Origin of the sequence: Nocardia cyriacigeorgica, assembly GCF_010858045.1 — a bacterium.
Lineage (GTDB): Bacteria > Actinomycetota > Actinomycetes > Mycobacteriales > Mycobacteriaceae > Nocardia > Nocardia cyriacigeorgica_E.
Window position 1 is genome coordinate 52,440 of record NZ_JAAGVC010000012.1, and the last position, 56,886, is coordinate 109,325.

The following is a 56,886-nucleotide window of genomic DNA, read 5'->3' on the forward strand; positions in this document are numbered from 1 at the left end:
CCGCCGCACCGGCGGCGACCACGCCTGCGTGTGGCCCTATGCCATGGCCGGGCGCGCCTCGAGCGAGCTCAGCACCTCGGGAAGATCGGTGCTGTGCAGCACCGTCAGCCGCTGGGTCGCGCGGGTCAGCGCGACGTACAGATCGTTGAGCCCGCGCGGCGACTCACCGATGATCCGCTCCGGCGCCACCAGATACACCGCGTCGAATTCCAGGCCCTTCACCTCGTGCACCGTCAGCACGCGCACCGATTCCGCCGCAAGTCCGGCCAGTTCGCCGGCCAGCGCGTGCGGCACGATCACCGCCGTGGTGCCCGGCCCCTGCTCGGCCGCGAGCAGCCGCGCCAATTCGGTGCCGAAGGCAGGCTCGTCGCACCGATGCGCCTGCGGCGGATGCCCGGACTCGCGGACCGAGCGTGGTGCGCGGGCCTTCGCATCGATGGCGGTCAGCACCTGCGCGGCCACGTCCATGATCTCGGCGGGCGTGCGGTAGTTGACGGTGAGTTCGGTGAGCTTCCACCGTTTGGCCACATACGGTTCCAGCACCGTCTGCCAGGTGGAGGCGCCCGCCGGGTCACCGGTCTGGGCGACATCGCCGACCACGGTCATCCAGCGGTTCGGGATGCGGCGCATCACCATCCGCCACGCCATCTCCGACAGCTCCTGTGCTTCGTCGACGATGACGTGGCCGTAGGCCCAGGTGCGGTCGCCAGCCGCGCGTTCGGCGGTGGTCTGGCGGGTGCGCACCTGCTGGCGTTCGGCCAGCTGCCCGGCATCGATCAGGTCGTAGGCCATGAGGATCTCGGGGTCGAGTTCGTCCTCGAGATCCTGCGGTGCGGAACCGGTGAGGATGTCGAGCGCGTCCTGGGCCTCGGCCAGCTGGGCGCGCCAGCGGCGGCGGGCGCGTTCGCGTTCCTCGGCGTCATCGATGCCGAGCAGTTCGGCCAGCTCGTCCAGCAGCGGAGCGTCGGCGGCGCTGAATTCGCCGGTGTCCTGACGCCACAGTTCGGCGCGGTCGGCCGGGTCCAGCGAACTCGCGGCCCGGTCCAGGCGGGCCGGATCGGCCAGCAGATCGGCCAGCACCTGCTGCGGGGTCAGGATCGGCCACAGTGCGCCGATGGCACGCTGGATCTGCGGATCCGAGCGCATCTCGTCGGCGATCTCGGCCAGATCGGTGCTGCTGAGCAGGCTGCGCGCACTGTCGACGGGGTCGGCGCCCATGGTCGCGGCCAGCTGTTCGGTGAGCGCGTCGATCACCGAGGACGCGAAGATCGGGCGGGCCAGATTGTGCGGCCGCCGCGAGGAGCGGGCCCGGCCCCTGGCCTTGGTGACGATCTTGCGGTTGAGCGTCAGCGGATAGCCGTCGAAGCTCAGCGCGATCGGCTCCTGCGGCACCTCCTGCCGGTCCCGCACCGCCTGCTTGAGCACCTCCAGAATGCTCAGCGAACCCTTGATCTCACCGGCCCGCAAGGAATCCTCCCGGGTGGCCTTCACGCCGGGATACAGGTCGCCGATGGTCGACAGCAGCACGCCGGTCTCACCGAGCGAGGGCAGCACCTGGCCGATGTAATCGAGGAAGGTCGCGTTCGGCCCGATGATCAGCACACCGGCCTTGGCCAGCTGCTGCCGGTAGGTGTAGAGCAGGTAGGCGGCGCGATGCAGCGCGACCGCGGTCTTGCCGGTGCCCGGCCCGCCCTGCACCACCAGCACGCTCTTGTGCTCGGCGCGGATGATCGCGTCCTGCTCGCTCTGGATCGTCTCGACAATGTCGTTCATATGGCCCGTGCGGGCGGCGTTCAACGCCGACAGCAGGGCGCTCTCACTGCCGACGCCGCCGTCGTCCTCGGTGACGCCGGCGCGTTCGGCCGCCTCCAGATCCAGGTATTCGTCGTTGATCGCGGTGACCCGGCGGTTGCGGGAACGGATGTGGCGCCGGCGCAGCACGCCGTCCGGCGCCGCGGTGGTGGCCAGGTAGAACGGCCGGGCCAGCGGGGCGCGCCAGTCCAGCAGCAGGGTCTCGTAGTCGTTGTGCTCGTCGAGGATGCCGAGGCGGCCGATGTAGCGGCGCTCGGACTCGGGCTCACCGTCCTCGGTGCCGTCGCCGTCGAGATCGATGCGGCCGAAGCACAGGCCGTGTTCGGCGGCATCGTATTTGGCCAAGTCCTCGGTGTAGAGCTGGGTGAACGATTCGCGTTCGCTGCGTGCCTGTGGGGTGCCGCCGGTCTCCAGCAGGACGGTGCGCAGCCGTTCGGTGGCGTACTTGCGCATGCCGTCTAGGCGGTCGTAGAGGACGTTCAGATGGGCCTGTTCCCGATCGATATCGGTGCCGGTGCTCGATGCGGTGGTGGTCTCGGTGTCCGGGATCGGAGAGCGGTGATCCTGAGTGAGGCGGTCGGGCAAAACGAACTCCTTGTCACCCGGTGACTGGCACCAGTGGGGCAGGCAGACGACAGCGGTGGTGGAAGGCGCGGACGATCGGAAAACGGAATCGTCCAGTCTACTGCGCGTTCGGCGTGGTCGCCGCCGCGCTCAGGATGCGTGGGTGTTGTTCGGCCTGCGGGCGGGCCCGATCAGGCCTTCGCGATGCCCGGCCGGCTTGGCGCGGTACATCGCCACGTCCGCGTCGTGCAGCACCGCTTCGGGGGTGCGCCGGTCGCCCGGGCGCAGCGCGGTGACCCCGATCGAGGCGTTGACCTCGATGCGATGCCCACGCGCGACGATCGGTTCGGCCATGGTCCGCTGCAACCGCAGGATCAGCGCGTCCAGATCGGCCTGCCGAGTGCGCCCGGACAGCAGCACCAGGAATTCGTCGCCGCCGAGCCTGCCGACGATGTCGTCGGCGCGCAGCGCCCGCTGCAAACGCTGCGCCACGATCTGCAGCACCGTGTCACCGATGGCGTGGCCGAGGGAGTCGTTGATCGCCTTGAATCCGTCCAGGTCGATGAACATCACCACCGACACCGGCAGATCTTCGCTGGCGGCCAGCGCGCCCGCGAGTTGCGACAGGATCAGCGACCGGTTGGCCAGCCCGGTCAGCGAATCGTGGGTGGCCTGATATTCCAGGTGCCGCCTGCTGGCCCGGTATTCGGTGATATCGGCGAACGAGGACACCGCCGAGGAATCCGGATCGCCGGGATTGAGCAGCCTGCTCGACCCGGACAGCCAGCGCCGTTGCCCGTCGGAGCGGTCGACGCCGAAGACATAGCCGGTGATGGTCTCGCCGGTGGCCAGGGTGCGCGCGACCGGATGCCGGGCGGTGGACATCGGCTGGGCGTTGGTGTCCAGCAGCGTCAGCGGCAGCTCGGCGATGCTCACCCCGGCCAGGTCACCGGCGTCCTCGATGCCGAAGATGCGTCGCGCGGCCGGATTGACCGATTCGATCCGGCCGTCCCGGTCGATGACCGCCACGCCCTCCTCGAGCTGGGACACCACCGTGGTGAAGTGCTGTTCGGCGCGGCGCTGGGCGGCCTCGGCGGCGCGCTGGGCGCTCAGATCGTGGATGACGACCTGGTAGGCGGCCTGGTCGTGCCAGACGGTGAGCACCGAGACGGTCTCCACCGGCACCTGCGTGCCGTCCAGCCGTAGCAATGTCATCTCGGCGGGGGTGGAGGCCGCGCCCGCCCGGGTGAGCCGGGAGATGCGGTCGAGCATGCCGGGCACCGAATCCGGGTGCACGAACTGCACCAGCGGGCGTCCGACCAGATCTTCCGGGCCCGAGGCGGCCAGCATGCGCACCGTCGCCGGGTTGACGTAGACGATGATGCCGCGTTCGTGCACGCAGATACCGTCCGGAGTGTGTTCGACCAGAGACCGGTACCGCTGCGCCAGCTGCTCGGCGGCGCTGAGCCTGTCCTCTCCCACCTCGAACCCCCGATCGTCCACCGATAGCTGGTCATTGGAGCACGGGATTATTCTGGATCCGACATGTGCGCCGTTCACATGATCGACGCGATTGCCGTGTGTCGGGTACTGCGCCCGGGCTCGATCCGGTGATCATGACAGAACCGGTTCTTCACGACGGCGGGCCGGCGCGAGTGGCCGGAGGAGATCGGGCCGAGGAGCGATGCCATGTCCGAACCTGATCATCATATGTCCATTGCCGGTGTCGGCGCTGTCACCGGGTACGGATGGGGGCGCGAGGCGCTGTGGCGCGGACTGCTGAGCGGCAAGTCGGCGGCCGGTGTGCAGCCCGGTTACGGCGTGGGACGCGATGAGCCGGCATGGGTGTCGCTGGTCCCGTCGGGCGGCGATCCGCGGGTGAGCGGCAGCCGATACGGGCGCGCCGTGCACGCGGCGGCGCGCGAGGCTATCGAGGATGCGCGCGCCCGTGGCTGGCGGCCGGGCCGCACGGTGGGCCTGCTGCACGCGATCGTGCTCGGCGACGTGGCCAACTGGCGTGACTTCTACACCGTCGACGACGGCCACCGGCGTTCCCGCGGGTATCTTCCGCTGCTGCCGTCCACGCCGATCTCGGTGGTGATGCAGGAGTTCGGTTTCCACGGTCCGGCGATGAACGTGTCCGCGGCGTGCAGTTCCGGCAATGCCGGATTGCTCACCGCGAAGCTGTGGCTCGACAGCGGCCAGGCCGACGACGTGGTGTGCGTGGTGAGCGACCTGTCGGCGACACCGGAGATGGTGGAGCATTTCGTGCGGCTCGGCGCCGCCGTCACCGATGCCGAACCGCTGCAGGCCTGCCGCCCGTTCCAGGAAGGCAGCCGTGGTTTCAGCATGGGGGAGGCGTCGGTGGGTTTCGTGCTCAGCCGCTCGGCGCCGCGCCCGTATGCCCGGGTGCTCGGCGGTGCGATGACCAACGACGGCTATCACGTGGTGTCGGTGGATCCGGGGCACGGCCAGATCATCGAATGCGCGCGCCGGGCGCTCCGCGCGGCAGGCGTATCGGCGGATCAGGTGGCCTATTTCAATGCCCACGGCACCGGCACCCGCCAGTGCGACGACGCCGAACGGGCGCTGCTGGCCGAGGTCTTCGACGACCGGCCCGCCATCTACGCCCTCAAGCCGCTGACCGGCCACTGCCAGGGTGCGGCGGCCGCGGTGGAGATCGCCGCCGCGGCCATGGGCTTCGAACGCTCGCTCGTGCCCGCCGCGCCGATCGTCGCGTCACCGCATCCGCGGTTGCTGGACGGGCCGGTGGCGAGCGCGGGCGCGATCACGGCGAAACTGTCGCTGGGGATGGGCGGCAACAACGCGATGGTGGTGCTGGCACCGCCGGAGTGAGCCGCCGCGACGGATCGGCGGTCACGGCAGGGGAGCCGTCCAGCAGAGCCGGGTCCCCGGCAGTGCGTCCGCGCTCTCGGCGCGCGAGTGCCTGGCCACCGCGGCGGTGACGGTGAACCGGCCCGCGGCCTCCTCGGCGCGCTGCTCGAGGTTGCGCAGCCCGCTGCGGATGACGTGATTCGGCACGCCCCAACCGTTGTCGGTGACCACGATGGTCAGATCGTCGGACACCCCGATGTCGACGGTGACGGTGTCGCCGCCGGAATGGCGCACCGCATTGCTCACCGCCTCCCGCACCACCGCCTCGGCATGATCGGCCAGCTCGGGTTCGAGCACCGACAGCGGTCCGGAGAACTGCACGGTGGCGCGGATCTCGGTATCGGCGGTCTGCTGACGGATGGCGTGTTCGATGCGTTGCTGTAGCCGCGCGCTGTCGGCGCCACCGTGCAGATCGAAGATCGAGGTGCGGATCTCCTGCACGACCTCCTGTAGATCGTTGATCACTCGTGAGAGCCGGTCGCGGACCTCGGGCACCGTCGCCCGCGGCACCGCACCCTGCAAGGTCAGCCCGATCGCGAACAGCCGCTGGATCACATGATCGTGCAGGTCGCGGGCAATGCGATCGCGATCGGCCAGGATGTCGACCTCACGCATCCGTCGTTGCGCGTCGGCCAGTTGCATCGCCAGTGCCGCCTGATCGGTGAACGCCGCGGTGAGCTCGACCAGCTCGTCGGAATACGGCGCCGAGCCGGCGCGGCGCACGGTGACCAGCGTGCCATGGGTGGCGTCCGGGGTGCACAGCGGCAGGATCAGCGCGGGCCCGGGGGAGGGCAGGGTGATGCCGAGCGTCACCTGCCCGGCGTCGTCGAAGCGCAGCGGGGTGCGGCGGCCGAACGCCTCACCGACGGCAGTGCCCGTCAGCGGAATCGGATGCCCGGCCCGGCGCGCGTCGGGGCCGGACCAGTGGGTGATCAGCAACTCGCTGACGTCGCCCGGACCGGCCGCGGCCAGGAAACACAGCTGCGAGCCGGTCAGCGCCCGCGCATGATCGACCACCCGTTCCAGAGCCCTGCCCGGTGTGCCGACGGCCAGGAATTCGGTGGCGACATCACGGGTGGCTTCGATCCATTCCTGCCGGGTGCGTGCCGACTCGTAGAGGCGCGCATTGTCGATCGCGATGCCTGCCGCCGCGGCCAGCGCTTGCACCAGGACCTCGTCCTCGGCCGTGAACGGTTGCCCGCCGGACTTCTCGCACAGGTAGAGGCTGCCGAAGACCTCGTCGCGGATCCGGACGGGCACGCCGAGGAAGCTGCGCATCGGCGGGTGGTGCGCCGGGAATCCGACCGAGGCCGGATGGCCGGTCAGATCGTCGAGCCGCAGCGGCGTGGGCTGGGCGAAGACCGCCCCGAGCACGCCGTGGCCCGCGGGGAGGGCGCCGATCCTGGCCCTGGTCGCGTCGTCGATGCCCTCGGCGACGAACTGGAAGAGCTTGCCGCTGTGCTCGCGCACCCCCAGCGCGCCGTAGCGGGCGTCGATGAGGGTGGTCGCGGTCCGCACGATCGCACTCAGAGTGTCGTCGAGATCCAGCCCGGAGGTGACCGTCAGCATGGCTTCGATCAGCCCGTCCATCCGGCCGCGGGAATCGGCCGACACCTCGACCCGATCGCTGACCTCGGCCAGCAGTTCACGCAACCGCTGCTGGTAGAGGGCGCCGCGCACGGCGGGCGGGCCGATGCGTTCCTTCGGGGCCCGGTGAGTCGGTGCGGCGGCCGAGTCCGCCCCGGCAGCGGTGTGGCGAGCCGGCCGGGAGTCGGCGCCCGAGGACCCGCGGCGGTGGGCTCCGGTCTGCTCGGCCATCGGCTTCCTTGTCGTCTGCGCGCGAGGCGGCCCGTCCCCCAGCGGCGGTCCGATGCGGCGTCGTAACCAATGCTATGGCGCGATCGGGGACTTTCGGCCCTGTTCGTGATCTCCGCGTGATGGTGGCATATCCGCACGGCGAGAATAGAAAGCAGGGGTTTCCTATGAATTCGCTGGAGCTGTGGGACACCGCGACCGAGCCGGACCTCGCGGTCACCACCCGTGGCGCGGTACCGCCGGCCGACGTGACCCGTGCGGTGCGGGCCATCGGGCGGGTACTGCGCCGTCACCATCTCGACGCGGCCGCGCACGTGCGCGTCACCGCACCGGCCGACGCCGATCAGCCGACGGTCGTGCAGGCCAACATCCATTCCCGCGATACCCGCACCCGGGTGCAGGTGCCCGGCCCACGCGGTTTCGCGGTCACCTTCGCCGCCGAACGGCTGGACCGCCACATCGCCCGGCTCGGCGCCGATCCGGTCCCGCGGGTCTGGCCGGATCCGGCCCGGCCGCCGCTGGCCCGGGTCACCGAGCAGCGGCCGATCACCCGGCGCAAGGACTACGCCCTGCTCACGGGCACCCCGGCGCAGGCGATCGAGGTGCTCGACGCCATGGATTACGACGCGCACCTGTTCACCGACGCCGCGACCGGCGAGGAAGCCGTGGTGCACTGGATCGACCCGGACGGGGTGCACATGATCCGCCAGCACAGCACGGCGCCCACCGAGGCCGCACCCGCGCCGATGGCGTTGACGGTGGACGCCGCACCCGCCCCGCGGCTGGACGAGGGCGATGCCGCCACCCAGCTGTGCTGGCGTGGCCTGCCGTTCCTGTTCTATACCGATGCCCGCACCGGCCGCGGTCATCTGCTCTACCGCCGCTACGACGGCGACCTGGCCCTGGTGCGCCCGGCCCGCTAGCGCCTACCGCTCGCCGAGCTTGGTGGCGAGCACCGCGGCCTGGGTGCGCCGCTCCACGCCGAGCTTGGCGAGCAGCCGGGAGACGTAGTTCTTCACTGTCTTCTCGGCGAGGAACATGCGCGCGGCGATCTGCCGGTTCGTGAGCCCCTCACCGAGCAGGGTCAGCAGTTTGCGTTCCTGCTCGGTGAGCCCGGCCAGCGGGCCGTCGTCCTCGGTGCTGCGCCGCAGCCGCGTCTTCAGCGCCGCCGCGGCGCGCGTATCGAGCAGCGAACGGCCCGCGCCGACCTCTTTGACGGCGTCGGCGAGCTCCATGCCCTTGATGTTCTTCACCACATATCCCGAGGCTCCGGCGAGGATCGCGTCGAGCATGGCCTGGTCGTCGGTGTAGGAGGTGAGGATCAGGCAGCGCAGATCGTCGAACTCGGCCAGCAGATCGCGGCACAGCTCGATGCCGTTGCCGTCGGGTAATCGCACGTCCAGCACCGCGACTCGGGGGCGAAGGGCGCGGATGCCGATCATCGCCGACGCGACGTCACCGGCCTGGCCGACGACGGTGAGATCCGGATCGCTCTCCAGCAGGTCGATCAGACCGCGGCGGACGATCTCGTGATCGTCGACCAGGAACACCTCGAGCACAGCCGACTCCTGTTCGTTTGTCTACCCTGGTCAAGGTAGCTCGCCGAACGGCCGTGGGGGATGGCCGAAAGTCATCTGGCGGGCCTCGCCCCTCGCCCGGGAAAACTTGTCGGTGGTCCGGCCTAGCATGGCCGCCGGGGACATATCGGCATGCCAGAACCCGGTACGCGGGACATCGAAGAGAGAAGGGACCCACCTGGTGGCGGAACGCCTCACCGTGCGCGGAGCTCGGGAGCACAACCTCAAAGGGGTCGATCTCGACCTGCCCCGCGACAGCCTGATCGTCTTCACCGGGTTGTCCGGCTCGGGCAAGTCGAGCCTGGCCTTCGACACCATCTTCGCCGAAGGTCAGCGGCGCTATGTGGAGTCGCTGTCGGCGTACGCGCGCCAGTTCCTCGGGCAGATGGACAAGCCCGATGTCGACTTCATCGAGGGGCTGTCGCCCGCGGTGTCGATCGACCAGAAATCGACCAACCGCAATCCGCGCTCCACCGTCGGCACCATCACCGAGGTCTACGACTACCTGCGTCTGCTCTATGCCCGCGCGGGCACCCCGCACTGCCCGGTGTGCGGTGAACTCATCGAGAAGCAGACCCCGCAGCAGATCGTCGATCAGGTGCTCGCGATGGAGCCCGGCATCAAGTTCCAGGTGCTCGCCCCGGTGGTGCGCACCCGCAAGGGCGAGTTCGTCGACCTGTTCGACCAGCTCAACACCCAGGGCTACGCGCGAGTGCGGGTCGACGGCGTGGTGTATCCGCTCACCGATCCGCCGAAGCTGAAGAAGCAGGAAAAGCACGATGTCGAGGTGGTCGTCGACCGCCTGGCCGTCAAGCCCGGTTCCAAGCAGCGGCTCACCGATTCCATCGAGACGGCGCTGCGGCTGGCCGACGGCATCGTGGTGCTCGATTTCGTCGACCGCGACGAACACGCTCACGACCGCGAGCGCCGTTTCTCCGAGCGGCTGGCCTGCCCCAACGGCCACCCCCTCGATATCGAGGATCTCGAGCCGCGCTCGTTCTCGTTCAACTCGCCCTACGGCGCCTGCCCGGACTGCACCGGCCTCGGCATCCGCAAAGAGGTCGATCCGGAACTGGTCGTGCCCGATCCCGATCTGAGTCTGGCCGATGGCGCGATCGCGCCCTGGTCGCGCGGGCAGACGGCCGAGTACTTCACCCGGCTGCTCTCGGGCCTGGCCGAGGCCATCGGTTTCTCCATGGACACGCCCTGGCGGGAGCTGCCGGCGAAGGCCCGCAAGGCGGTGCTGGAGGGCAGCTCCGATCAGGTGCACGTCTCCTACACCAATCGGTACGGGCGCAAGCGCTCCTATTACGCCGATTTCGAAGGCGTGATGCCGTTCTTGCAGCGGCGCATGGAGAACACCGAGTCCGAGCAGATGAAGGAGCACTACGACGGGTACATGCGCGATGTGCCGTGCCCGGTCTGCAACGGTGCCCGGCTGCGTCCGGAGATTCTCGCCGTCACCCTCGCCGCCGAGGGCGAGCGCAAGTCCATCGCCGAGGTGTGCGATCTGTCCATCGGTGACTGCTCGGCGTTCCTGAACGCGCTCACCCTCGGCGAGCGCGAGGCCGCCATCGCCGGGCAGGTGCTCAAGGAGGTGCAGGCCCGGCTCGGCTTCCTGCTCGACGTCGGCCTGGAATACCTGACGCTCTCCCGCGCCGCGGCCACCCTCTCCGGTGGTGAGGCGCAGCGCATCCGGCTGGCCACTCAGATCGGCTCCGGCCTGGTGGGCGTGCTGTACGTGCTCGACGAGCCGTCCATCGGCCTGCATCAGCGCGACAACCGCAGGCTCATCGAAACGCTGACCAGGCTCAAGAGGCTCGGCAACACCCTGATCGTGGTCGAACACGACGAGGACACCATCCGCGCCTCGGACTGGGTGGTCGATATCGGCCCGCTGGCCGGTGAACACGGCGGCCGGGTGGTGCACAGCGGCCCGTACCAGGAGCTGCTCACCGACCCGAACTCGCTGACCGGCGCCTACCTGTCCGGTCGTGAGCGGATCGAGGTGCCGCTCGTGCGGCGTCCGGTGAACAAGAAGCGCCAGGTCACCGTGGTGGGTGCGAACGAGCACAACCTGAAGGGCATCGACGTCGCGTTCCCGCTCGGCGTGCTCACCGCCGTCACCGGCGTGTCCGGCTCGGGTAAGTCCACCCTGGTCAACGACATCCTCGCGACCGTGCTGGCCAACCGGCTCAACGGGGCGCGCCAGGTGCCCGGCCGGCACACCCGGGTCAACGGCCTCGACCATCTGGACAAGCTGGTCCAGGTGGACCAGTCGCCCATCGGTCGCACCCCGCGCTCCAACCCCGCCACCTACACCGGTGTGTTCGACAAGATCCGCACCCTGTTCGCCGCCACCACCGAGGCCAAGGTGCGCGGATATCAGCCGGGCCGGTTCTCGTTCAACGTCAAGGGCGGTCGCTGCGAGGCCTGCTCCGGCGACGGCACCCTCAAGATCGAGATGAACTTCCTGCCGGACGTCTACGTCCCGTGCGAGGTGTGCCACGGCGCCAGGTACAACCGGGAGACCCTGGAGGTGCACTACAAGGGCAAGACCATCGCCGAGGTGCTGGACATGCCGATCGAGGAGGCCGCGGAGTTCTTCGAGCCGGTCACCTCGATCCACCGCTATCTCAAGACCCTCGTCGACGTGGGTCTCGGATACGTGCGGCTCGGCCAGCCGGCGCCCACGCTCTCCGGCGGTGAGGCCCAGCGCGTGAAGCTGGCCGCCGAACTACAGAAACGCTCCACCGGGCGCACGGTCTACATCCTCGACGAGCCGACCACCGGGCTGCATTTCGAGGACATCCGCAAATTGCTCGGCGTCATCAACGGGCTGGTCGACAAGGGCAACACGGTGATCGTCATCGAGCACAACCTCGACGTCATCAAGACCTCGGACTGGGTGATCGACATGGGTCCCGAGGGCGGTTCCGGCGGCGGCACCGTCGTCGCCCAGGGCACACCGGAAGACATCGCAGCGGTGCCCGACAGCTACACCGGGCAATTCCTGCGTGAGGTGCTCGACAAGCCCGCCACGCCGACAGCGGCGAAACCCAAGCGCGCGACCAAGCGGGTGGCGAAGAAAGCGGCTGCGGTCGGCTGACCGCTGCGGGGTGGCGGTGCGCCGCCGCCCCGCGCGCGTCACCGCTGGGCGACGGTGTGGATCAGCTCGGCGAGCTCGTGCGGTTTCGACCACATGGGCCAGTGGCCGGTGGGCAGGTCGACGTATTCGGCGTCCATCCGGGCCAGCTCGGCGAACATCGGCATCTCGCCCTCGTCGCGTAGCTTCCCGACCACCTCGGCGGTGAAGGTATTGCAGATCACCGTGGTCGGGATCCGCCGGCCCGCGGGCTGCTCGCTGAGCCGCAGCGGCGCCGTGGCCACCGCGATCGGCTCGGAGACCGCGCGGGCCCGGAAGGTCGCCAGGGCTTCCTCGTCGAGACCGGCGAGGTTGTCCCCGTCGGCGGTCAGCTCGTCCCAGTGCGGAAGTGGGTATTCGCGGGCGGCGAGGTCGAGTTCGGAGTTGAGCACGAAACCGTTCGGCAGGGGCGCGCTGTCGACATAGATCGCCCGGGAGAACCGCTCAGGGGCCAGGTCGCAGGCCAGGTAGGCGGCCGCGCCGCCGCCGGAGTGGGCGACGAGGACGGCGGGCCGGCCGTCGGTGGCCTCGACGATGGCCTCGGCCTGGCGCTCCAGGGTGGCGTCGAGTCGGTCCGCGTCGTGCGGGTCGAGGCCGGGCAGGGTCAGGGCAAGCACCTCGTCACCGTGGCGGCGCAGATCGTCCGCGACCTCGTCCCACGCCCATGCGCCCAACCAGAAACCGGGAACCAGAAGTATCCGTGCCATTCGGAGAGCATCCCATGCCGGGCCCGCCGGAGAACGCGCGGTTCCGCAGATTTCAATGAAATGTGGTGTGCGACACGATGTTTCGCAATCTCTAGGGTCGACGCCCCTGGCTTCGTCCGGTCGTGGCCACACCCGGTGACGGCGGGTGGGCGCTTGTGCCGGAAAACCGCCCTAAAAGTGAAACATGCGTGTGTAGGATCGGCCGCAACCGCGTCCCAGCGGCCTGGGGCGCGGCGATGGACAGCCGGCGCGGCCGGTGCGAACGAAAGGAATGCCCGCCATGGAAGGCGTCGACATCGGGGCCCTGATCACTCAGATCCTCGGATTTCTGAGCAGTGGCTCGTCTCTCAACTACACCCCGGGCACGCCTGCCTGAGCGCGGATCCACCGAAAGGAACCACCCATCATGAACTCAGGAAGCGCGGGCCTCGGCGACATCTTCACCGCCATCGCGAACATGCTGAGCACCGGCTCGGCCATCTCGGTGACGCCAGGGATGTGATCGACGCACGAAGGCCGGGTCCCTCGGGACCCGGCCTTCGTGGTGTCCGGCATGCCGACGCCGCGTCAGTACACCGGACCGGTGTACTTCTCGCCCGGCCCCTTACCCGGCTCGTCGGGATGCGCCGACGATTCCCGGAAGGCCTTCTGCAACGACTGCAAGCCCTCGCGGATCGGCCCCGCGTGCGGGCCCAGATACTCCACCGACGCCGTCACCAGGCCGGCCAGTGCCGTGATCACCCGCCGTGCCTCGTCCAGATCGCGGCGGCTGCTGGTCTCCGGATCCTCATCGGCCAGCCCCAGTTTCTCCGCCGCCGAACTCATCAACATCACCGCGGCCCGGCTGATCACCTCCACCGCGGGGATATCGGCCAGTTCACGCACAGAGCTGTCGGGCTGTTCAGTCATGGCTATCAGGCTAGAACCCCCGGGCCGGGCCCGCTCACGCCGCCGCCCGGATCATCCGCAGCTGGCCGATCTCGGCGATGTTCTTCATGAGTTCGGCGTTGACCCACGCCACCAGGTGGGCCACCGTCAGGCCCGCCTCCGAGGGCCATGGATACGCGACGGGCGCGTCGAGATCGGCGTCGGTGAGCGCGTTCAATGCCGCCAGCCAGTCGGTGTGCAGTTGCCGGATCCGCGCGACGGCCGCCGCGCCCGTCCCCGGCCAGTGCACGCTCGCACGCGAGCGCAGCGCGCGGCCGCGCACCTGATCGAGGGCGGTGCTCCACCACCAGTCGATATGCCAGGTCAGCCACCCGATGGTCGGTACCGGGACCGGATCGGGTTCGGTCTCGGCCCAGTCCGGGCGCCAGACCCCGTCGTTGTCGGGATGGACGGTCCAGTGCGATGGGGCGAGCGTGGCGAGGACGTCGTCCTCGCTGAGGGCGTCGAGGTGATAATCGGCCAGGGCCCAGGTGAGCTCGAATTGCCAGGCCAGCAGCTCGCGGCGAGAATCAGGCACCGGGGGACGGTCGCACGCGGCCGATGCACGGGCAAGCGATTTTCGCCGCTGCCTGTGTGCGCGCGACCCGATTGGGTTCCGGGCGGCGCAGCTGCTACGCTGTTCTGCGACGACCGCCCTGGGTGGTTCGTGCGTGTGGCCGGTGACGGTGTGCGCACGACGATGCCGGGGCAGATAAGTGGAGCCCGACTCCCACCGTTGCCGGCGAGCATTCGTACGGTACAACGGTCCGGTCGCCCGCCCTTCGCGGCGGGTTCCCGCATTGCTCTCGATGCGGGATCGCAGGTGTGATCACCTGCGATGATCGGTCGACCTCGGGCCTCGTAGCGGGAAATACCGCAACGGGGCCTTTGTGTTGAACAAGGGGTTGCAGTTATTGCCTGCGGTCGTCCGACGACACCGCTTGACCTAGGAGGCCCCATCAGCACTGAGACCCGCATCAACGATCGCATCCGCGTTCCCGAAGTCCGCCTCATCGGACCCGGCGGTGAACAGGTTGGGATCGTGCGTGTTGAAGATGCACTACGCGTCGCGCTCGAAGCCGACCTCGACCTGGTCGAGGTGGCCCCGGATGCCAGACCACCGGTCTGCAAGATCATGGACTACGGCAAGTTCAAATACGAGACCGCGCAGAAGGCGCGCGAGTCCCGGAAGAACCAGGTCCAGACCGTCATCAAGGAGCAGAAGCTCCGCCCCAAGATCGACGACCACGACTACGAGACCAAGAAGCGCAACGTGGTTCGCTTCCTCGAGGCCGGGTCCAAGGTCAAGGTCACGATCATGTTCCGGGGTCGTGAACAGTCCAGGCCCGAGCTCGGTTTCCGGTTGCTGCAGCGGCTGGCCTCCGACGTCGCGGAGTTGGGTTTCGTCGAAACCTCGGCCAAGCAGGACGGCCGGAACATGACCATGGTGCTCGCGCCGCACAAGGGCGCGAAGACGCGCGCCAAGGCGCAGCAGGACTCGGCCGCCCGCCCGCAGCCGAGCACCGCGGGGCAGGCGGAGCAGGCCGAGCAGGCCGGCCCGCAGTAATACCGATCAGAACGCCGGCGGTCCATGCGCGACCGCGGGCACGAGACAGATTGAGGAATCCATGCCGAAGATGAAGAGCCACAGCGGCGCCTCGAAGCGATTCAAGGTGTCCGGCAAGGGCAAGCTGCTGCGTCAGCAGGCGAACCGTCGCCACTTGCTCGAGCACAAGCCCACGCGCCGTACTCGTCGTCTGGACGGCAAGGAGGTCGTCGCGTCCGCCGACGTCGCTCGCGTGAAGAAGCTGCTCGGTATCTGATACCGCCGCACAGGCACGCTCGCGCGCTCCGATCACGGACGCCGACCAATCCGACAACACCCGGGCGCCCGCTCGCGCCCCCCGATCGAACAGGACTGACCAGTGGCACGCGTCAAAAGGGCCGTCAACGCTCAGAAGAAGCGCCGTTCCATCCTCGAGGCCTCCAAGGGCTACCGCGGCCAGCGCTCGCGGCTGTACCGCAAGGCCAAGGAACAGCAGCTGCACTCGCTCACCTACGCCTACCGGGACCGCCGGGCGCGCAAGGGTGACTTCCGCAAGCTGTGGATCGCCCGCATCAACGCCGCGGCGCGGCTCAACGACATCACCTACAACCGCTTCATCCAGGGCCTGAAGGCCGCCGGTGTCGAGGTCGACCGCAAGAACCTCGCCGAGCTGGCCGTCTCCGACGCCGAAGCCTTCGCCGGCCTGGTCGCCATCGCCAAGGCCGCGCTGCCGCAGGACGTCAACGCCCCGGCCGCCTGAGCCGGGTGCCGTGATTCGCGGACATCTTTCGGAACGACCCGTGGACGCGCTCGACGAGCGCAACCCACGGGTCGTTCTGCGCTGTCTGATCCCGGCGGATGATCGTGGCTGCTGAGGCGATCGAGCTGCGCAATCCGCGGATCGTGGCCGCGGTCAAGCTCCATCGCGCCGCGCAGCGCCGCAAGTCCGGCCTGTTCCTGGCCGAAGGCGCCAATTCGGTGACCGCGGCCCTGGAGACCGGACGCGTACGCGAGCTGTTCTACTCGGCCGCCGCCGCGACCCGTGAGCACGAACTCGTCGCCGGCGCCGCCGCCCAAGGGGTGCGGACCACGCTGGTGAGCGATCGGGCCGCGCAGGCGCTGGGGGAGACGGTGACGCCGCCGGGACTGGTGGCCGTCTGCGAGACGCTCGACGTCGAACCGGGTGCGGTCCTGGCCGCGGAGCCGCGCATGCTGGCGGTGCCCGTGGAGATGGCCGACCCGGGCAACGCGGGCACACTGATCCGTGTCGTCGACGCCGTCGGCGGCGACGGGGTGATCCTCGCGGGCGATTCCGTCGACCCGCACAACGGCAAATGCGTGCGCGCCGCGGCCGGCAGCCTGTTCCATGTGCCGATCGCCCGCAGTCGAGACGTCGGTGCGATCCTCGAGGACATCGCGGGCGCAGGCATCACGATCTTGGCCACCGCGGCAGGCGGCGAGGTCGATCTCGACGACGCCGACGAATTGTTCACCGGCCCCGTCGCCTGGCTGTTCGGCAACGAAGCGCACGGCCTCGATCCGGCTGTCGCCGCCCGCGCCGACCATCGGGTGCGCATCCCGATCCGAGGCCGTGCCGAAAGCCTGAATCTGGCCACCGCGGCCTCGATCTGTCTCTACGCGAACTCGCGGGTGCGCTACCGGCAGCCGTGAACGCGCCGGCCGCAAGGTACCCGGCCGGCCTCAGTCGCCGGACTTTCCCAGGTCCTCCAGGATCTCGGCCGCCCATGGCGCAGGCACCGCGTTCGGCCCCGCCACCTGCATCGACGTCATCACCGTCAGCAGCATGCCGGTGGCCATGAACCTGCGGACCTCGGTGACCGACGCGCCGGTCAGCGCACCCGCCAGATCATAGATCTGCCCGAAGCGGGCGCGGGTCTGCTCGCCGATCACCGGGTCCGCACTGGCGGCGAAGCCGTGCAGGAGTAGTTGGAGCAGTTCGCGTTCGGCGAGAAACGTGCTGTAGCCGTGGCCCAGCGTCGCCGCGGTGGGGTTCGGATCGGTCGCCGCCGCTTCCCGGAACACCGTCTCGATCCGGTCGCACACCCGGTTCAGCGCGGCGAGGAACAGCTGCTGTTTGGTGCCGAACAGCCGGATCACATACGGCTGGGACACCCCGGCCAGTCGGGCGATGTCATCGGTTTTCGTTGCCGCATAACCGGTTTCGGCGAAGGCCTGGATCGCCGCCGTCAGCACCTGCTCGCCGCGTTCGGTCGCGCTCATCCGGGTCCTTGTCGTCAAAGGTGCTCCTGATCGTCTCGTGCGGGCCATGCATTGACATGTTATCAGTCGATGCATACTCTTCTCGATATTAGTTATCAGTCGATTACAACAAGGGCTGGACATGACCGAGATACTCACCACCGCGGCGTCTGCCGCGCCACCGTCCACCGAGCGCCGCACGCCGGGCAGCCGTCCGCTGGCGGCGGTGCTGGCTGCGGTCGGCATCCCGACCTTCATGGTCACGCTGGACAACCTCGTGGTCACCAATGCACTGCCGGTGATCCGGGCCGAACTCGGCGCCTCGCTGGCCGACCTGCAGTGGTTCGTCAACGCCTACACGCTGGCATTCGCGTCCCTGTTGCTCACCGCCTCCGCGGTCGGTGACCGGCTCGGGCGCAGGCGCATCTTCCTGGCCGGCATCGCGGTGTTCACGCTCGCGTCCGCGGCCTGCGCCGTGGCCTCCGAGCCCTGGCAGCTGATCGCCGCCCGCGCGGTGCAGGGCTTCGGGGCGGCGGCGGTCATGCCGCTGTCGTTGACGTTGCTGTCGGCGGCGGTGCCGGAGAAGATGCGCAGCGCCGCGATCGGCATCTGGGGCGGGATCACCGGCCTCGGGGTCGCGCTGGGCCCGGTGGTCGGCGGCGCCGTCGTCGACGGATTGAGCTGGCAGTGGATCTTCTGGATCAACGTGCCGATCGGTGTGCTGGCGTTGCCGTTCGCGGCCAGGATCCTGGACGAATCGCGCGGCGGTGCGCGCCGCCTGGATCCGGTCGGGCTGGTGCTGGCCTCGGCGGGCGTGCTCGCGGTGGTGTGGGGCGTGATCCATGGTGCCGAGGACGGCTGGACCTCGTCCGGTGTGCTGAGCGCGTTGATCGGCGGCGCGATCCTGCTGGCCTGCCTGGTTGCCTGGGAGTTGCGGACGCCGGATCCGATGCTTCCGCTGCGGCTGTTCCGCTCGCGCGCCTTCCGGGTGAGCAATACGACCGGCTTCACCTTCTCCGTCGGCGTCTTCGGATCGATCTTCCTGCTTGCGCAGTATTTCCAGGTGGTGCAGGGGCTGGACCCGCTGGCGGCGGGCATCCGCACGCTGCCGTGGACGTTGGCCCCGATGGTCGTCGCTCCGATCGCCGGGCTGATCGTCGATCGGGTCGGCGCACGGCAGCTGCTGGCGGCCGGGCAGGTCGCGCTGGCGGTGGCGCTGGCCTGGATGGCCACCGTCATCACCGTCGACACGAGCTACAGCGCCTTCGTCGGACCGTTCCTGCTGGGCGGGCTCGGCATGGGCCTGACCTTCGCCCCCGGCGCCACCGTGGTGATGGCCGCCGCCGACCCGGAGGACCGCGCGATCGCCTCCGGCACCAACAACACCGTCCGCGAGGTCGGCGTCGCGATGGGGGTCGCGGTACTGGCGTCGGTGTTCGCCTCGCACGGTTCCTACCTCGACCCGCAACGCTATGTCGACGGCCTGGTCCCCGCGGTGTGGGTGGGCGCCGCGATCGTCGCGGTCGGCGCGTTCGTCGCGCTGCTGCTGCCCAGCCGGATCGAACCGGCGGGTTCCGCCGAAGCGACCGGCCGGAAGGCCGGAACCAGCGACGCGGAGTCGCTCGACGCTCGGTTCCATCCGGCCGAGGACGGCGAGGTACCGGTCGGCACCGCCTGACCGCCCGTCCCGGTACACCCGGTGGTCCACGGCGGCCACCGGGCTGCCGGTATGGGGCCGACACACCGCGCACGCTGCCGAGTCGACACGCCGACCAGCGGCGAGGGCGGCGCTAGCACAACACCCGCGCCCGGCCCGAGGTAATCCGGATGAATCGCCCGATCCGCATCGCATACGATTCGACCAGCAGCAATGTGGGTAAGGAATGGTCCGCACCCGGAGAACCGATCCCCAGGGGAGAGACGAACGATCGTGGGCGACGACAAGAGCGCAGTCGAGCAGAACGCCTCGCTGACCGAGGAGGCATTGGCCGCGGCCGCGGCGGCGGCCGAGAAAGCGTTCGCGGCGGCCGCCGACCTGGATGCGCTCGCGGTCGCCAAGACCGAGCACATCGGCGGCAAGTCGCCCATCGCGCTGGCCCAGCGTGCCCTCGGCACGCTGCCCAAGACGGAGAAGGCCGACGCGGGCAAGCGCGTCAACGTGGCGCGCACCCGGGTCTCGGAGGCCTTCGAGGCCCGGCGCGCGGCGCTGCTGGCCGAACGCGACGCCGCGGTGCTGGTCGCCGAGAGCATCGACGTCACCCTGCCCGCGCGCAGGCAGCCGGTGGGCGCCCGGCATCCGATCACCGTCATCTCCGAGCAGATCGCCGACGTGTTCGTCGCGATGGGCTGGGAGGTCGCCGAGGGCCCCGAGGTGGAGACCGAGCACTTCAACTTCGATGCGCTCAACTTCCTGCCCGACCACCCCGCGCGCACCATGCAGGACACCTTCCACATCGCGCCCGAAGGGTCGCGGCAGGTGCTGCGCACCCACACCTCGCCGGTGCAGGTGCGCTCGATGCTGGAACGCGAACTGCCGATCTATGTCGTGTGCCCGGGCCGCACCTTCCGCACCGATGAGCTCGACGCCACCCACACCCCGGTCTTCTCGCAGGTCGAGGGTCTTGCGGTGGACAAGGGCCTGACCATGGCGCATCTGCGCGGCACGCTGGACGCGTTCGCGCGCGCACTGTTCGGTCCCGAGACGCGGACCCGCATGCGCCCCAACTACTTCCCCTTCACCGAGCCCTCCGCCGAGGTCGACGTGTGGTTCCCGGACAAGAAGGGTGGCGCGGGCTGGGTCGAATGGGGCGGCTGCGGCATGGTGAACCCGAAGGTGCTCATCGCCAGCGGGATCGACCCCGAGGAGTACAGCGGTTTCGCGTTCGGCATGGGCCTGGAGCGGACCCTGCAGTTCCGCAACGGCATTCCGGATATGCGCGACATCGTCGAGGGCGACGTGCGGTTCACGCTGCCCTTCGGTATCCGGTCCTGACCACCTTCGATCGAGAGAGCGAAACGTCAAGTGCGAGTAGCGCAGTCCTGGCTGACCGACATCATCGCGCGCACCGCCCCCGAGTGGTCGGTGACGCCCGAGGAACTCGACGCCGGATTCGTCCGCGTCGGCCTCGAGGTCGAGGAAGTCGACACCCTGCAGCGGGTGGGCGGTGAGATCGAGAAGCCGCTGGTGGTCGGCCGCGTCCTGGAGATCACCGAGCTCACCGAGTTCAAGAAGCCGATCCGCTTCTGCAAGGTCGACGTCGGCAATCCCGAGCCGCAGGAAATCGTCTGCGGTGCCCGTAATTTCGCCGTCGGCGATCTGGTGGTCGTGGTGCTGCCCGGTGGCGTGCTGCCGGGTGGTTTCGCCATCTCCTCGCGCAAGACCTACGGCCATGTCTCCAACGGCATGATCTGTTCGGTCGCCGAACTCGGTATCGGCAAGGATCATTCGGGCATTCTGGTGCTCGAGCCCGGTACCGCCGAGCCCGGCGCCGACGCCAACGAGCTGCTCGGTCTCGACGACACCGTCATCGAACTGAACATCACCCCCGACCGCGGCTACTGCTTCTCGGTGCGCGGTCTGGCGCGCGAGCTGGCCTGCGGTTTCGACCTGGAATACGCCGATCCCGCGGTGCGCACGCTGCCCGACGACGAGGCCGATGCCTGGCCGGTGCGGCTGGAGCCGGAATCGCAGTGCACCCGGTTCGCGGTGCGCCGGGTCACCGGGATCGATCCGAACGCGGTGAGCCCGTGGTGGTTGCAGCGGCGGCTGCTGCTGTCAGGGGTGCGGCCGATCTCGCCCGCGGTCGACGTCACCAACTATGTGATGCTCGAACTGGGCCAGCCGCTGCACGCCTTCGACGCCGCCAAGCTGAGCGGTGGCCTGGTGGTGCGCCCGGCGAACGCGGGGGAGACCCTGCGCACCCTCGATGACACCGAGCGCACCCTGGACGCCGAGGACATCGTGATCGCCGACGATTCCGGGGTCATCTCGCTGGCCGGTGTGATGGGCGGTGCCAGCACCGAGGTGTCGGCGGAATCCACCGATATCGTGCTCGAGGCCGCGACCTGGAATCCGCTGCTGGTCTACCGCACCGCGCGCAGGCACAAGCTGGTCTCCGAGGCGAGCAAGCGCTACGAGCGGGTGGTCGATCCGGAGATCAACGTCGCCGCGCTCGACCGCGCCGCCACGCTGCTGGCCGAGATCGCCGGCGGCACCATCGAATCCGCGCTCACCGACATCCGGGTGCCGCTGCCCGCGCCCGAGCCGATCCACATGGACATCGACCTCGCCGACCGGGTGGCCGGCGTGACCTACCCGACCGGCACGTCCGCGCGGCGGCTGGCGCAGATCGGCTGCACCGTCGAGGTCGATGTGCCCGAGTCCGGTCACGGCCAGCTCGTGGTCACCGCGCCGAGCTGGCGTCCGGACCTGACCCAGCCCGCCGACCTGGTGGAGGAGGTGCTGCGGCTGGAGGGTCTCGAGCAGATCCCGTCGGTGCTGCCCGCAGCCCCCGCAGGCCGTGGTCTGACCCCCACCCAGCGGCGCCGTCGCGCGGTGAGCCGCGCGCTGGCCTTCGCCGGGGCCGTCGAGGTGCCGCCGCCGGTGTTCCTGCCGGCCGGGGTGTTCGACACCTGGGGCCTGGACGCCGACGATCCGCGCCGCACCACCACCTCGGTGCTCAACCCGCTCGATGTCGAGCGCCCCGAACTGGCCACCACGCTGCTGCCCGGCCTGCTCGAGGTCGCCGGACGCAATATCTCGCGCGGCGCGAAGGACCTGGCCATCTACGGCATCGCGCAGGTCGTGCTGCCGGGCCCGGACACCCGCCCGGTCGACCCGCTGCCGGTGGATCGGCGTCCGACCGATGACGAGATCGCCGAACTGCTGGCCTCGCTGCCCGACCAGCCGGTGCACGTCGCCGCCGTGCTGAGCGGACGCCGGGAACCGCGCGGCCCGTGGGGTGAGGGTCGCCCGGCCGAGGCCGCCGACGCCTTCGCACTGGCCGATGCCGTCGCCGACGCCGCCGGAGTGGTCATCGAACGCCGGGCCGGGGCGTACCTGCCGTGGCATCCGGGCCGCTGCGCCGAACTGGTGGTCGACGGTGTGGTCGTCGGGCATGCCGGTGAGCTGCATCCGGCGGTGCTGGAGCGTTCCGGGTTGCCGCCGCGCACCTGTGCCTTCGAGTTGAACCTGGACGCGCTGCCGTTGCGCGAGGCGCGTCCGGTGCCGGTGGTCTCGCCGTTCCCCGCAGTGCTGCAAGACGTTTCGGTGAGCGTGGACAAGGCCGTACCGGCAGCCCGGGTGGAGTCCGCGCTGCGCGGTGGCGGCGGCGAGCTGCTCGAGGACATCGCGCTGTTCGACGTCTACGAGGGCGCGCAGGCCGGTGAGGGCCGCAAATCGCTCACCTACGCGCTGCGTTTCCGTGCCCCGGATCGCACCCTGACCGAAGACGAGGCCAGTGCCGCGCGCGATGCGGCGGTGGCGGCGGCGTCGGAGGCGGTCGGCGCGGTGCTGCGCGGATAACTACCTGGTGTCCACGGCCCGGCCCGCCTTCGATCGGCGGCCGGGCCGCGGCATGTGTCGGACTCGCCAGGTACCGATGCCGGTGCCGGGTATCCGGCGGGATGAAGGCCGGCCCCGGATGCGGTAGGACTAGAGCATGCGTCACCCGGCAACTCCCGTCCTGAACGCGCTGGTTTTCCAACCACAACCGCGGCGGATCGAGCAGACCCCGGCGCGGCTCGGCCTGGACTACGCCGAACTGTCCATCCCGACCGCCGATGGTGAGACACTGCACGGCTGGTGGGTGCGGGCGCCGCGGTCGATCGGCCATGTGCTGTACGCGCACGGCAACGGCGGCAATATCGGCGACCGGGTGCCGATCTACGCGCTGCTGGCCGAGGCCGGGTTCGATGTGCTCGCCTTCGACTATCGCGGCTACGGCCGCAGCACCGGACGGCCCAGCGAACGCGGCACCGCACTGGATGCCCGAGCGGCCCGCACGATCCTGCTCGACCAGCCCGGCGTCGATCCGGGGCGGGTGCTGTATCTGGGCGAATCACTCGGCGGGGCGGTGATGCTCGAGCTCGCACTCGCGCATCCGCCCGCGGGCCTGATCCTGATGTCCACCTTCACCGGGATGCGCGAGGCCGCCCGCGCGGTATATCCCTTCCTTCCCGCGCCGCTCGTTCCGGACGCGTACCCGAGCCTGCGGCGCATCCCGCAATTGCGCGCACCGCTGCTGCTCATGCACGGTGACCAGGACGAACTATTGCCGTTGCGGCATGCGCGGATGCTGTACGAGGCCGCGCCCGAGCCCAAGAAACTGGTCATCTATCCGGGAGCGGGCCACAACGACATCGTCGTCTTGGCGGCCGGGCACTGGATCGACACCATCGAAAGCTGGGCTCGCACGGTCTGCCCGACCTGACCGCTGGCCGGTGCCCGCGATCAGGTGCGGCAGCGCGCGGCGCATGCGTAGCCTGACGGTATGAGCGAGTTCACCGAGATCACCGAGCGGTTGGCGCAGCTGCCGGATGCCGACCTGCTCGCCGTCATCCGCATCGCGACCGCGGGCCGGGCGGCGCTCGCACCGGTGCACGAAGCCGCGGCGGACATGCCCGCCGAAACCGGTCATGTGCATCCGCACCCGGATGTGTCTCCTATCACTCGCATCGACGCCACGCATGATCCGGCCGTGTCCGGAACCGCATCGGGGCAGGTCGGAGCAGTATCGCCGGTACCGCCGGTACCGGGTTCGCCGGGACTGTCCGGGACGGCCGGATATTCCTCCGGCGGCGTACCTACTTTCGAGTCAGTTCGGGATAAAGTCGAGCAGCGCTACGGCACCGCGCAGGGGATGGGTGAACTCGATCGGCAGACCCCGGCGGGCCGCAGCGCCGACGAACAGTGGCAGGCGCGCGAAGAGGCCGCGCGTGAGCGCTTGGAGCAGATCCGGAAATCGTTGCGCGACAACGACGAGTAATCCGTCCGTGGTCTGGCCGGCGCCGGACGACGAATGGGTGGACCAGATGACCGAGCCGCGTGACATCGCCGAACGGCTGCTCGACGCTCAGGTGGAATTCCTGCTGGCCGAGGTGAGTGGCGACCGCTTCACCGAGGTCGTCGCCCGGGACGTGGCGGCGGTGCTCGAGGTCGCCGACACCATCGTCTTCCGTGACGTGGTGTCGATCGAACAGGCCGAGGCCACCGTCGCCACCGTCATCGACCTCATCGGCGGCAGCCCGGTGATCGCCGATATGGTCGGCGTCTTCGCCGACGCCATCTACGACAACATCTCCGGCAGCCACGACTACACCCTCGGCCAGGTCGTCGAGCGTGAGCCGGTGGAGGCGCTGCTGGAGAAGATCTTCGCCATGCATCAGGCCCAGGAGCGCATCCTGGACCGGCTCACCGAGAGCCCGCTGGTGGCCACCGTCGCCTCGAAGTTCGTCGACAAGCTGATCAACGATTTCATGCAGGCCAACCGGGAACGCGCCGAGAAGATCCCCGGCGTCTCCTCGCTGATGTCGCTGGGGCAATCGGCCGCCAACCGGGCCAAGAAGGTCGCCGCCGACAACACCTTCATCGGCGATATGGCGGGCAAGGGCGCGCTGTTCGCGCTGCGCCGCACCAACAACGCCATCCGCGAGATGCTGCGCGATGCCCCGGTGCACGGCGCGGCGATGGAATTCTGGGATCTGCACGCCGACGAGCCGGTCAGCGGCCTGCGCGATTACCTCACTCAGAAGGACCTGCGCGAACTCGTGCTCATCTGCTACGAGATCGCGGTCACCACGCGGGAGAAGGAGTACTTCGGCCTGCTCGTCGACGAATGCGTGCAGGTTTTCTTCAGCAAGTACGGCGATTACACCCTCGGCGCGATGCTGCCCGAACTCGGTCTCACCGCCGAGGACATCAGCACCGAAATCCTGCGCTACGGGCCCGCGGTGATCGAGGCGGCCAAGAAGAACGGGGTGCTCGCTGGATTGATCCGGGAGCGGCTGGAACCGTTCTATCTGTCCGATCAGGTGCTGGGCATCCTGGGCGGCGCCGAGCGCTGATCGCCTACTCCGACAGCTGCGTCGGGCAGGAGTCGATCGGGACGGCGACGGTGACCGTGCCGGACCGATCGAAGGTGAAGGTCATCTCGACGTGCTTACCGGGCCGCACCGAATCGGCCGGATCCATCAGCGTGACCCGGATCGGCTGGTCCGGTGCCGAGGGTTGCCGCACCTGCTCGACCGGCTGCCCCGCGGTCAGCATCGTTTCCGGGCGCAGCGTCAGCTGCTGCTGAGTGGCCTGGATGCGGACCGATTCGGCCGCCGGGGTGTCGATGGAGACCAGGCGATCGGAGTCGGTCGGGCTGTTGTTCACCGCCGCGAACGCCAGCATCGCCGGCGCGTCGGCCTGGATGACGCACTGGCCGGGCACCACCGCGGGCACGATGTGCACGTTGCGCAGGGTGATGTCGCCGGTGCGCGCCTCGCTACCGGCCGCGTGCGAACTCGATTCGCCCGGTGCGTCGTCGGTGCCGCACCCCGCTACCAGTAGCAGGGCTGCGAGGGTCGCAAGGGTTGCTCCGCGTCTCATACCGGCGGAATAGCCGGATCGGCCGCGCTCAACCCACAGCACCTCGCCCGGCGGCGGCTCGGTCGTCGCGAGCAGGGTGGCCGGGCGGCACGGGCAGGCCGTGGCGCACCCGCGAGAACGCGTCCACGCCGCCGGCGATCTGGCGGACGGTATTGCGCAGCGCCCGTCCGGCCCGGCGGCCGCGATCTCGTGCCCGGCGCGGCGGCGTGGCGGTTTCCCTCGATGGCGTGCGAGTGGTCATGACTCGATGATCGCACTGCCCGCCCGGCGTCGCGAGTGGCAGAATCGACATAAAGTGATGGGATTTTGCCACCATGAACGATCCGACCGACACCTTGCGCAGGCCCTCCATCGCGGTACCACTCGTCGACGGGATGACGTTGTTCGAGATCGGCATGCCACTGGAAGCCCTTGGATACGACTGGGATCCGGGCGCGCCGCCGCTGTATGACGTGACGCTGTGCGGCGATATGCGCGGCGTCCGCACCCACACCGGCGCGCGCCTGCATCCACAGCGGCCGCTGAGCGCGCTGTCGGCCGCCGCCACCGTGCTGGTTCCCGCCGTGCCGCCGGGCCGCTCGGTCGGTGCGCCGCTGGTGCGGCAGCTGCGCGCGGCGGCCCGGCGGGGTGCCCGCATCGCCGCACTGTGCACCGGGACCTTCGCGCTCGCCGAGGCCGGGCTGCTCGATGGCCGCCGGGCCACCACGCACTGGCGGCACGCACCGCTGCTGCAACGGATGTACCCGGCCGTCGAGGTCGACGCACGCGCCATCTACCTCGAAGACGACGGCATATTCACCAGCGCCGGTTCTGCCGCCGGACTGGATCTGTGCCTGCACCTGATCCGCCAGGACCACGGCGAGCGCGCGGCCAACACCATCGCCCGCAACCTCGTCATCGCCGCGCACCGCGACGGCGATCAGGCCCAATACGTGCACGCCGAACCCCTCGACGCGGCCGCCACCTGGCTCGACGAGCTGCGCACCTGGCTGCGCGGGCAGCTGCGGCGCCCGATCAGCCTCGCCGAGCTGAGCCGCGCCGCGAATATGTCACCGCGCACGCTCGCGCGGCACTTCGACCGCGATATCGGCACCACCCCGATGCGCTGGGTCGCGGCCGAACGCCTGGCGGCGGCCAGGGAACTGCTCGAAACCACCGATTTCACGGTCGACCGGATCGCCTCGGAGGCGGGCTTCGGCTCACCGGTCACCTTCCGCGCGGTCTTCACCCACGATGTCGGCATCTCGCCGAGCCGCTATCGGGCGAAGTTCGCGGCCGCCGCCCAGCGCACCCGGTCGTAGACCCTCGCCGGCTCGCCCCGCCTCCTGGGGCGCGGGGCTGTGGTCCCGATGGCGTATAGCCGGCGCGGCGGTCGGAGTCCTTAGAGTCGAGGAGTGATCGCGATCCCGGAGGACTTCGTGCGTGAGACCGTCGGCAGGGAAGGGGAATCCGGGCAGCGGTGGATCGCCGCGCTGCCCGCCCTCGTCGACGAACTGCTGCGCCGGTGGTCGTGCGTGCCGGATGGGCCGGTGCTGCACGGGCGGGTGGGGCTGGTGGTGCCGGTCCGGCGGGCGGGCCTGCCGCCCGCGGTGCTGAAGGTGTCGTTCCCGCATCCGGGCAACGTGTTCGAACCGCACGCGTTCGCCGCCTGGGCCGGGCGCGGCGCGGTCCGGTTGTTCGAACGCGACGACGATCGGTTCGCGATGCTGCTCGAACGTGCCTGCGGCACCCTGGCCGAGATCGAGGATTTCGATACCGCGGTGTCGGCCATCGGGCAGATGTCGCGCCGGCTCGCGGTCGAAGCCCCGCCCGGGCTTCCGCTGCTGGCCGATCTCACCGCCGAGTGGGCCACCGAAATAACCGAGCTCTCCATGGAATTCGGCGATCCGCTGCCGCCGCGTGTGCGTGACGCCGCCCTGGAAACCCTGCGCGATCTCGGCCCGGATCAGCCGGGCACGCTCGTCCACGGCGACCTGCACGATGCGAATGTGTTGCTCGGGGACCGCGAGCCGTTCCTGGCGATCGACCCGAAGGGCTACGTCGGCGACCCCGCGTACGACACGTTCACCGTTATCCGCAGCCTGCGTTTCGCGCATCTGCTGTTCGCGCCCGACGCGGTGCCGCAGCTGCTGCGCGGGCTCGAAATATTTTGTGAGGCGGCAGAACTCGACCGCGAGCGGGCCCGCAGGTGGGCGCAGGTGCGGGCGGTCGAGTCCACGCTGTGGGGCCGGCGGCACGGGGACGAGGCGTGGTTGATCGACGTCACCGATCGGTTGGCCGCCGCCCTCGGGTAGCCGCGGCCGTCAGCGGCTGATCACCTGCACCGACGGACCGTCGGCCACGTAGACGGTGTGCGAGGTGGGATCGACCGCGATGTCCTCGGCGCTCTGCCCGGCCACGAGCTCGATCGAGCCGATCTGGGTCCGCGTCTGCGTGTCGATCAGCTGAACGTCGGTGTAGTTGGCGATATACACGGTGTGTTCGCTCGGGTCGATGGCGATATCGAGGGCATTGCCGTCGGCGGTGGGCGCGGCCAGCAGTGCACCAGTCTTCGGGTCGATGATCGACAGTGACCGGTCTTCGGAGTCGTTCCCGCCGTACGCGGTCACATAGACGGTGTGCGTGGCTGGATCCACCGTGACATCGAGCGGGCTCGTGTAGTCGTCGTAAGTCGGGATGTCCAGGCTGCCGCTGACAGTGTTGCTCCTGGTGTCGATCATCATCAGGCCCTGGTCCGCGACGACGTAGAGGGTGTCGGCGCCGGGATCGAGGGCAGCTTTGCGAGTGCTGCTGTCGACCGGAATGGTCGCGGTCACCGTCCGAGTGCCGGTATCGACGATCGACACCTGGCTGCCACCGATGACGTAGATCGTCGCCGAATCGGGATCGACGATCACCGACTGCGGGTCGTAGCCGACGGGAATCGTGGCGACGTCTCGGTGCGTTCCGGTGTCGATCAGCGTCACTGTGCGCTCGCCGCGGTCGGTCACGTAGAGCGTGCCGCGGCCCGGGTCGACCGCCACACCACCGGTTTCGGGGCCGACGGGGATGGTCGCGACGACCGTGTTCGTCCCGGTATCGATCACCGACACCGGTCCGCCGAGATTGCCCCTGACGTAGGCCTTCCGGCCGGCCGGATCGAGCGCGATGTCGTGTGCTCCCGCCGGCACCTCGATGGCGGAGGTGATCGCGGGCATGCGCTCCCGGCCGGATCTCGACTCGGCCTGGGTGACGGCCACGGCGACACCGACAACCGCCACCACGGCCAGGGCCGCCGCACCGATCATGACCTCGGTGCTCGTCCGGCTCGTGGGCCCGGGGTCGGAATCGGTTGCGGTCGTCCGGGCCTCGGCTCTCGGAGGAACCGCCGAACCAGGGTCGGGCCAGGGGCCGGCCACCCGTGCACCGGCGTCGGCTGGTGCCGCATGCGGGGCCACCTCCGTGACCGCGTGGCGTGAGTCGGCGGCAGACGACGGAGCCGAGCGGGTGGTGTCCATGCGTGGGTCCAGCTGGGCGGCACCCGCATGCGGACCGGGGTTGATGGCCGGATGCGGGGCGTCGACAGCGTGATTCGACGGTGTGTGCGAGATATCGATGCCGCCCGCGCCCGGTGGCAGCATCGTCTCTGCGATCGCTCCCCGCACGACCACCGAGCCGATCATCTTGTCGGCGACGGTCTGCGCCTTGGCATCCCAGAGCGGGAACAGGAATCCGAGGTAGCACGGCAGGGCATCCACGATGTGCGCGAGTTGCCGCCCGACGGATGTGCCGACGCCGAGCGGGCGGCCCGTCTGCGCGCCGACCACCGAGATACCGACGACCTGCTTGCCCCAGGTCTGCCCGGACCTGCCCTGCCGGAATCCGACGTTCCAGAGCAGATACGCCAGCAGCGCCGCATAGCAGAGCATCATCACCGCGACGCCACCGCCGGTGCTCTCGCCGGGAGAGGGGCTCGATGCCCGCATGAGCCCCATACCCGAGCCCGCGAGCAGGCCCGCGGGCAGACCGTCCAGCAGCGCGGCGCCCACCCGCTGCGTCCAGGAGGCGTACGCCATCGCGGTGCCACCGCCACCGGAACCAGCGCCGCCCGGTCCTGGCACCACCGCGCGGCGCGGCGCGCCGGCGGCCAGGCCGACGCCCATCAGCACGGCCGCCGCAGCGAACACGATCAGCAACCCCAGCGCACGACTCATCCCCAGCATGGTCAGCACATCGGCGGTGACATCGGCGGGCCAATCGCCGAGCGCCATCGGAAAAGCCGCGGCGAACAGCACGCAGGCGAACACGATGACGGTGGAGCGCCTGCGCACGATCAGGGCGCGGACCGCAAGCGCCGCCACCGCCGCCAGCACCAGCACCGGGAGCCAGTAATCGGGAAAGCTTCGCGAGTGCAGCTCACCGTAGCTCGCCAACGCCGCGATCAGCCGAGCCGACGACAGTCCGCAGACCACCACGAGGCAGGCCACCGCAAGCCCGCCGATCCCCGGTTCGCGGGTGGCGACCGGTTCGTGCGTCGCGTGCGAAGCCCGCACGGTGGGCGCCACCGACCCACCGGACACCGCCTCCTGCCGCCCCGAGCTCGCATCCACCGGTCCGACCGGATCGAGCGCACGCCGGGCGGCCACCGCGAACTCGCCGGCACTGCGATAGCGCTGATCCGCCGACTTGGCCATCCCGCGCGCGATCACCGCGTCGAGGGCGGCGGGAACCTCGTCCCGGGCGCGGCTGGGACGCGGCGGTTCGGCGGTGAGATGGGCGGCGATCTGCTCGGCTACCACGGTGCCGGGGAAAGGCCGAGCGCCGGTGAGGCATTCGTAGAGCACGCAGGCCAGGGAGTAGAGGTCGGCGCGGGCGTCGGTCTGCTGTCCTGGCGTGAAGCGTTCCGGTGCCATGTAGGCGAAGGTGCCGAGGGTGGTGCCGACGCTGGTCATCGCGGTCGCGGAATCGTCGCGGGCGATGCCGAAATCGATCAGATAGGCGAAATCGCGATCGCCGAGCACGATGTTGGACGGTTTGACATCGCGGTGCACCAGCCCGGCGGCGTGCGCGGCGTCGAGCGCGGCGGCCACCTGTTCGATGACGTGCACCGCCCGCTCGGGCGTCAGCGGACCGCGCTCGGCGAGCACGGTGGCCAGATCCACGCCGTCGATCAGGCGCATATCGAGGAACAGCCGTCCGTCGATCTCGCCGTAGTCGTGGATCGGCACGATATGCGGTTCGCTGAGCCGGGCCGCGGCATGGGCTTCCCGCCGGAATCGTTCGCGGAATTCCCGATTGCCCGCCAGTGCCTCGGGCAGGACCTTCAGCGCGACCGTGCGCTCTGTCGCCGTATCGAACGCCTCGTATACCCGCCCCATCCCGCCCTCGCCGATGATCCGGCCCAAGCGGTATCGACCGAACGGCTCCCCGTCCACCATCTCGCCCTCCCGTTGCGTGCCGGGCCATGGGATCTGGCGCCGACGCGCAGAACGATACCGAACAGGGTGTGCCGAAGCCGGTGTCCGGCGCGACGGCAGCTGATCGTCGAGCGCCGCTAACCTGGCGGCATGGGTGAACAGAAGGCGCGAATGCTGGCCGGCGAGCTGTACCGGGACAACGATCCGGAGCTGGTCGCCGAGCGGCGGCGGGCACAAGCACTCTGCGACGAGTTCAACCGCACCGGCCCCGAGGAGACCGAACGGCGCGAGACCGTGCTGCGGCAGCTGCTCGGCAAGCTGGGGGAGGGTTCCTGGATCATGCCCCGCTTCCAGTGCGACTACGGCTACCTGATCGAGATCGGCGCGAACAGTTTCCTCAATTACGATGCGATCCTGCTGGATTGCGCGCCCATCACCATCGGCGACGACGTCTCGATCGGCCCGCGCTGCCAGCTGCTGACGGCCCTGCACCCGATGGACGACCATGAGCGGCGCAGGCAGCGGTGGGAGTCGGCGGCGCCCATCGTCATCGGGAACAACGTCTGGTTCGGCGGCGGGGTGATCGTCTGTCCCGGGGTCACCATCGGCGACGACACGGTGGTCGGCGCGGGCAGCGTGGTCACCCGCGATCTGCCGGACCGGGTGTTCGCGGCGGGCAACCCGGCGCGGATCATCCGGGAACTGTGAGGTTGCGCCCTCGCCGGTGACGGGTGCGCGAGCATCCGCCGCACCGTCTCCTCCCGCCCGACGCACCGCCCGACCGAGCAGATGTTCGGCAATCTCCGGCAGTACTGTCGGAACATGACCGAACCGCGGATCGAGACCGAGCAGGACGCGACCCGGCCGCTGCGCGAGGACATCCGATTCCTCGGCGGCGTACTCGGCGACACCATCCGGGACCACGAAGGTCCCGAGGTGTTCGACCTCATCGAACGGGTCAGGGTCGAGGCGTTCCGGGTACGCCGGGAGGAGGTCGGGCGCAGCGCCGTCGCCGACATGCTCGACGGGGTCGACATCGATGTGGCCCTGCCGCTGATCCGGGCCTTCAGCTATTTCGTCCTGCTGGCCAATCTCGCCGAGGATCTGCAACGCGACCGCCGCCGAGCCGCACACGAGGCGGCCGGGGAGCCGCCGCAGGATTCGTCGCTGGCGGCCACCTACCGCAAGCTCGACGCGGCCGCGCTGCCGGCTGCGAAGGTCGCCGATCTGCTCACCGACGCACTGGTGTCGCCGGTGATCACCGCACACCCCACCGAGACCAGGCGCCGCACGGTGTTCGACGTGCAGAGTCGGATCACCGAACTGATGCGCAGGCGTCAGCACTACCCGGAACGTGACCGCTCGGGCCTCGAAGTGGAAATCCGCCGTCAGGTCCTGACCCTGTGGCGCACGGCGTTGATCCGGCTGGCGCGGCTGCGGATCCAGGACGAGATCGCGGTGGGGCTGCGCTATTACGAGCTCACACTGTTCGATGTCATCCCGGCGATCAACGCCGAGGTCCGGGCGGCGCTGCGCTCGCGCTGGCCCGACGCCGAGCTGCTGCCGAAGCCGATCCTGCGGCCTGGTTCCTGGATCGGTGGTGACCGCGACGGCAACCCGTACGTCACCGCCGAGGTGGTGCGCACCGCGGCCGGGCAGGCGGCCGGCCTGGCGTTCGGCCGCTATCTGCGGGAACTTGTGGAGCTGGAGAAGACGCTGTCGCAGTCCGGGCGGCTGGTGCGGGTGAGCGAGGCGGTGGCGGAACTGGCCGCCGCGGGCTACGCCGACCCCTCGATCCACGCCGACGAGCCGTATCGCCGTGCGCTGCACCGTATCCGGGAACGGTTGACCACCACAGCGGAGGCCGCGCTCGGCGTTCCGTTGCGTTCGACCGGTGTCGTCGCGCTCGGAGTGGGAGCGGGCATCGGCGTCGGCCAGGTCACCGCCGGCACACCCGACGCGACGGGCACCGGCGCCCCCGCCTACTCCGATCCGCAATCGCTGCTCGACGATCTCGACGCCATCGACGCCTCCCTGCGCGCCTCCGGTGACGGCCTGCTCGCCGATGACCGCCTCGCCGCGCTGCGCCATGCCGTGGAAACGTTCGGTTTCCACCTCCAGGGCCTGGATATGCGGCAGAACTCGGAGGTGCACGAGCAGGTCGTGGCCGAACTGCTGGCGTGGGCAGGCGTGCACCAGGACTACGCGAGCCTGCCGGAACCGGAGCGGGTGCGCATCCTGGCGGCGGAGCTGAGCACCCGCCGCCCGCTGCTCGGCCCGCACGCGCGGTTGAGCGAACTCGCGGCCAAGGAACTCGATATCGTGCGCGCCGCGGCCGAGGTGGTCGCGACCTTCGGTGAGCCCGCCATCCCGAACTACATCATCAGCATGTGCACCTCGGTGAGCGACATGCTCGAGGCCGCGCTGCTGCTGAAGGAGGGCGGGCTGCTGGATCCGGGTGCGCCCGGCGGTTCGCCGAGTTGCGCGGCCGGCATCGTGCCGTTGTTCGAGACCATCGAGGATCTCGGGGCGGGTGCGGCAACCTTGGCGGCGGCGCTGGAAGTGCCGGTGTACCGGGATCTGGTGGCAGCCAAGGGGATGCGCCAGGAAGTGATGCTCGGCTACTCTGATTCCAACAAGGACGGCGGCTATCTGGCCGCGAACTGGGCGCTGTACCGGGCCGAACTGGATCTGGTGGAGGTGGCGCGCAAGACCGGGATCCGATTGCGGCTGTTCCACGGCCGCGGCGGCACGGTCGGCCGCGGTGGTGGCCGCAGCTATGACGCCATCCTGGCCCAGCCCGCCGGTGCGGTGTACGGGTCGCTGCGGCTCACCGAACAGGGCGAGGTGATCGCGGCCAAGTACGCCGAATCCGGTTCGGCGCACCGGAATCTGGAGTCGCTGATCGCGGGCACCCTGGAATCGACACTGCTGGACGTGGAGGGCCTCGGCGCCGACGCCGAACCGTCCTACCAGCTGATGGACGAGCTGGCCGCCAGGGCGCGCGCCGCGTATGCCCGGCTGGTGCACGACACACCGGGTTTCGTCGAGTACTTCCGCCAGTCCACCCCGGTCGCCGAGGTCGGTGACCTGAACATCGGCAGCAGGCCCGCCTCACGCAAGCCCACCAATTCGGTCGCCGATCTGCGGGCCATTCCGTGGGTGATGTCGTGGAGTCAGGCGCGGGTGATGCTGCCCGGCTGGTACGGCACCGGCACCGCGCTCGAGGACTGGGTCGGTGACGATCCGCGACGGCTGGCGACCCTGGCCGATCTGTATCGGCGCTGGCCGTTCTTCCGTACCGTGCTGTCCAATCTGGCGCAGGTGATGGCGAAAAGCGATCTCGCCATCGCGCAGCGCTACGCCGAACTGGTCGAGGATCGGGCGCTGCGCGAGCAAATCTTCGGCATGATCAGCGAGGAGCATGCCCGCACCATCCGCATGCACGCCGCCATCACCGGCAACGATCACCTGCTCTCGGACAACCCGTCACTGGCCGAATCCATTCACAACCGTTTCCCCTACCTGGAACCGCTGAACCAGATGCAGGTGGAATTGCTGCGACGATTGCGGGCGGGCGATGACTCCGAACTGGTGAAGCGCGGGATCCTGCTCACCATGAACGGACTGGCCACGGCGCTGCGCAACTCCGGTTAGCACGCGGAATCCTGCTGCGGGCAGGTGTTTCCGGCCCGGTCGGCGATTCAACCGCTGCTGTCGTCCGATGCGCTGAGCAGCGCGCGCAACATCAGGTGCAGCTGCGGCGCCGGATCGCTGGCCGCCTCATCCGAGATCAGGCGATGCATGATGAGGCCCTCGAGATAGTCCACCATCGGCGTCGTCGTCCATTCGCCCGCACCGACGGCCCGCAGCATCGCGCCTGCCCATGCGGACAGCCGGGAGTGCCCGCGCTGCAAGGACGCCAGCACCGCCGGCGCGGACTGCGCCTCCAGGAACAGCGCGTATCTGGCGAGGGTCCGGGTGCGGTCGGCGGTGACGGCGTGCCCGACGAACCGCGCCATTCCGGCCGCGAGCTGCTCGACCGTGTCCGGCAGCGGGGCGGTGGTCAGCGTCGACCAGTCCGCGTAGTCGCGTTGCTCCAAGCGTTCGGTGATCCCGGTGAGCAGCGCCTCGCGGGTGCGGAAGTAGTTGGAGGTGGTGCCGACGGGTACGGCGGCGGCCTCGTCGACCGCGCGATGGGTCAAGGCGCGCGGGCCGCGGGAGCCGAGCAGGTCGATCGCCGCGTCGAGCACGCGTTCGCGCCTGGTCGGTTCCGCGCCCTGACCGGGCGGGTGCGGGCTCGCGGGTGTGTTCTGGCCCACCGAGTGTTTCTGTTCCACGGAATCCATACTACATTTGTAGTAATTGTTACTACGGATGTAGTGGAGGCTGGGATGGCGGCGACGCGACACACCGGACAGCGCGCGATCATCGTGGGCGCGGGGATCGGCGGTCTCGCGACCGCCGTCGCCCTGGCCCGGCGGGGCTGGCAGATCGAGATCCTCGAACGCGCCGCGGCGGTCGGTGAGGCGGGCTCGGGATTGACCCTGTGGGCCAACGGATTACGCGCATTGGACCGGATCGGCCTCGGCGACCCGGTGCGCGAGCGAGCGATGGCCGACACCGACGCGGGCATCCGCAGGCCCGATGGCCGCTGGCTCACCCGCACCGACACCGCCGAGCTGGAACGTCGCTTCGGCGAAGTGGTGATGATCCCCCGGGCGGACCTGTTCGAGATCCTGAGCAGTGCGGTACCGGCCGAAACCGTGCGGCTCGGCTGCACTGTCACCGGCGTCGAACCCGCCGATGATCAGGTCGAGGTAGTGCACAGCGGTGGCGTGTCCAGCGCCGACCTCGTCATCGGTGCCGACGGAATCCACAGCGCGGTACGGCAAACGGTGTTCCCCGGCGCGTCCGCGCCCCGCTACGCCGGCTACACCGCCTGGCGGATGATCACCGCGCATCCGGTTCCCGCGCTGCACGACGGCGGCCAGAGCTGGGGTCGCGGTGAGCGTTTCGGCATCATCGCCCTGCCCGACGATCGCGTCTACATGTTCGGTGTCGCCAACTCGGCGCCGGGACTTCGCGCATCCGACGGCGAATACGCCGAGGTGCGGCGGCGTTTCGGCGCCTGGCACGAGCCGATCCCGGCGCTGCTCGATGCCGTGGCGCCCGGCTCGGTGCTGCGGCACGACATCTACGAACTGCCTCCGCTGTCGAGCTACGTCCTCGGGCGCGTCGCACTACTCGGTGACGCCGCGCACGCCATGACCCCGAATATGGGTCAGGGTGCCAATCAGGGCCTCGAAGACGCCGTCACCCTCGCGGCGCTGCTCGACCGCAGCGATGCGGTGCCTGCCGCGCTGGCCGAATACGACCGGATCCGCCGGCCCCGCACTCAGGACATCGCCCGCCGCTCGCGCCGCATCGGCATCGCCGCACATCTGTCATCGGCCCCCGCGGTGCTGGTGCGCGATACGCTCCTGCGGCTGACGCCCGGGCGCGCGATGCTCGGCTCGTTCGCGCCCGCGCTCACCTGGCAACCACCCGAGTGAGGACGCCGGTGAGCAGGCCACCGGGCGGCTAGCGATACAGCGCGTGCATGCCGGCGGCGGTGGCAGCGAAGCGGGCTCGCAGTTCGGGCGGTTCGATCACCTCGGCGAATTCGCCCAGCGGGAGGAGGCCGGTCATCAGCACATCCCAGGATTCGGAGGGCACCGTCAGCTCTACCCAGCCGTCGTCATCCGGTGGGCCGGCCGAGGCCAACGCCTCGCTGACGGCCGCGGGATCGTTCATCAATCGGAGCAGGCCCAGATGCGTCCCGGCGATCCGGCATCGTGCGCGCACCCGCAGCATCGACCGCGCGAATTCCCCCGCCGACGCCGTCCAATGCGCGGACAGGTCGAAATCATCCGGGCGGTCGAAGGTTTCGCCGCTCGGTGTAGCCGATTCGATGCGGCCGACGCGATAGGACCGCACCGCCGTGCCCTCGCGCGCGACCAGGTACCAGGTGCCGGCCTTCAAGACGAGCCCCAGTGGGTCGAGGGTGCGCTCGACCGTGCGGTCCTTGCGGGCGTAGCGGATCACCAGCCTGCGGTCGTGCCAGAGCGCATCGGCGACGGTCGCCAGCGTCGGAGTCTGTTCGGGCCGGTGGAACCAGCCGGGTGCGTCGATGTGCACGCGCTCGGCGATCCGGGTGGCACGGCCGCGCAGTTCCGGCGGGAGCGCGGCGAGCACCTTGAGCTGCGCGGTCGCCAGCACCGTGCCCAACCCCAGATCGGCGGCGGCGCCCGGCAGGCCGGCCAGCAGCACCGCATCGGCTTCGTCGCTGGTCAGCCCGGTGAGACGGGTCCGGTAGCCGTGGACCAGCTCGACCCCGCCCGCGCGTCCCGGTTCGGTGTACACCGGCACCCCCGCCGCCGACAGCGCGTCGATATCGCGGTAGACCGTGCGCACCGAGACCTCCAGTTCGCGCGCCAGCTGCGCCGCCGTGGACCGGCCGCGCGTCTGGAGCAACAGCAGCAACTGCACCAATCGGCTCGCCCGCACACCCGCAGACTAGCCGTAAACCTTGACAGAAGATGTCAGCAATGGCTCGTACCGTCGGGTTATGACCACTTGGAGCCAGTTCACCGAAGAAGCGCCCCGGATCTCCACCGTCTTCCTGCGCCGCCACAAGGCCACCGGCAACCTCTGCATGCTCGGCACGCTCCGCTCCGACGGCTTCCCGCGGATCAGCCCGGTCGAGCCGATGATCTTCGAGGACCAGCTGGTGATCGTCGGCATGCCGAACACCACCAAGTTCAAGGATCTGGCCCGCGATCCCCGGTTCTGCCTGCACACCGCCACCGTCGACACCCATGTCTCCGATGGTGACGCCAAACTCTTCGGGCGCGTCACCGATATCGCCGACCGCGCGGTGCATGCGCGATTCGCGCAGAAGCTGTTCGACGACAGCGGTTTCGACATTCGTGACCAGGAGTTCGATCACTTCTTCGTCGCCGATCTCACCACCGCCTCATCGGTGGAGGTGGTCGACGATCGCCTCGAGATCACCATCTGGAAGCCGGGCGCGGGGGAGCGGGTCGTCGAGAAGCGCTGAACGCGCCCGCGGCCGGGCGGGCAATCGGTCGAAGCCGGGCCCGCCGTCCTCCGGTGGCGGTAGGCTTCGCGGCACAGCCAGTGGCATCGGAGCTGGCGGGGGCGACGATCAAGGATGCTGCGACTTGTCTGACACCATTTCGGAACTCGAGCTCACCCAGCACACGGTCGACGGTGTGCGCTGCGCCGTCTACGACAGTGATCCCGGCGGGAGCGCGGAAGCGGTCGTGTTCGTGCACGGCAATCCCGGTCCCATGGACGATTGGGCCGAGCTGGCTCCGGTCATCGCCGGGTTCGCCCGGGTGATCGCCATGGACATGCCGGGCTTCGGACGCTCCGAACGTCCGCGGACGTTCGACCACAGCGTGATCGGGCACGCGCGGTTCCTCGGCGTGCTGCTCGACCAGCTGGGTGTGCATCGGGTGCACCTGGTGCTGCACGATTTCGGCGGGCCGTGGGGCATGCGGTGGATGCTCGACCACCCCGACGAACTCGCGAGCCTCACGGTGATCAACTGCGGTGTCCTCGACGGCTACCGCTGGCATCGCTACGCCAAGATCTGGCAGACGCCCTTCCTGGGCGAGCTGTTCCAGCTGATGAGCAACCGGCGCGCCATGCGGATCGCGCTCAGCCGCGACAACCCACGCCCGATCCCGCGCAGCTACGTCGAGCGGGTGGCCCGCTACGCGGACTGGTCCCACAAGCGGGCCGTGCTGCGGCTCTACCGGAATTCGCGCGATCCGAGCAGTGCGTTCCCGGAGAAGGACTCCGGCCTCGCGGCGGATGGTCTGCCGGTCTGCGTGATCTGGGGCGACGGCGACCCCTACATCCCGGTGCGCTTCGCCGACCAGCAGCGAACCTTCTTCCCCGACGCCGAGATCCACATCCTGGAAGGGCTCGGGCACTGGCCGTTCGTCGACGACCCGCAGGCCGTGCTCACTCCACTGGAGGCCTTCCTACGCAAGCAGGTCGGTACCCGAGCCGGGGACGGCTCACCGCCCGCCGTCCTGCCGCCGGGCTAGCTCCTCGCGCCGGCGGAGCAGGTAGCGACGTTCGGCCTCGTTGGTAGTCCGGCGAATGGCTTCGTCGTAGGCGGTGCGGGCTTCCTCGGCTCGGCCGAGGCGACGCAGCAAGTCCGCGCGCACGGCATGGAAGAGATGGTGGTCCGCGAGCGGAAGATCCTCGACCAGGGGCAACGCGGTGGCCGGGCCCTCGGTTTCGGCGACCGCCACCGCGCGATTGAGCGCGACGACAGGGCTCGGCGCGATCGCCGTCAACTGGTCGTAGAGCTGCACGATCTGCGCCCAATCGGTGTCGGCGGCGGTCGCGGCGTCGGTGTGCACGGCATTGATCGCGGCCTGAATCTGGTAGGGCCCCGGTGTATTGCGGCGCAGGCACTCCCGGACGAGTGCGTGCCCCTCGGCGATGAGCGCCCGGTCCCACCGGCGGCGATCCTGTTCGGACACCGCGATCGGGGTGCCGTCGTCGTCGGTGCGGGCCGGGCGCCGGGCGTCGGTGAGCAGCATCAACGCCAGCAGCCCGAGCACTTCCGGGTCGTCCGGCAGCAATTCCCGCAGCACCCGGCCCAGCCGAATCGCTTCGGCGCACAGGTCCGCGCGCAGCAATTCCGCGCTGCCGGTGGCGGTGTGGCCCTCGGTGAAGATCAGGTAGATCACCGCGAGTACCGATGGCACCCGCTGTGGCAGCTCGTCGGCGCCGGGCACCCGGTAGGGGATGTGAGCGTCACGAATCTTGTTCTTGGCGCGCACGAGTCGCTGCGCCATGGTCGGTTCCGGCACCAGGAACGCTCGTGCGATCTGGGCGGTGCTCAACCCGCCGAGCAGCCGCAAGGTCAACGCCACCCGCGCGTTCATCGCCAGCGCCGGATGACAGCAGGTGAAGATCAGCCGCAACCGATCATCGGGCACCGCTTCCGGTGGCGCCGGTTCGTCGCGGGCATGCAGCAGCGCGGCCTCGGCATGCCGGTCGGCGCGGGAGGCGTCGCGGCGCAGCCGATCGATCGCCCGGTTCCGGGCGGTGGTGATGATCCAGCCGGGCGGGCTCGGCGGCAGCCCTTCCGCCGGCCAGCGCACGACCGCCGCGGTGAACGCGTCCTGGACCGCGTCTTCGGCGAGTCCGATATCGCCGAAGACGCGGATCAGCGAGGCCACCGCGCGACCGTAGTTGTCGCGGAACACCTCCCGGATGTGCGCCTCGGTCACCGGCGGCGCCGCACGGTCGTCCCGATCGTGCTCGCCGGAGCGCACCGCTAGCCCCCGGCCAGTGGCCGCACCTCGATCGGCAAGGTCACCACCGCGGCCAGCCTGCTCGCCCACCGCAGCGCCTCGTCCAGATCGGCCACCTCGATGATGGTGAATCCGCCGATATGTTCCTTCGCCTCGATGTAGGGCCCGTCGGTGATCAGCGTGTCGGGCCCGTTCGCCCGCACCACCGTCGAGGCGCTCGGCGCGTGCAGCCCGGCGGCGAACACCCACGCGCCCGCGGCCTGGATCTCGTCGTTGAGGGCCTCGAGATCGCGCATGATCTCGTCGAGATCGTCGGGCACCTCCTCGGTATCGGGTTGGTAGATCCCCAGCAGGTATTGCGGCATCGTCAGCTCCTCTCGGCGGTGCGATAGGTCGCGATCAGCACCCCGGTCGTGGTGCGGACACAGTCGACCAGGTGGAGATCGCCGAGCGTGGTCCGTCCGTCGAACAGTCGCCGCCCGCTCCCGAGCACCAGTGGATGGATCTGCAGCAGATACTCGTCGACCAGACCGTGCGCCATCAGCGATCGGAGCAGATTCCCGCTGCCGAGCACCACGAGATCCAGCTCGGGCCGCCGCTGCTGTAGCCGGGGGACCGCTTGGACCGCGTCTCCGTCCAGCAGGATCGAATTCTGCCACGGCAGCGGTTCGGTCAACGTCGTCGATGCGACGTATTTGTCGGTCTTGTTCAGTACTTCGGTGAACGGATTGCCGGACCGGTGTGGCCAATATCCGGCGAAATCCAGGTAGGTGCGGCGTCCGAGCAGCAGGGCGCCCTGGTGCTCGGCCATGTGCTCGGCCATCACCCTGGCCTGCACCTCGTCGCCGAATCGGTAGGCCCAGCCGCCGTGGGCGAATCCGTCGCGCGGATCCTCCTGCGCGCGCCCCGGTGCCTGCATGACGCCGTCCAGTGTCACGCTCACCACGGCAATGATTCTGCTCATTGTTCCGGCTCCTTTCCGGACCGGCCGATGCACGGTCTCATCCCCTACACGAACGGCGCACACCCGGATCGACACCGTCGAGCAGAAAATTTCTGCTCCGAAGACGACGGCCGGCCACCATCGCCGGTGTCGTACCCGTGACCGGTCGTCGCGCCGTGCCACCATGACCGGATGGTGAACCTGGCCGAGGCGGCCGGCAGCGCGAGCGTGGCGCCGATCGTGTCGCTGTTCTGGATCGGCACCGCCGCCGTCGCGGCACCGCTGATCGCGCGCCTGCTGCGCGGCTATGTGCCGGACGTGGTGATCCTGCTGCTGTTCGGGGTGGTGCTGGGCCCGCACGCGCTCGGCCTGGCCGATACCGGTGGCGGCGTCGATCTGCTCAGCGAACTCGGGCTCGGCATGCTGTTCCTGCTGGCCGGCTACGAACTCGACCCACAACTGCTCCGCGGTAGGCGCGGGCGCACCGCCTGGTTCACCTGGCTCGCCTGCCTGCTGATGGCGATGCTGTTCGTCGCGGTGGTCGCCAACGACGCGAAGTTCACCGCGGTCGCGGCGGTGGCCATCGCGATGACCTCGACCGCGCTCGGCACGCTGCTGCCGATCATCAAGGCGCGCGGCATCCGCGACTCCGGTCTCGGCCGGGCGGTGCTCGCGCACGGCGCCGTCGGCGAGCTCGGCCCCGTTGTGGCCATGTCGATCCTGTTGACCAGCCGCAATATCGGTGCCGCGATCGTGGTGCTGGTGTTGTTCGCGATCGCGGCCGCCCTGATCGGCCTGATGCATCAGCACATCCTGGACCGGGTGCCCGCCTTCGGGCGGTTGCTCACCGAACTGTCGGCCGGGACCGCGCAGCTGCCGGTGCGGGTGGTGTTCCTGCTGCTGCTGGTGCTGATGACGCTGGCCGAGGAGTTCGGGCTCGATGTGGTGCTCGGCGCGTTCGCCGCCGGCATCATCCTGCGCAAACTGCTCGGCGGGGAACGCCAGGAGATCGGTGCTTCGCTCGAGACCATTGGTTACGGGGTGCTCATTCCGATCTTCTTCGTCGTCTCCGGGATGGGCATCGACGTGGCCGCGGTGGCCGACGAGCCGGTCACCTGGGCGTTGTTCGTGGTGTCGATCGCGGTGGCTCGCGGGGTGCCGGTGTGGTTCAGCGAGCGGTTCGTTCCGCACGGCGCCAATCTCGGCGACCCGCGCGAACGGTTGCAGCTGGCGTTGTACGCCGCGACCGGGCTGCCGATCATCGTCGCCGTCACCCAGGTGGCGACCAGCACCGGTCTGATGGAACAGGGGCTGGCGTCCACGATGGTGGCGGCCGGTGCGACGACGGTGCTGCTGTTCCCGCTACTGGCCCGGTGGGTGGGTGCGCGCGGCGACCAGGTGTCGCGTGGCGATACGGCCGGGTCCGACGGGGCGACTAGACGGGACGGGGTGACCGGACGGGACAGGGTGACCGGGGCCGACGAGGCGGCCGGGCGCGAGTGAACCCGCCGGGCCGGTCTTGCCCGGCCGCAACGGCGACGCCGGTCTCGCGCTGCCCCTATTCCTCGCGATCGCCCGGTCGGCGACGGTGCGCCACCACCCGGACGACGAAGCCCGCCAGATGCCGTGTCCGCGATTCCACCCGGCGCTGGAGCTCGTCCAGGTCGGCGTCGGTGGCCTGGGTGAGGTCGAGCGCGAGCAGACCATCGGTGGCCTTGTCCAGGGCATTCAACCGATCGTCGAACACGCGATTCGAACGCATGTTCTAAGCCTAGCGCATCCGGCGGTAGGGTGGATAAGGGAAATTCCCGCACCGCCGGTGAATGAGCTTGCATGGTCGTGCATAATCATCACATGGTTGATTCCTCGGACGGACCCGTCGTGCGGGTCGCGGTTGCTGGTGCCAGCGGATACGCGGGCGGCGAGGTCTTGCGCCTGCTGCTCGGTCATCCGGAGTACCGAACCGGGCGCCTCGTCATCGGGGCGCTGACCGCGGGATCCAACGCCGGCACCCGGCTCGGTGCGCTCCAGCCGCACCTGCTGCCGCTCGCCGACCGTGTGCTCGCGCCCACCACCGTCGAGGAACTGGCCGGTCACGACGTGGTCTTCCTCGGTCTGCCGCACGGGCAGTCCGCCGCGCTCGCCGAGCAGCTGCCGGACTCGACGGTCATCATCGACTGCGGCGCCGACTTCCGGCTCACCGACGCTGCCGCGTGGGAGAAGTACTACGGCAGCCCGCACGCGGGCAGTTGGCCCTACGGTCTGCCGGAACTGCCCGGCGGCCGGGACAAGCTGCGCGGCGCCACCAGGATCGCGGTCCCCGGCTGCTACCCGACCGTCGCCAGCCTGGCGCTGGCCCCCGCCATCGCCGCCGGAATCATCGAGCCGAAGGTGAACGTGGTCGCGGTCAGCGGCACCTCCGGCGCGGGCCGCAAACTCGACGTCGGCCTGCTCGGCTCGGAGGTCATGGGTTCGGTGCGCGCCTACAACATCGCCGGCGCCCACCGGCACACCCCGGAGATCGCGCAGAATCTCAGCGCCGCCGGCGGCACCGAGGTCAGCGTCTCGTTCACCCCGGTGCTCGCGCCGATGCCGCGCGGCATTCTGGCCACCTGCACCGCGTCGGTGAAGGTCGACGCCGCCGAGGCTCGCGCGGTCTACGAGAAGGCCTACGCCGACGAGCCTTTCGTCCATCTGCTGCCCGAAGGTGTGCTGCCGCAGACCGGTGCGGTGCTCGGTTCCAACGCCGTCGCCCTGCAGGTCGCCATCGATGAGGCCGCGGGCCTGCTCGTGGTGATCGGCGCGGTCGACAACTTGACCAAGGGCACCGCGGGCGCCGCGGTGCAATCGATGAATCTGGCCCTCGGGATCGAGGAGACCGCAGGACTTTCCACCGTAGGAGTGGCACCGTGACGACAACCGACACCGCCGACGGCAAGCTGATCCGCACTCAGGGTGTGACGGCGCCGCTCGGTTTCCGCGCCGCGGGTATCGCCGCCGGGATCAAGGCCAACGGCAATCCCGATCTGGCGCTGGTGTTCAACGAGGGACCCGAGTACGCCGCGGCCGGGGTGTTCACCCGCAACAAGGTGAAGGCCGCGCCGGTGCTGTGGTCGCAGCAGGTGCTGAAATCCGGTGCGCTGCGCGCGGTCATCCTCAATTCCGGTGGCGCCAATGCCTGCACCGGGCCCGGCGGTTTCCAGGACGCGCACCGCACCGCCGAGGAATTGGCCACCGCACTGAGCAATTGGGGTACCGAGACCGGCGCGGGCGAGATCGCGGTGTGTTCCACCGGCCTGATCGGTGACCGGCTGCCGATGGACAAGCTCATTCCGGCCGTGACCGAGATCGTGCACGAGATGGGCGGCGGCATGTCGGGGGGCACCGACGCCGCCTACGCCATCATGACCACCGACACCGTGCCGAAAGAGGCGTCGTTCCACCATAAGAACAAGTGGAACGTCGGCGGCATGGCCAAGGGTGCGGGCATGCTCGCGCCGTCGCTGGCCACCATGCTGGTCGTGCTCACCACCGACGCGCAGGCCAGTGCCGAGCAACTGGATCAGGCGCTGCGCAAGGCCACCCGGCTCACCTTCGACCGGCTCGATGTGGACGGCTCCTGCTCCACCAACGACACCGTGCTGCTGCTGGCCAACGGCGCCAGCGAGGTCACCCCGACGCAGGATGAACTCGACGCCGCCGTGCTCGCGGTCTGCGATGATCTGGCCGCCCAGCTGATGGCCGATGCCGAGGGTGTCACCAAGCGCGTGGTCGTCACCGTCGCCGGTGCCGTCGACGAGGACGAGGCGTTGATCGCTGCCCGCGCCGTGGCGCGCGACAGTCTGGTCAAGACCGCTCTGTTCGGCTCGGATCCGAACTGGGGGCGTGTGCTCGCCGCCGTCGGCATCGCACCGATCACCCTCGACCCGAACCTGATCTCGGTGTCGTTCAACGGGCAGCCGGTGTGCGTCGACGGCATGGGCGCACCTGGCGCACGCGAGGTGGACCTGTCCGGCGCTGATATCGAGGTCCACATCGATCTGCGGCTCGGCGACGGCACCGCGAGCATCCGCACCACCGACCTCTCGCACGGCTACGTCGAAGAGAATTCGGCCTACAGCTCATGACCGGCGATATCCTGCACAGCCTCTCGGCCCTGGACAAGGCGCACGTCCTCGCCGACGCGCTGCCGTGGCTGCAGAAGTTCCACGACAAGATCGTCGTCGTCAAATACGGCGGCAATGCCATGATCGACGACCGGCTCAAGCGCGATTTCGCCGCCGATATGGCGTTCCTGCGCACCGTCGGCGTGCACCCGGTCGTCGTGCACGGCGGCGGCCCACAGATCAACGCGATGCTGAAGCGGCTCGGGCTCACCGGCGAGTTCCGCGGCGGCTTCCGGGTCACCACACCGGAGATCATGGATGTGGTGCGGATGGTGCTGTTCGGCCAGGTCGGGCGCGAGCTCGTCGGGCTGATCAACGCGCACGGACCGTACGCGGTCGGCATCTCCGGTGAGGACGCGCATCTGTTCACCGCCACCCGCCGCACCGTCGACGTCGACGGCGAGGCCACCGATATCGGCCTGGTCGGCGACGTCACCGAGGTGAACCCCGCCGCCGTGCTCGACCTCATCGGTGCCGGCCGCATCCCGGTGGTGTCCACCATCGCCCCCGACGCCGACGGCGTCGTGCACAACATCAACGCCGACACCGCCGCGGCCGCACTGGCCGAGGGCATCGGCGCGGAGAAACTGGTGGTCCTCACCGATGTCGAGGGCCTCTACACCGACTGGCCGGACCGCTCGTCGCTGACCTCGTCCATCGACGCCGACGCCCTGGCGGAGTTGCTCCCGCGCCTGGATGCGGGCATGGTGCCCAAGATGGAAGCCTGCCTGCGCGCGGTGCGTGGCGGGGTGCCGAGCGCGCACGTCATCGACGGACGCGTCCCGCATTCGGTGCTGCTGGAACTGTTCACCGGAGAGGGCATCGGGACCATGGTCACCCCGGCACCGTCCGGGCGGACGAACGAAAACGGAGCCGGAGCATGAGCACAGAGGACCTGCGGCAGCGGTGGTCGGCCGCCCTGATGCACAACTACAAGACCCCCGACATCGTGCTGGTGCGCGGTGCGGGCGCGGTGGTCTACGACGCCGACGGCAATCGCTATGTCGACTTCCTCGGCGGGATCGCCGTCAACAGTCTCGGCCACGCCCATCCGGCGATCCTGGAGGCGGTCACCCAGCAGCTCGGCACGCTCGGGCACGTGTCCAACATCTACGGCAACGAGCCGGTGATCGAACTGGCCGAACGGCTGCTCGACCACTTCGGTGACGGCCGCACCGGTGACAGCAAAGCGTTCTTCTGCAACTCCGGCACCGAGGCCAACGAGGCCGCGTTCAAGATCGCGCGGCTCACCGGCCGGCGCAAGATCGTCGCCTGCGACGAGGCCTTCCACGGCCGCACCATGGGTGCGCTCGCGCTCACCGGGCAGCCGTCCAAGCGGGCGCCGTTCGAGCCGATGCCGCCCGGTGTGGTGCACGTGCCCTACGGTGACGCCGCCGCGCTGGAGAAGGTGGTCGATTCCGATACCGCCGCGGTCTTCCTCGAACCGATGATGGGGGAGAGCGGTGTCGTGGTCCCGCCGCTGGACTACCTGGTGCGGGCCCGCGAGATCACCGCGAAGCACGGTGCGCTGCTGATCCTGGACGAGGTGCAGACCGGTATCGGGCGCACCGGCAAGTTCTACGCCCACCAGGCCGTCGGCATCGTCCCCGATGGCATCACCCTGGCCAAGGGCCTCGGCGGCGGGCTGCCGATCGGGGCGGTGCTGGCCACCGGCAAGGCCGCCGACCTGCTCACTCCCGGCCTGCACGGCACCACCTTCGGCGGTAACCCGGTCTGCGCGGCGGCCGCCCTCGCGGTGCTGCGCACCATCGACGAACAGGGTCTGCTCGCGCACGTGGAATCGCTGGGCAAGCGGCTCAGCGACGGCATCGCGCTGCTCGAACACCCGCTGATCGATCACGTGCGCGGGGCGGGACTGCTGATCGGCATCGTCCTCACCGAGGACGTGGCCGCGCAGGTCGAGGCGCGGGCGCGGGACGCAGGCTATCTGGTGAATCCGGCCAAGCCGAACGTCATCCGGTTGGCGCCGCCGCTGGTGCTCACCGAAACCCAATCCGACAACTTCGTCGCCGATCTGCCCGAGATCCTCGATCTCGCCGCGGCCGACGCGAAGGGAGCCTCCGCATGACGCTGTCCGATTCCACCCCCGTGAACGGCTCGACCCCGGCCACGGCGGTACGGCATTTCCTGCGTGACGACGACCTGACACCCTCCGAGCAGGCCGAGGTGCTGGCCCTGGCCGCCGAACTCAAGGGCGCGCCGTTCGCGCGTCGTCCGCTGGAGGGCCCGCGCGGGGTCGGGGTGATCTTCGAGAAGAACTCCACCCGCACCCGGTTCTCCTTCGAGCTCGGCATCGCCCAGCTCGGCGGGCACGCCGTCGTCGTCGACGGCCGCGACACCCAGCTGGGCCGTGAGGAAACCCTCGGCGACACCGGACGGGTGCTCTCGCGCTACGTCGACGCCATCGTATGGCGCACCTTCGAACAGTCCAGGCTCGACGAGATGGCCGCCACCGCAACGGTTCCCGTGGTGAACGCGCTGTCGAACGAATTCCATCCGTGCCAGGTGCTGGCCGATCTGCTCACCCTCACCGAGCATCTCGGTTCGCTGCCCGGACGCAAGCTCGCCTACTTCGGCGACGGCGCCAACAACATGGCCCATTCGCTGCTGCTCGGCGGCGTCACCGCGGGCCTGCACGTCACCATTGCCGCGCCCGAGGGTTTCGCGCCGCTGCCGTGGGTCGTGGAGGCCGCGCGGGCCCGTGCGGCCGACACCGGCGGCAGCGTCACCCTTACCGACGATCCGCGCATCGCCGCCGAGGGCGCGGACGCACTGGTCACCGACACCTGGACCTCGATGGGCCAGGAGAACGACGGCCTCGACCGCGTCGGCCCGTTCCGCCGCTTCCAGATCAACGCCGGCCTGCTCGCCAAGGCGCAGCCGAACGCCGTTGTGCTGCACTGCCTACCGGCTCATCGCGGCGAGGAGATCACCGACGAGGTGCTCGACGGCCCGCAGAGCGTGGTCTGGGACGAGGCCGAGAACCGCCTGCACGCCCAGAAGGCGCTGCTGGTGTGGCTGCTCGACAGACAGAACGGCCGACGATGAGCGTGCCCACCTCCGACACCGGCGCCCCGGGTCCGGCCACCGCCGCGACCCGGGCCGGCCGCCAGTCCCGCATCGTGGCGCTGCTGTCGGCGCATTCGGTGCGCAGCCAAACCGAACTCGCCGCCCTGCTCGCCGCCGAAGGCATCGAAACCACCCAGGCCACCCTGTCTCGTGACCTCGACGAACTCGGCGCGGTAAAGTTGCGCGCCGCCGACGGCGGTGCGGGCGTCTACGTCGTCCCCGAGGACGGCAGCCCCGTCCGCGGCGTCACCGGCGGCACCGGCCGCCTCTCCAAACTCCTCGGCGACCTGCTGGTCTCCACCGACGCCAGCGGCAACATCGCCGTCCTGCGCACCCCACCCGGCGCCGCCCACTTCCTGGCCAGCGCGTTGGACCGGGCCTCACTGCCATACGTCGTCGGCACGATCGCCGGCGACGACACGATCGCCGTTATCGCTCGGGAACCGATGACCGGCGCGGAGCTGGCGGCGGAGATCGAACGCCTGGCGTAAATTGCCCGCAGCTCTTCGGGCCGACTGCGGGACGGCAATGACATACGTGATGCGCCGGTACGGCACCGATGTCGAGCAGATCGACCGCATCGCCTCCCTTGCGGGTCGCGCTGATCAAAGCACCTGGAGGGCGCCGTTCAGTGAGGTCCTGCCGAACTGGTTCAAAGCTTTCGTCGGCCTGGAAGGTCTGGCGAAGAGTCAGTTCACCTATCAGGCAATGACGTTGACTGGGCACTCCAAACGGAGGGGTATGCGACGGCGTTGGGTGGCGGCTTCAGATCGCACCATTGGATCTGCCTCAGGTGATTCGGGCTCGGATGGCCAGGCAGCGTCTCGTCGGGTCTGACCCGCTCTGGTTGCAAGCGGTGATCGAAGAGCAAACCCTCGACCGTCTGGTCGGGGGTGTAGGTGTCATGGCCGAACAGCTCCGCCACCTGTGTGACCTGATGGATCGGGACAACGTGGACCTGAGGATCATGCCAACCAGCACCGCCGGACATGCCGGTCCGGACGGCGACGATCCCGCGAACGACCCTGCCGCCCAACCAGTTATCGCGCTGCCCGCCTCCGTCTGGCCGGCCTTCCTCGCCGCCGCATGCGCCAACGCCCCGCACGCGATTGCCGATGCCCCGGCGATCATTCACCACTCGACGGCTCGGTCACTCTCGCCGGGTCCGGCGTTCCCTGCTCTTCACCGCCGCCGAATGGGGCGCCTTCGTCGCAGGCGTGCGTGACGGTGAGTTCTTCGATGTCCGAGCGGCCGTATCTCGGCGTTGTCCGGGCTGGCGGAGATGTGAATATTCGTGCCCGCCACGGTGATCCGCTGCGGCACCGTGTCTCGGGAAGGGGACGACAGCCTCGTGGCTACCTCAGGTGTCGCATCGGGCGATGCAATCTGTTGTCAGCCGGATGACATCGCGGTCTCCGATGTGGCAATGAGTCCACACGTCGACATAGTTCGTATGCGGCCGGGGTGTGTCGGTGGCTATTCGTGACCGATACTCCCGCAGGTCGGTCTCGGTCGGGCGTTGCGTGGCCCGATCTTGGTCTTCATACCGGGCAGTTAGTCGGCAAGTCGAGCTGTTGTTCCTATGGGCCGGTGTAGATTTGGCGGGTCGGGTGGATCGGCGCTCAGGCTGCACTGCCCGCCCGAACCGGGGCACAGGCAAACGTTGGTGGGGTTGGTGCGGCGTCGTTTCGGCGCGGCTCGATCGAAATCTCGGAGGGTCTCGTGGGCGAGAGTCGTGAGAAATCGCAGGGTGCAACGCTCGGCTATCGGCGGTGGCACCGCTACGTCGGGGCATTTGATCGAGTGCAGCACTGTATCGAACGGGGGTACTACCTGGAAGCCGTGGCGATTCTCGACTCGCTGATCACCGACCGGTTGACCAGTCGGGTCGGGTACCTCAGCGGTGCGGAACCCAGGATCGAGCCGATCGGGCCGCTCTGCCGAGCCCTGATCGGTCGTTCGGATGCGAGGGACGGCGCGGGGCTCGAGCACGACGACGAGTTTCGTGAAGTGGTCGAGGAGATCAGGACATGGGCCGTGGAACGCAATCACGCGATCCACGCGACCGCCAAGATCCTCCGCAGCGACGATCCTGTCGTTTCGTTCGACGATGCACTTCGTGTGCACCACCGCACGGCGCTGCGCGGGGTCGCACTCCTCCAACGCTTCGATCGTCTCGATACTTCGGCGCGACAGCGAAACGGCACTATCCCCGCCTCGGCGCCCAACGCGTTCTTCCCGGAGCGGCGCAGGATACCGTCCGGAGAGTTCACTGCGTGAGTAGCTCGGCGACGGCTCTGCTGAGGCTGCGATGGTTGGAACATGAACGCGGGTATCGCCACTGTCACGGTGCCGCATCAGTGGGGTGACGGCCTCGCCGCAAGACCGCGCGGCGATCTTCGCGAACCTAGGGTCGGGACTGGCCGGGATCGTCCTGCGAGAAGGAGGCGTCGCGTTATGCCGAAGTACTTGTGGCGGGTCAGTTACACCCAGGAGGGGGCATCCGGGTTGCTCGCGCAGGGCGGCAGTGTCCGCCGGGCGGCGATCACGGAGATGGTGGAAAGTGTGGGCGGGCATGTGGAGGCCTGCTATTTCGCGTTCGGTGAGGACGATTTGTTCGTCATCGGTGACGCGCCGGACGAGGTATCGGCCGCCGCGCTCGCCATTCGCACCGCCGCGTCCGGCGCCGCGATATCGCACACCGTGCCGCTGCTCACGCCCGAACAGGTCGACGACGCGGTCGCCCGACAGGTCACCTACACACCACCGACCAACTAGCCGCCCGGGTGCGGTAATCCGCACCCCGAGGCATCGGAAACCGGTGGAAAACCGCAGCGACCAGCGGGTTCGTCGTTCGTACCGTGCGATGTATGAACTTCGTACATGCCATGTCGCACACCGAGACCGGTGACCTGGACGGAATCGCGGGCGCCGCCGTGCGGCTGATGGAGCAGCTCGGGGCCCCTGGAGCCGGGCTGGCGGTCGCCGCGGAGAATCTGTTCCCGCCGATTCCGAGTGAGGTGATCCTGCCGCTGGCCGGATTCGCGGCCTCGCGCGGCGAGATCTCGCTGGCCGCCGCCATCGTGTGGACCACCATCGGCTCGGTCGCCGGCGCCCTGCTGCTGTATCTGATCGGGCAGGCCTTCGGGCGCCGGCGGATGTACGCGATGTTCGACCGGTTGCCGCTGGTGAACACCGCCGACCTGGCGCGCAGCGAAGAATGGTTCGCCCGGCACGGCAACACCGCGGTGTTTCTCGGCCGGATGGTGCCACTGGTGCGGAGCCTGGTGTCGGTGCCCGCCGGTGTCGAGGCGATGCCGCTCGGGCGTTTCCTGGTGCTGACCGCCGCCGGAAGCGCGCTGTGGAACTCGGCGTTCGTGCTTTCCGGATATGCCCTCGGCGAGAACTGGACTCGTATCGAACCGTACGCGGACATCCTGCAGAAGCTGGTGATCGTCGCGGTGATCGCGGCCGCGGGGCTGTTCGTCGTGCGTCGCGTCCGGTCCGTGCGCGCCCGTTAGGGTCGGAGCGTGATCGCGCACCTTCGGCATTCGTTCGAGCGTTCGTGCCGTGCCGTGGTCGCGGGGGCGGTGGCCGCCGTCGCGGGGGCCGCGGTACTGGCCGGTGGCGGGCGGGACGCGTTGGCTCGTGCGGCGCGGCGGGATCGTGATCGGCTCGTGCGCTGGTTCGGCGCCGATGTCGTCCGCGATCTGCCGGACCGTGACCCGTCGGGGTATCTGCTCGTCCGCCTCGCCTACGGTCCGGCGGCCGGCCTCGTGGTGGCGGCGGTGCTGATCGCCAGCACCGGGTACGCGGGGTGGGGGCTGGTGCTGCTGGTTCGTGGCAGTATCCCGGCCGCCGATGGCATCGCCGCGCTCATCGTCGCCGCGATCGCGTTCTATCTGGCGATCCGGATGGCGATGATCGTCGGGCAGTGGGATATCCGGCTGGCGCTGCGCACCCTCGCCAGCGATGCGACCCAGTTCCGGTTGCACGAGCTCCAGCGCACCAGGGCGGACGTGGTGACCGCGATCGACGACGAGCGACGTCGCATCGAACGCGCCCTGCACGACGGCATCCAGCAGCGCGCCGTCGCGCTCGCCCTTGACATCGGCCGGGCCCGGCGCACCGCCGAACGTGGCGACCAGCGGCTCGCGGCCCAACTCGACCGCGCGGTCGATCAGGCGCAGACACTGCTCACCGAACTGCGTGAGGTGGCATGGCGCATCTACCCGGCGGTGCTCGACGAGCATGGTCTCGTCGCGGCCTTGGAGGGGCTGTCGGCGCACACCTTCCTTCCGGTGGACCTCGAGCTACAGCCGGATGTCCGGCCACCGCACGATGTGGCGGCCGCACTGTATTACGTTGCCGCCGAAGCCGTCACGAACGCGACCAAACATTCCGGGGCCGACCGGGTGACGGTCCGGGTGACCGCCGACGATCACACCGTCACCCTCACCGCCACCGACGACGGCTGCGGCGGAGCCGACCCGTCGGGATCGGGCTTGACCGGCCTGCGGCGCCGGGTCGCCGCGCTCGACGGCACACTATCGGTGCGCAGCCCCGCGGGTGGACCGACCGTCGTGGAAGCGAGGATTCCGTGCGCATCGTGATCGCCGAGGATTCGACCCTGCTGCGCGAGGGGCTGTCCCGATTGCTCGCCGACGAGGGGCATGAGGTGCTGGCCTCGGTGGGCACTGCGGTGGAACTCGACTACGCCGTGGCGGCCGAGGTGCCCGATCTCGTGCTCCTGGATGTGCGGATGCCGCCGACCTTCTCCACCGAGGGGATCGACGCGGCCCGCAGGCTGAAGCAGCAGCATCCGGATCTGGCCGTGCTGGTGTTGTCGCAGTACGTCGAGCACCGCAATGCCACCAGCCTGCTCACCAGCGGGCTGGGCGGCATCGGGTATCTGCTCAAGGATCGCGTATCGGATGTCGACGCCTTCCTCGCCGATCTCGAGCGGGTCGCGGCGGGCGGCACCGCATTCGATCCGGAAGTGGTGCGGCAGTTGTTCACCACGATGCGGCGGGCCGACCCGCTCGCCGCCCTCACCGACCGCGAACGCGAGGTACTCGAGGCCCTGGCCCAGGGGTTGACGAATACCGGGATCGCCGACCGCCTGCACATGTCGGTGAGTGCGGTGGAAAAGCATGTGAACTCGATCTTCGGCAAACTCGAGTTGCCCAAGGACACCGACCGCAGCCGACGGGTGGGCGCGGTGCTGCTGTATCTCGAGAGTATGAACGACTCGGGGCGATCCGACCGCGGCTGAGCGCGGACACGGCCCTGGTTGTGCCCACCTTCGCCGGCGCGAGGGTGGGCTTTCGTCATTGCTGCGCGCGGCCGGGTCGCCTCCCGGTTCGACAGCGATCATGTGGAAAACCACATCCCATCGGGAGGCCGACCGCAGTGTGCGGGAGTGCCCGCGTTTTTAGCGTTTTCCACTGTGAACACAGTTCTTCGACCCACACGGTGGCTCGCCGTTGCCGCGCTGATGATGACCTCGGCCCTGCTGGCGATCGTCACCTCCGGCATGGCCTTCGCCCGCGACGAGACGCTGCAGATCCTCGTCGACGCACCGACCGACGCAACCGCGACCGTGCTGACGGTGGACGGCACGGCCAGGACCGCCGGAACGCGCACCCCCGGCACGGAAGAGCCGGTCAGCGGATCCGAACATTTCCGGATCGGCAGCATCACCAAAACCTTCGTCGCGACCGTCGTCCTGCAATTGGTCGATGAGGGCCGGGTTGCGCTGGACGCGCCGATCGCGAAATACCTTCCCGGGACGGTGCGGGACGGCGATCGGATCACGGTGCGCCAGATCCTTCAGCACACCAGCGGAATTCCGGACTACATGAAAACGCCGGGATGGTCGACCAACCGCTGGCGTGGCGAGGACCGGTTCCGCGATTACCGCCCGGATCAACTCCTCCAGCAGGCCTTCACCCGGCCGCCGGACTTCGCTCCAGGAGCGAAGTTCCGTTACTCCAACAGCAATTACATCGTCGCGGGCCTGCTGATCGAGGCCGTCACCGGGCGGCCGTACGGCACCGAGATAGACCGGCGCATCCTGGGACCGCTGCATCTGGCCGGCACCTCACTACCCGGTTCGAATCCGCGTCTGCCCGAACCCGCGCTCCGCGCCGTCGCGGACCTCGACGGACGCCGCGTCGACGTCACCGAGCAGAACGAGTCCCTCGACTGGGCCGCGGGCGAGATGATCTCGACCCAGCCCGACCTGGCGACCTTCTTCGACGCGCTGCTCGGCGGCCGGCTGCTCTCCGAGCAGACCCTCGCCGAGATGCGCCGGACCGTCCCGATGGGATCCGGCTTCCACTACGGGCTCGGCCTCGAACGGTTCGACCTGGCCTGTGGCGGCCAGGTGTGGGGCCACGGCGGACAGCTGCTCGGCTACGTCACCTACGCCTACCGGCGCGACGACGGACGCACCTTCGGCCTGCTCGAGGTGTCGGGCTCCGACGACGGTTTCCTGCGATTCGCGGCGATGGCGACCGCGGTCTATTGCCCGCGCTGACAGCCGGGCGCCGGGTGTCGGCAGCGCGGACTGCGCGGTAGCGGCGGTGTGCGATCCGGCGCGGTGGCCTTCGGGCGCCGCGCCGCAGCACCGTCAGTAGTTGCGGCCCGGCGGGTACTCGGAGAAGAACTGCTGCAACAGCGGCGTCGCGACATCGAGCCCGTGCTTGGCGAGGCCGAGGGCGGCGTTGCCGAGGTTGATGACGACGAAACCGATGAGGTCGCGGTTCTGTTCGGCCAGGTCGCGGAGTGGTTCGATGATGTTGGTGAACATTGTGTCGGTCCTTCGGCATGGATGCGCATGGACACGGCCTACATTTCCACAGCGGCGAGGCGGGGCCAAGGCTCTTCGGGCAGAATCTGCGCAGGCAGCGGCCATCGCAACCCCGGTTGTGAATGAGATTGCATCATCATGCATAATCATTTGAGGCGCGAGCCGAACCGGCGACCAGCATGCTGCCCCGAGCAGCCGCGCAGACCCACACAGACTTAGGAGCACCAGATCATGTCCGATCGCGTCGTACTCGCCTACTCCGGTGGGCTGGACACCTCCGTGGCCATCAGCTGGATCGGCAAGGAGACCGGCGCCGAGGTCGTGGCCGTGGCCATCGACCTGGGGCAGGGCGGCGAGGACATGAACGTGGTGCGCCAGCGCGCCCTCGACTGCGGCGCCGTCGAGGCCATCGTGGTCGACGCCCGCGACGAGTTCGCCGACGACTACTGCCTGCCCACCATCCAGGCCAACGCGCTCTACATGGGCCGCTACCCGCTGGTGTCGGCGATCAGCCGCCCGCTCATCGTCAAGCATCTGGTGGAGGCGGCCAAGTTCCACGGCGCGAGCACCGTCGCGCACGGCTGCACCGGTAAGGGCAACGACCAGGTGCGTTTCGAGGTCGGCATCGGCGCGCTGGCGCCGGACCTGAACGTCATCGCGCCGGTCCGCGACTACGCCTGGACCCGGGAGAAGGCGATCGCGTTCGCCGAGGAGAACGCGCTGCCGATCAACGTCACCAAGAAGTCGCCGTTCTCCATCGACCAGAACGTGTGGGGTCGTGCCGTCGAGACCGGCTTCCTCGAGGATCTGTGGAACGCGCCGACCAAGGACGTCTACGACTACACCTCCGACCCGACGGTCAACTTCGAGGCCCCCGACGAGCTGATCGTCACCTTCGAACGCGGTGTGCCGGTCGCCATCGACGGCCGCCAGGTCAGCGTGCTCGAGGCCATCGTCGAGCTGAACAAGCGGGCGGGCCGCCAGGGCGTCGGCCGCCTCGACATGGTCGAGGACCGGCTCGTCGGCATCAAGAGCCGCGAGATCTACGAGGCGCCGGGCGCCATCGCCCTGATCGCCGCGCACCAGGAGCTGGAAGCGGTCACCATCGAGCGCGAGCTGGGCCGCTACAAGCGGCAGGTCGAGCAGCGCTGGGGCGAGCTGGTCTACGACGGCCTGTGGTTCTCCCCACTCAAGCGCGCGCTCGACGCCTTCGTCGGCGAGACCCAGGAGCACGTCTCCGGTGATATCCGGATGGTGCTGCACGGCGGCAACGTCGTCGTCAACGGCCGCCGCAGCGAGCAGTCGCTCTACGACTTCAACCTGGCCACC

53 protein-coding genes (1 of these 53 cut by a window edge) are annotated in these 56,886 nt (G+C 69.4%); 35 read left to right on the forward strand and 18 right to left on the reverse strand.

Features of this window, described 5'->3' with window-relative positions; all coding sequences use genetic code 11:
* Positions 1-36: 36 nt before the first annotated feature.
* Together GV790_RS13885 and GV790_RS13890 are read right to left on the reverse strand one after the other, a co-directional pair.
* Complete coding sequence (locus GV790_RS13885) at positions 37-2,361, reverse strand: HelD family protein (protein WP_163813825.1); 2,325 nt, start codon at positions 2,359-2,361, stop codon at positions 37-39.
* A 165-nt stretch (positions 2,362-2,526) separates the two neighbouring features.
* Positions 2,527-3,879, reverse strand: a complete 1,353-nt coding sequence (locus GV790_RS13890) for a diguanylate cyclase domain-containing protein (protein ID WP_163813761.1) — start codon at positions 3,877-3,879, stop codon at positions 2,527-2,529.
* Positions 3,880-4,086: 207 nt separating this feature from the next.
* Here GV790_RS13890 and GV790_RS13895 point away from each other — a divergent pair, with 207 nt between their 5' ends.
* Positions 4,087-5,232 carry a beta-ketoacyl synthase N-terminal-like domain-containing protein gene (locus tag GV790_RS13895; RefSeq protein WP_163813826.1) on the forward strand — a complete coding sequence of 382 codons (1,146 nt, stop codon included), beginning with the start codon at positions 4,087-4,089 and terminating at the stop codon, positions 5,230-5,232.
* 21 nt (positions 5,233-5,253) lie between these two features.
* Here GV790_RS13895 and GV790_RS13900 read toward each other — a convergent pair whose 3' ends face one another.
* Positions 5,254-7,089, reverse strand: coding sequence for a sensor histidine kinase (locus GV790_RS13900; RefSeq protein ID WP_178127885.1), 1,836 nt, complete (start codon positions 7,087-7,089; stop codon positions 5,254-5,256).
* 164 nt (positions 7,090-7,253) lie between these two features.
* On the opposite strand from GV790_RS13900, the gene GV790_RS13905 reads away from it, so the two are divergent.
* A complete protein-coding gene (locus GV790_RS13905) occupies positions 7,254-8,009 on the forward strand; it encodes a sigma 54 modulation/S30EA ribosomal C-terminal domain-containing protein (protein ID WP_163813762.1) in 756 nt (251 codons plus the stop codon).
* 3 nt (positions 8,010-8,012) lie between these two features.
* On the opposite strand, the gene GV790_RS13910 is transcribed toward GV790_RS13905, so the two are convergent.
* Positions 8,013-8,645 carry a response regulator transcription factor gene (locus tag GV790_RS13910; protein ID WP_163813763.1) on the reverse strand — a complete coding sequence of 211 codons (633 nt, stop codon included), beginning with the start codon at positions 8,643-8,645 and terminating at the stop codon, positions 8,013-8,015.
* Positions 8,646-8,844: 199 nt separating this feature from the next.
* On the opposite strand from GV790_RS13910, the gene uvrA reads away from it, so the two are divergent.
* Entirely contained in the window at positions 8,845-11,772 is a 2,928-nt protein-coding gene (gene uvrA, locus GV790_RS13915; protein WP_163813764.1) for an excinuclease ABC subunit UvrA, read from the forward strand.
* Between the two features lie 38 nt (positions 11,773-11,810).
* Here uvrA and GV790_RS13920 read toward each other — a convergent pair whose 3' ends face one another.
* The 3 genes from GV790_RS13920 to GV790_RS13930 all read right to left on the reverse strand — a co-directional run bounded on the left by GV790_RS13920 (position 11,811) and on the right by GV790_RS13930 (position 13,980).
* Positions 11,811-12,515, reverse strand: a complete 705-nt coding sequence (locus tag GV790_RS13920; RefSeq protein WP_163813765.1) for an alpha/beta fold hydrolase — start codon at positions 12,513-12,515, stop codon at positions 11,811-11,813.
* A gap of 567 nt (positions 12,516-13,082) precedes the next feature.
* Positions 13,083-13,424, reverse strand: a complete 342-nt coding sequence (locus tag GV790_RS13925) for a DUF1844 domain-containing protein (RefSeq protein WP_048833249.1) — start codon at positions 13,422-13,424, stop codon at positions 13,083-13,085.
* A gap of 34 nt (positions 13,425-13,458) precedes the next feature.
* Positions 13,459-13,980 carry a DinB family protein gene (locus GV790_RS13930; protein ID WP_175585890.1) on the reverse strand — a complete coding sequence of 174 codons (522 nt, stop codon included), beginning with the start codon at positions 13,978-13,980 and terminating at the stop codon, positions 13,459-13,461.
* Positions 13,981-14,355: 375 nt separating this feature from the next.
* On the opposite strand from GV790_RS13930, the gene infC reads away from it, so the two are divergent.
* The 4 genes from infC to GV790_RS13950 all read left to right on the forward strand — a co-directional run bounded on the left by infC (position 14,356) and on the right by GV790_RS13950 (position 16,659).
* Complete coding sequence (gene infC / locus GV790_RS13935; RefSeq protein ID WP_163813829.1) at positions 14,356-15,009, forward strand: translation initiation factor IF-3; 654 nt, start codon at positions 14,356-14,358, stop codon at positions 15,007-15,009.
* Between the two features lie 61 nt (positions 15,010-15,070).
* On the forward strand, positions 15,071-15,265 hold the full coding sequence (gene rpmI, locus GV790_RS13940) for a 50S ribosomal protein L35 (protein ID WP_036535836.1): 195 nt from the start codon (positions 15,071-15,073) through the stop codon (positions 15,263-15,265).
* 102 nt (positions 15,266-15,367) lie between these two features.
* Positions 15,368-15,748, forward strand: coding sequence for a 50S ribosomal protein L20 (gene rplT, locus GV790_RS13945; RefSeq protein ID WP_011208447.1), 381 nt, complete (start codon positions 15,368-15,370; stop codon positions 15,746-15,748).
* Between the two features lie 98 nt (positions 15,749-15,846).
* Positions 15,847-16,659, forward strand: a complete 813-nt coding sequence (locus GV790_RS13950; RefSeq protein WP_163813766.1) for a TrmH family RNA methyltransferase — start codon at positions 15,847-15,849, stop codon at positions 16,657-16,659.
* A 30-nt stretch (positions 16,660-16,689) separates the two neighbouring features.
* Here the strand turns inward: GV790_RS13950 and GV790_RS13955 are convergent, their stop codons facing one another.
* On the reverse strand, positions 16,690-17,229 hold the full coding sequence (locus tag GV790_RS13955) for a TetR/AcrR family transcriptional regulator (RefSeq protein WP_163813767.1): 540 nt from the start codon (positions 17,227-17,229) through the stop codon (positions 16,690-16,692).
* 121 nt (positions 17,230-17,350) lie between these two features.
* On the opposite strand from GV790_RS13955, the gene GV790_RS13960 reads away from it, so the two are divergent.
* The 6 genes from GV790_RS13960 to GV790_RS13985 all read left to right on the forward strand — a co-directional run bounded on the left by GV790_RS13960 (position 17,351) and on the right by GV790_RS13985 (position 25,272).
* On the forward strand, positions 17,351-18,886 hold the full coding sequence (locus GV790_RS13960; RefSeq protein ID WP_163813768.1) for an MFS transporter: 1,536 nt from the start codon (positions 17,351-17,353) through the stop codon (positions 18,884-18,886).
* A gap of 252 nt (positions 18,887-19,138) precedes the next feature.
* Positions 19,139-20,200 (forward strand): phenylalanine--tRNA ligase subunit alpha, encoded by a 1,062-nt coding sequence (gene pheS, locus GV790_RS13965; RefSeq protein ID WP_163813769.1) that lies wholly within the window; start codon positions 19,139-19,141, stop codon positions 20,198-20,200.
* Between the two features lie 30 nt (positions 20,201-20,230).
* Positions 20,231-22,732 carry a phenylalanine--tRNA ligase subunit beta gene (gene pheT / locus GV790_RS13970; protein ID WP_163813770.1) on the forward strand — a complete coding sequence of 834 codons (2,502 nt, stop codon included), beginning with the start codon at positions 20,231-20,233 and terminating at the stop codon, positions 22,730-22,732.
* 136 nt (positions 22,733-22,868) lie between these two features.
* Positions 22,869-23,639, forward strand: a complete 771-nt coding sequence (locus tag GV790_RS13975) for an alpha/beta hydrolase (RefSeq protein WP_163813771.1) — start codon at positions 22,869-22,871, stop codon at positions 23,637-23,639.
* A 60-nt stretch (positions 23,640-23,699) separates the two neighbouring features.
* Positions 23,700-24,194 (forward strand): hypothetical protein, encoded by a 495-nt coding sequence (locus tag GV790_RS13980; RefSeq protein WP_163813772.1) that lies wholly within the window; start codon positions 23,700-23,702, stop codon positions 24,192-24,194.
* A 46-nt stretch (positions 24,195-24,240) separates the two neighbouring features.
* Complete coding sequence (locus GV790_RS13985) at positions 24,241-25,272, forward strand: hypothetical protein (protein ID WP_163813773.1); 1,032 nt, start codon at positions 24,241-24,243, stop codon at positions 25,270-25,272.
* 4 nt (positions 25,273-25,276) lie between these two features.
* Here the strand turns inward: GV790_RS13985 and GV790_RS13990 are convergent, their stop codons facing one another.
* Both GV790_RS13990 and GV790_RS13995 read right to left on the reverse strand, forming a co-directional pair.
* Positions 25,277-25,801: a copper chaperone PCu(A)C gene (locus GV790_RS13990; protein ID WP_163813774.1), complete on the reverse strand. Its 525-nt coding sequence runs from the start codon at positions 25,799-25,801 to the stop codon at positions 25,277-25,279.
* 28 nt (positions 25,802-25,829) lie between these two features.
* On the reverse strand, positions 25,830-26,042 hold the full coding sequence (locus GV790_RS13995; RefSeq protein ID WP_163813775.1) for a hypothetical protein: 213 nt from the start codon (positions 26,040-26,042) through the stop codon (positions 25,830-25,832).
* A 73-nt stretch (positions 26,043-26,115) separates the two neighbouring features.
* Between GV790_RS13995 and GV790_RS14000 the strand changes: the two genes are divergently transcribed.
* Both GV790_RS14000 and GV790_RS14005 read left to right on the forward strand, forming a co-directional pair.
* Positions 26,116-27,102 carry a GlxA family transcriptional regulator gene (locus GV790_RS14000; protein ID WP_163813776.1) on the forward strand — a complete coding sequence of 329 codons (987 nt, stop codon included), beginning with the start codon at positions 26,116-26,118 and terminating at the stop codon, positions 27,100-27,102.
* A gap of 93 nt (positions 27,103-27,195) precedes the next feature.
* The gene (locus GV790_RS14005; protein WP_163813777.1) at positions 27,196-28,095 is read left to right on the forward strand and encodes an aminoglycoside phosphotransferase family protein; all 900 of its coding nucleotides are present in this window, start codon (positions 27,196-27,198) and stop codon (positions 28,093-28,095) included.
* Positions 28,096-28,104: 9 nt separating this feature from the next.
* Here GV790_RS14005 and GV790_RS31875 read toward each other — a convergent pair whose 3' ends face one another.
* Positions 28,105-31,218 (reverse strand): protein kinase domain-containing protein, encoded by a 3,114-nt coding sequence (locus tag GV790_RS31875; protein WP_163813778.1) that lies wholly within the window; start codon positions 31,216-31,218, stop codon positions 28,105-28,107.
* A gap of 129 nt (positions 31,219-31,347) precedes the next feature.
* Between GV790_RS31875 and GV790_RS14015 the strand changes: the two genes are divergently transcribed.
* Positions 31,348-31,905, forward strand: coding sequence for a sugar O-acetyltransferase (locus GV790_RS14015; RefSeq protein WP_163813779.1), 558 nt, complete (start codon positions 31,348-31,350; stop codon positions 31,903-31,905).
* Positions 31,906-32,019: 114 nt separating this feature from the next.
* Positions 32,020-34,854, forward strand: coding sequence for a phosphoenolpyruvate carboxylase (ppc, locus tag GV790_RS14020; RefSeq protein WP_163813780.1), 2,835 nt, complete (start codon positions 32,020-32,022; stop codon positions 34,852-34,854).
* Between the two features lie 47 nt (positions 34,855-34,901).
* Here ppc and GV790_RS14025 read toward each other — a convergent pair whose 3' ends face one another.
* Positions 34,902-35,537 (reverse strand): TetR/AcrR family transcriptional regulator, encoded by a 636-nt coding sequence (locus GV790_RS14025; protein ID WP_280212760.1) that lies wholly within the window; start codon positions 35,535-35,537, stop codon positions 34,902-34,904.
* A gap of 54 nt (positions 35,538-35,591) precedes the next feature.
* Between GV790_RS14025 and GV790_RS14030 the strand changes: the two genes are divergently transcribed.
* Entirely contained in the window at positions 35,592-36,752 is a 1,161-nt protein-coding gene (locus GV790_RS14030; RefSeq protein ID WP_163813782.1) for an FAD-dependent monooxygenase, read from the forward strand.
* Between the two features lie 28 nt (positions 36,753-36,780).
* On the opposite strand, the gene GV790_RS14035 is transcribed toward GV790_RS14030, so the two are convergent.
* The gene (locus GV790_RS14035) at positions 36,781-37,746 is read right to left on the reverse strand and encodes a helix-turn-helix transcriptional regulator (RefSeq protein ID WP_163813783.1); all 966 of its coding nucleotides are present in this window, start codon (positions 37,744-37,746) and stop codon (positions 36,781-36,783) included.
* Between the two features lie 61 nt (positions 37,747-37,807).
* On the opposite strand from GV790_RS14035, the gene GV790_RS14040 reads away from it, so the two are divergent.
* The gene (locus GV790_RS14040) at positions 37,808-38,299 is read left to right on the forward strand and encodes a pyridoxamine 5'-phosphate oxidase family protein (protein WP_163813784.1); all 492 of its coding nucleotides are present in this window, start codon (positions 37,808-37,810) and stop codon (positions 38,297-38,299) included.
* 124 nt (positions 38,300-38,423) lie between these two features.
* A complete protein-coding gene (locus GV790_RS14045) occupies positions 38,424-39,320 on the forward strand; it encodes an alpha/beta fold hydrolase (protein WP_163813785.1) in 897 nt (298 codons plus the stop codon).
* Here the strand turns inward: GV790_RS14045 and GV790_RS14050 are convergent.
* From GV790_RS14050 to GV790_RS14060, 3 genes are read right to left on the reverse strand one after another with little or no spacing between them, the layout of a single operon-like run.
* Positions 39,291-40,520, reverse strand: coding sequence for an RNA polymerase sigma factor (locus GV790_RS14050; protein ID WP_163813786.1), 1,230 nt, complete (start codon positions 40,518-40,520; stop codon positions 39,291-39,293). The two genes, GV790_RS14045 and GV790_RS14050, sit on opposite strands and share 30 nt — an antisense overlap.
* Positions 40,521-40,567: 47 nt before the next feature.
* On the reverse strand, positions 40,568-40,909 hold the full coding sequence (locus GV790_RS14055; protein ID WP_163813787.1) for a YciI family protein: 342 nt from the start codon (positions 40,907-40,909) through the stop codon (positions 40,568-40,570).
* A 2-nt stretch (positions 40,910-40,911) separates the two neighbouring features.
* Positions 40,912-41,508, reverse strand: a complete 597-nt coding sequence (locus tag GV790_RS14060) for a dihydrofolate reductase family protein (RefSeq protein WP_163813788.1) — start codon at positions 41,506-41,508, stop codon at positions 40,912-40,914.
* A gap of 171 nt (positions 41,509-41,679) precedes the next feature.
* On the opposite strand from GV790_RS14060, the gene GV790_RS14065 reads away from it, so the two are divergent.
* Positions 41,680-42,990: a cation:proton antiporter gene (locus GV790_RS14065; RefSeq protein ID WP_256673279.1), complete on the forward strand. Its 1,311-nt coding sequence runs from the start codon at positions 41,680-41,682 to the stop codon at positions 42,988-42,990.
* A 55-nt stretch (positions 42,991-43,045) separates the two neighbouring features.
* On the opposite strand, the gene GV790_RS14070 is transcribed toward GV790_RS14065, so the two are convergent.
* A complete protein-coding gene (locus GV790_RS14070; protein ID WP_163813789.1) occupies positions 43,046-43,249 on the reverse strand; it encodes a hypothetical protein in 204 nt (67 codons plus the stop codon).
* A gap of 92 nt (positions 43,250-43,341) precedes the next feature.
* Here GV790_RS14070 and argC point away from each other — a divergent pair, with 92 nt between their 5' ends.
* The 13 genes from argC to GV790_RS14135 all read left to right on the forward strand — a co-directional run bounded on the left by argC (position 43,342) and on the right by GV790_RS14135 (position 55,284).
* Positions 43,342-44,400: an N-acetyl-gamma-glutamyl-phosphate reductase gene (gene argC / locus GV790_RS14075; RefSeq protein ID WP_163813790.1), complete on the forward strand. Its 1,059-nt coding sequence runs from the start codon at positions 43,342-43,344 to the stop codon at positions 44,398-44,400.
* Positions 44,397-45,614 (forward strand): bifunctional glutamate N-acetyltransferase/amino-acid acetyltransferase ArgJ, encoded by a 1,218-nt coding sequence (argJ, locus tag GV790_RS14080; protein ID WP_163813791.1) that lies wholly within the window; start codon positions 44,397-44,399, stop codon positions 45,612-45,614. Before argC ends, argJ begins: the two co-directional genes overlap by 4 nt.
* Complete coding sequence (gene argB / locus GV790_RS14085) at positions 45,611-46,537, forward strand: acetylglutamate kinase (protein WP_163813792.1); 927 nt, start codon at positions 45,611-45,613, stop codon at positions 46,535-46,537. The genes argJ and argB overlap by 4 nt, the downstream gene beginning before the upstream one ends.
* The gene (locus tag GV790_RS14090; RefSeq protein ID WP_163813793.1) at positions 46,534-47,742 is read left to right on the forward strand and encodes an acetylornithine transaminase; all 1,209 of its coding nucleotides are present in this window, start codon (positions 46,534-46,536) and stop codon (positions 47,740-47,742) included. The genes argB and GV790_RS14090 overlap by 4 nt, the downstream gene beginning before the upstream one ends.
* Positions 47,739-48,722, forward strand: coding sequence for an ornithine carbamoyltransferase (argF, locus tag GV790_RS14095; protein WP_163813794.1), 984 nt, complete (start codon positions 47,739-47,741; stop codon positions 48,720-48,722). The genes GV790_RS14090 and argF overlap by 4 nt, the downstream gene beginning before the upstream one ends.
* Entirely contained in the window at positions 48,719-49,234 is a 516-nt protein-coding gene (locus GV790_RS14100) for an arginine repressor (protein WP_163813795.1), read from the forward strand. The genes argF and GV790_RS14100 overlap by 4 nt, the downstream gene beginning before the upstream one ends.
* A gap of 287 nt (positions 49,235-49,521) precedes the next feature.
* The gene (locus tag GV790_RS14105) at positions 49,522-49,968 is read left to right on the forward strand and encodes a Scr1 family TA system antitoxin-like transcriptional regulator (RefSeq protein ID WP_256673281.1); all 447 of its coding nucleotides are present in this window, start codon (positions 49,522-49,524) and stop codon (positions 49,966-49,968) included.
* A gap of 497 nt (positions 49,969-50,465) precedes the next feature.
* Positions 50,466-51,023 (forward strand): hypothetical protein, encoded by a 558-nt coding sequence (locus GV790_RS14110; protein WP_163813797.1) that lies wholly within the window; start codon positions 50,466-50,468, stop codon positions 51,021-51,023.
* A 177-nt stretch (positions 51,024-51,200) separates the two neighbouring features.
* Complete coding sequence (locus tag GV790_RS14115; RefSeq protein WP_163813798.1) at positions 51,201-51,521, forward strand: GYD domain-containing protein; 321 nt, start codon at positions 51,201-51,203, stop codon at positions 51,519-51,521.
* Positions 51,522-51,613: 92 nt separating this feature from the next.
* A complete protein-coding gene (locus GV790_RS14120; protein WP_163813799.1) occupies positions 51,614-52,264 on the forward strand; it encodes a DedA family protein in 651 nt (216 codons plus the stop codon).
* A 9-nt stretch (positions 52,265-52,273) separates the two neighbouring features.
* Complete coding sequence (locus GV790_RS14125; protein ID WP_163813800.1) at positions 52,274-53,356, forward strand: sensor histidine kinase; 1,083 nt, start codon at positions 52,274-52,276, stop codon at positions 53,354-53,356.
* Positions 53,344-54,018, forward strand: a complete 675-nt coding sequence (locus GV790_RS14130; protein ID WP_163813801.1) for a response regulator — start codon at positions 53,344-53,346, stop codon at positions 54,016-54,018. Before GV790_RS14125 ends, GV790_RS14130 begins: the two co-directional genes overlap by 13 nt.
* 174 nt (positions 54,019-54,192) lie before the next feature.
* Entirely contained in the window at positions 54,193-55,284 is a 1,092-nt protein-coding gene (locus tag GV790_RS14135; protein WP_280212781.1) for a serine hydrolase domain-containing protein, read from the forward strand.
* Between the two features lie 93 nt (positions 55,285-55,377).
* On the opposite strand, the gene GV790_RS14140 is transcribed toward GV790_RS14135, so the two are convergent.
* Positions 55,378-55,557 carry a hypothetical protein gene (locus GV790_RS14140; protein WP_036535955.1) on the reverse strand — a complete coding sequence of 60 codons (180 nt, stop codon included), beginning with the start codon at positions 55,555-55,557 and terminating at the stop codon, positions 55,378-55,380.
* A 231-nt stretch (positions 55,558-55,788) separates the two neighbouring features.
* Between GV790_RS14140 and GV790_RS14145 the strand changes: the two genes are divergently transcribed.
* Positions 55,789-56,886 carry the 5' portion of an argininosuccinate synthase gene (locus tag GV790_RS14145; protein WP_014350404.1) on the forward strand. It continues 105 nt past the right edge of the window, so only the first 1,098 of its 1,203 coding nucleotides appear in the window; its start codon is at positions 55,789-55,791; the stop codon falls past the right edge of the window.

What these genes read in the sequence shown, in the direction of transcription:
- GV790_RS14015 (WP_163813779.1), top strand. Translation starts at nt 31,348, where the DNA reads ATGGGTGAACAGAAGGCGCGAATGCTGGCCGGCGAGCTGTACCGGGAC.
- GV790_RS14065 (WP_256673279.1), top strand. Translation starts at nt 41,680, where the DNA reads ATGGTGAACCTGGCCGAGGCGGCCGGCAGCGCGAGCGTGGCGCCGATC.
- GV790_RS14115 (WP_163813798.1), top strand. Translation starts at nt 51,201, where the DNA reads ATGCCGAAGTACTTGTGGCGGGTCAGTTACACCCAGGAGGGGGCATCC.
- GV790_RS13990 (WP_163813774.1), bottom strand. Translation starts at nt 25,801, where the DNA reads ATGAGACGCGGAGCAACCCTTGCGACCCTCGCAGCCCTGCTACTGGTA.
- GV790_RS31875 (WP_163813778.1), bottom strand. Translation starts at nt 31,218, where the DNA reads ATGGTGGACGGGGAGCCGTTCGGTCGATACCGCTTGGGCCGGATCATC.
- GV790_RS13955 (WP_163813767.1), bottom strand. Translation starts at nt 17,229, where the DNA reads ATGAGCGCGACCGAACGCGGCGAGCAGGTGCTGACGGCGGCGATCCAG.
- GV790_RS14030 (WP_163813782.1), top strand. Translation starts at nt 35,592, where the DNA reads ATGGCGGCGACGCGACACACCGGACAGCGCGCGATCATCGTGGGCGCG.
- GV790_RS13960 (WP_163813768.1), top strand. Translation starts at nt 17,351, where the DNA reads ATGACCGAGATACTCACCACCGCGGCGTCTGCCGCGCCACCGTCCACC.
- argC (WP_163813790.1), top strand. Translation starts at nt 43,342, where the DNA reads ATGGTTGATTCCTCGGACGGACCCGTCGTGCGGGTCGCGGTTGCTGGT.
- GV790_RS14060 (WP_163813788.1), bottom strand. Translation starts at nt 41,508, where the DNA reads ATGAGCAGAATCATTGCCGTGGTGAGCGTGACACTGGACGGCGTCATG.
- GV790_RS14000 (WP_163813776.1), top strand. Translation starts at nt 26,116, where the DNA reads ATGAACGATCCGACCGACACCTTGCGCAGGCCCTCCATCGCGGTACCA.
- GV790_RS14140 (WP_036535955.1), bottom strand. Translation starts at nt 55,557, where the DNA reads ATGTTCACCAACATCATCGAACCACTCCGCGACCTGGCCGAACAGAAC.
- GV790_RS13980 (WP_163813772.1), top strand. Translation starts at nt 23,700, where the DNA reads ATGAGCGAGTTCACCGAGATCACCGAGCGGTTGGCGCAGCTGCCGGAT.
- GV790_RS13900 (WP_178127885.1), bottom strand. Translation starts at nt 7,089, where the DNA reads ATGGCCGAGCAGACCGGAGCCCACCGCCGCGGGTCCTCGGGCGCCGAC.
- GV790_RS14100 (WP_163813795.1), top strand. Translation starts at nt 48,719, where the DNA reads ATGAGCGTGCCCACCTCCGACACCGGCGCCCCGGGTCCGGCCACCGCC.
- argB (WP_163813792.1), top strand. Translation starts at nt 45,611, where the DNA reads ATGACCGGCGATATCCTGCACAGCCTCTCGGCCCTGGACAAGGCGCAC.
- GV790_RS13985 (WP_163813773.1), top strand. Translation starts at nt 24,241, where the DNA reads ATGACCGAGCCGCGTGACATCGCCGAACGGCTGCTCGACGCTCAGGTG.
- GV790_RS13920 (WP_163813765.1), bottom strand. Translation starts at nt 12,515, where the DNA reads ATGGCACGGATACTTCTGGTTCCCGGTTTCTGGTTGGGCGCATGGGCG.
- GV790_RS14120 (WP_163813799.1), top strand. Translation starts at nt 51,614, where the DNA reads ATGAACTTCGTACATGCCATGTCGCACACCGAGACCGGTGACCTGGAC.
- GV790_RS14040 (WP_163813784.1), top strand. Translation starts at nt 37,808, where the DNA reads ATGACCACTTGGAGCCAGTTCACCGAAGAAGCGCCCCGGATCTCCACC.
- GV790_RS14090 (WP_163813793.1), top strand. Translation starts at nt 46,534, where the DNA reads ATGAGCACAGAGGACCTGCGGCAGCGGTGGTCGGCCGCCCTGATGCAC.
- GV790_RS13905 (WP_163813762.1), top strand. Translation starts at nt 7,254, where the DNA reads ATGAATTCGCTGGAGCTGTGGGACACCGCGACCGAGCCGGACCTCGCG.
- GV790_RS14070 (WP_163813789.1), bottom strand. Translation starts at nt 43,249, where the DNA reads ATGCGTTCGAATCGCGTGTTCGACGATCGGTTGAATGCCCTGGACAAG.
- rpmI (WP_036535836.1), top strand. Translation starts at nt 15,071, where the DNA reads ATGCCGAAGATGAAGAGCCACAGCGGCGCCTCGAAGCGATTCAAGGTG.
- GV790_RS13975 (WP_163813771.1), top strand. Translation starts at nt 22,869, where the DNA reads ATGCGTCACCCGGCAACTCCCGTCCTGAACGCGCTGGTTTTCCAACCA.
- ppc (WP_163813780.1), top strand. Translation starts at nt 32,020, where the DNA reads ATGACCGAACCGCGGATCGAGACCGAGCAGGACGCGACCCGGCCGCTG.
- GV790_RS13950 (WP_163813766.1), top strand. Translation starts at nt 15,847, where the DNA reads ATGATCGTGGCTGCTGAGGCGATCGAGCTGCGCAATCCGCGGATCGTG.
- GV790_RS13995 (WP_163813775.1), bottom strand. Translation starts at nt 26,042, where the DNA reads ATGACCACTCGCACGCCATCGAGGGAAACCGCCACGCCGCCGCGCCGG.
- argF (WP_163813794.1), top strand. Translation starts at nt 47,739, where the DNA reads ATGACGCTGTCCGATTCCACCCCCGTGAACGGCTCGACCCCGGCCACG.
- GV790_RS13925 (WP_048833249.1), bottom strand. Translation starts at nt 13,424, where the DNA reads ATGACTGAACAGCCCGACAGCTCTGTGCGTGAACTGGCCGATATCCCC.
- GV790_RS14055 (WP_163813787.1), bottom strand. Translation starts at nt 40,909, where the DNA reads ATGCCGCAATACCTGCTGGGGATCTACCAACCCGATACCGAGGAGGTG.
- GV790_RS13895 (WP_163813826.1), top strand. Translation starts at nt 4,087, where the DNA reads ATGTCCATTGCCGGTGTCGGCGCTGTCACCGGGTACGGATGGGGGCGC.